We start from the raw sequence: 55,469 nt of genomic DNA, 5'->3' as shown, positions 1-55,469 counted from the left end.
CGCCGCCTCCAGCCCAAGCTTGATCCGGCGACGCGCGGTGAAGCGATCGGACCACCGCGCCGGGCGCGCCTTGTCACAGCCGTCGGCGCAGTACAGCACGTCGAGATCGGTCAGCTTGCCGAAGCCCGCGAACCGGTCGAAGTCCGGTTTGCGCTGCGCCGCCGCGTCGGCAAAGCGCTGGTCGCGGCCGTGATTGCTCCAGGCGCTGACCGGCAACAGCTCGATGTTCAGGTCGGTCGGCAACTCGCCCTGCCGCCGCGAGGCCAGAATGGTGACGTCGTGACCCCGCGCCATCAGCCGCCGGGCGATGCCCATGCAGTCCCGCTGCAGCCCACCGCTCGGGAACAGCGATACGATCGCCAGCGCGATCTTCATCGGCCAAGCTCCGCAGCAGCCTCGGGTCTTACGACGCAATCGGCAACTGCCGCGTGCCCTGGGAGCGCGCGGCGAAGCGATCGTGAAATGAAGGAAGACGGGTGGTCGGGGCAGCTGGATTCGAACCAACGACCTGCAGTACCCAAAACTGCCGCGCTACCAGGCTGCGCTATACCCCGATCCATGACCCGATCCATGACCCGGATCTCTGGGCCGACGGCCGTCGATACACGGTTCACGTCAGCCCAGCAAGCCGGCCTCAGCGCGACTTGAACAACGGATGCGCCACCCGGTCGCCGGCGGCGATGCCGAGCTTCTTGGCGGTGCCGCCTGAGACCTCGAGAACGCCCGCGACTGGGCCGCCGGAAGCGATGATCCGGGTCGACAGTGGCTCGGTGTTCTCGGCGATCCGCAGGATGGTGCCGTCGCCACGGATGAAGATCATGTCGAGCGGGATGTAGGTGTTCTTCATCCACATCGAGACCTGCTGCTCGGGGCGGAAGTCGAACAGCATGCCCTGCCCGTCCGGCAGGCTCTTGCGGTACATCAGGCCGACTTCCCGCTCCTGATCGGTGGTGGCGATCTCGACGGTGAAGACGTGCACGCCGGTTTTGCCGACGATCTCGAGCGACTGCATCTGCGCCGCGACCGCGCCTTGCACCAGAAGGCCGCACAGCATCGCCGCCATCGCGAGCGCACCCAGCCACCGCAGCCGGCGGAATTTGAACATTTCAGAAGCCTGCATGGAATCGAACCTGTGTTTCGCGAGGCGCCACGGCCGCGCATCGCCGCCGGGATCATGCCGAACGCATTTCCGCCGCGCAAACAGCATGCGCGGCGGGCGTCAGCCGATTCACAAATTGGCGATCAAGGATGGCGCGATCAAGAACGGCGCGTGTGCGCGCCGTTTGCGGTCCGGCTGCCGTTCAGTGCGAGGACAGCCCGGGTGCGCCGTTTTCCGGCTGGATCTCCGCCGCCATCATGCCCTTGGAGCCCGGCCCGAACCGCACCAGCACATACTGGCCCGGCCGCAGCTCGGTCATGCCATAGCGGCGCAGCGTTTCCATGTGCACGAAGATGTCCGGCGTGCCCTCGCCACAGGTCAGGAAGCCAAACCCGCGCAGCCGGTTGAACCATTTGACCTGCGCGCGCTCGAGCCCACTGGTCGGCGTCACGCTGACGTGGGTGCGCGCCGGCAGCATCTGGGCCGGATGGATCGCGGTCGACTCGTCCATCGAGACGATGCGGAATGCCTGGTAACCTTTGGCGCGCTGCACGCATTCGACAACGATGCGGGCGCCCTCATAGGCGGTCTGGTAGCCGTCGCGGCGCAGCACCGTGACGTGCAGCAGAACGTCGGGCCAGCCATTGTCAGGAACCACGAAGCCGTAGCCCTTCGAAGCGTCGAACCACTTGATGACGCCGCTGATCTCGACGAGGTTCGCGGCTTCGCCGAGACCCGTAAAGGCATCGCGCGGATTCAGATCGCGGGGAACTGAAAGGTCGCCATGCGCGCCGACCCCGAAGTCCCGCGGCGAGAAATCGCCTGCCGGAAACTCCGCTGCTCTCGGCTTCGCAGCGCTGGCTACGGGCAAAACGCCCGGCCTTTTGGACTCAAATCCGTCCGACCCCATGACCCCGGACCCCGCACGTCATCAACAAATTCGTCGCATCCGCGACGAGGATGATTCGCCGAGCATTCCCTCAAACTACTCAGGATTGCGCCGCCGCGAATCTGTTGATTCGAAGATAACACCGTGGCCCAAACGGCAAAGACAAAAAAATCGTTACGCGACAACTATAAACAGCCTTGAAAGCCTGCGAATCTTACGAGGTTTCAGTTACCGACGAACGGTCCAAGCGTTTCTCCGATGTCGTGACGGATCACTAGATCGGCCATTTCATCTTGTTCAGTCGGCTCTCTGTTGATGATCACGAGCTTGGCGCCGCACTCTTTGGCCAGCATCGGAAAGCCCGCTGCAGGCCACACCACAAGCGACGAACCGATCGCAATGAACAGATCGCAATGCTGCGCCAGATCGGTCGCGCGGCGCATCGCCTCCGGCGGCATCGACTGACCGAACGATACCGTCGCGGTCTTCACCGGCTCGTCACACGCGGTGCAATGTGGCGCGTGCCCGGTGCGGAAAAACCATTCGCGCACCCATTCCAGCTCATGCCGTTTGCCGCACCCGATGCAGCGCGCGTAGGTGGTGTTGCCGTGGAGCTCGACGACGTCGTGTTCGGCGAAGCCGGACATTTGATGCAGATTGTCGATGTTCTGCGTGATGATCGCCGGCACCTTGCCGGCCTTGTACAGCGATGCGAGCGCGCGATGACCGCGGGTCGGCCGCGCCTTCGCAAAGGTCTGCTCCATCGCGAAGCGTCGCCGCCAGGCTTCGTCGCGCGCATCCTGGCGCGCCACGAACTCGTCGAACGGAATCGGCTGATTGCGGCTCCATAGGCCGCCAGGCGATCGGAAATCAGGAATGCCGGACTCGGTCGAAATGCCGGCCCCGGTGAAGGGCACGATCGACGAAGCGTGCGCGATCATGTCGCCGAGCTGTTCGACCCCGCTGGAAAGGCTGGGCGCGATCATGGTTGGATCATTTCAAACTTACCCTGTCGTCGCGCGAGCGTCCGCGCGCCGCGAGCGAACCGGGGCGACGAGGCTGCGCCAACATCGACGCATCCGCCGCGGAGAAGTTGCCGGTTCCCGTGCTCAGATTCGAAGCCACATTTTTTTGAATTGCAAGAGGGCTGCCGTGGTCGGATAGTTGAACCCGTCTCAACGGATGACCTCCTCTGAAAGAGCCCCGCGCGACCTCCAAGGCGGGGCTCTTTTTCGTCGGTCGTCCGCCCGCGATCGGATGCGAAGTCACGATGTTCAGTGCCCTCGCCTCTCGTTCGCCACACCTCCCCGAGCGCGCATAAGGTCCGGAGCCTCGGCTCCGGACCTTCGTCGTTTTGACGTCCGGTCCGGACATCATGGCCGGCGCCGCGAGCGCGCCGCCTGCGCTTTTCATCGCGGCCATTCCGTCGCAGAATCCCCGGCACCTTTCTCAAGGAGACCACCCGCACATGCGTTACCTGCACACCATGCTCCGCGTCCGCAATCTCGACACCGCCCTGAAATTCTTCGTCGGCGCGCTCGGCCTCAAGGAGGTGCGCCGCATCGACAACGATAAGGGCAAGTTTACGCTGCTGTTCCTGTGCGCGCCGGAAGACGAGGAACTGGTGAAGCAGTCGAAGGGCCGCCCGGCTCCGACGATCGAACTGACCCACAATTGGGACGAAGAGACCTATGGCGAGGACCGCTTCTTCGGTCATCTCGCGTTCGAAGTCGACGACATCTACGCGACCTGCGCAAAGCTGATGGAGCTCGGCATCACCATCAACCGCCCGCCGCGCGACGGGCAGATGGCGTTCGTGCGCTCGCCGGATTTGCAGTCGGTCGAGCTGCTGCAAAAGGGCGACGCGCTGCCGCCGCAGGAGCCGTGGGCCTCGATGCCGAACACCGGCCATTGGTAAGGCGCTGGCGGTCCCGTCCAGCAGAGATCGCCCGCATCCGCTTCGTGATGCGGAACGACGCGCAGGACCTCGCGTTGGTCGAACAACCAACGGAGGACATCAATGGCGCGAGGACTGTTGCTTTGGCTGATCGGCGTTCCGATCCCGATTATCATTCTGTTGTGGCTGTTCTTCGGCCACTGAGCTGACGTCGCTCACCACACTCACCACGCTTTTTGCCGGTTACAACGGGCTCCGCGAACAGTGGAGCCCGTTTTGTGTCGGCACTTCAGCGCATCGACGTGGCCTCAATTGACGAACTTGACGCCGAGCGTCGTGCCGCGTCGCCACACCACTTCGCACTGCCGGCCCTGACGCGCGTCGCGCGAGAAACCGAGCCGCAGCCGTGAGCCGAGCGACTCCGCTTCGCCGAGCACCAGCTTGGCCCCCGAACTCGACAGGTCGAGCACCTCGCACGGCCGCGCGGCAAAGCCGCCGTCGAGCGTGATCCAGCCGCTCTGGCGTACCGATTTGCGCGCCTCGCGCTTGGTCTTGTCCTTGGCCATGATGTCGTCCTCGGCCTGCTTGGATCGCTCGCCGGAGGGCACAGCGCCGCGGCCAGAGCGAAGCAGAAAGTGAGCGTTCGCGGGCCCCGATCGCTCAGGACCGTCTCTGCTCTAGGTCCCGGGCTGTTGAAAAATCGTTGCAAGATTTAGCGAAAAGTCGGGGTATCGGCAGATCGCTGCGGAGAGCGCTTGCCCCTCCGGAAAAACGCCACTATACGTTCGCCCGCTGCTTCGCCGCGGGCCCGTTCCGGCGCCTGCTGAAACAGCCGTTTCGGGTTAGACCGTGCGTTTCCGCCTGCTTGCGATCCTTGAAGGATCGCGCCAGTCCGGCGGCTTCGCTCCCTTCGTCTATCGGTCAGGACGCCACCCTTTCACGGTGGAGAGAGCGGTTCGATTCCGCTAGGGAGCGCCAAAACCAACCTACTGAAATCATTGAAAGATACATCGCCCAGCCTGTGTTTTCTACACAGGCGGCCACACACATGGCGAACACCTCTGGTGCCGCGGCAGAAGCGGCTGGACGTTTCAGATTTCGGTTCCGAGAGTCTTCGTCAACAGGCTTGGTGCTACCCCCTCCGCGTCCGTCTCGGACCATTGTCACTGTCCGGGGCCAGAACTCGCGCCCGGATTTTAGCCGGATACGCAACCGCGCAAATGGGAATCGGTACCATGACGGGGAAAGTGTCGCTCGGGAACTAACACCGCGGTTGACGACCACCAAAGGCCGCCCTCCAATCCAGATTCCTTCGGCTGTCCACCCCTCGATCGTCGACCTTAGCGCCCAAACTGGCTGCTGAACTCCCAGAGGACTGAAGCCAGGCGTGCGCTTGTTGAATGGCCCAAGCCTCCTAAGGCCAGAGCGCCCACTCTCTGACGATTTGTGGGGCAAAATCCGGAAGGGTATTCCATGGCTCTGGGAACGCTGTGCGCCATTACCGCACTGTGGAGCGTGTCGTAGCCTCATCCAGAAGCACCGGCAGCGCCGCTCCCAAGATGGTCCTGTGCCGACGAATTGGAAAGTCGCGACAAGAATTTATGATTGGCGGCCCTCTGGGACGGGATGTGCGCTGTCGACCCTGTCACCAGATTCCCGGCGACGACGCTCCTCTTCCGCGTGCGCGGCAAACAGACTTCGTCTCCGTTCCACCCACGCATTCAAGTATGCCCGATTTTGCCGGATTAACTCATCGCTGGCAGAAACGATTCGCTTCCGTGACTGAATGTTGGGGAACATTCCTTGGGGCATTATGGTGCTCGCAAAAGTAGATCTATGATCGCTTCACAGCGATAAGGCGATTCATATGCCAGATTCGATCACAAAGATTAAGTTTCCAAAGCTGTTTTTTGGATTCGTGGCACCCATTGGCGCCGACGTCGACCCGGTCATTGACGCCTTCCGAAAGCATTTGAAGTCTTTAGGCTACAATGTCGTCGAGATAAAGGTCACCAACATCTTTCGAACATTCTCTAACTATGTTCCGGCCAACCCCGCTCTTGTTCACAAGCGGCCACTGCTGCAGCGGTACGAAAGTTACATCACGTATGGGAACACTCTCCGCGCCACTTTTGACGACGAAATCTTGGCAGCAACATCAGTCTACAGAATAATGCGCAAGCGCCTTCAGACGAAGACCGACGAGCCATTTTCGAGAACAGCTTACCTTCTTCACCAATTCAAACGGCCTGAAGAGATAAACCTCCTTCGATCCATCTACGGCCGACTATTTTTCCAAGTATCAGTTTATTCCCGAAAAGCAGCGCGTGTTACGCATCTAAGTCAGCAATTCGCTAGCAGCGAAAATCAAGCGAATAACAACCGCTTCAGAGTGGATGCAGAACGCCTTATCAGCGACGATGAAAATCAGCGGGGAGTAACAAACGGGCAGCGGGTTGCGAAGATATTCGCTGATGGCGACGTTGTGATCAGTTTGGATACTGAAACGGAGATGCCTGTCAGGGAACAGGTTAGCCGCTTCTGCGAAATAATCTTTGGATCGAATTCGGTCTCACCTACTCGACAAGAGTATGCGATGTATCTAGCGAAAGCAGCAGCACTGCGCTCGTTGGATCTTTCAAGACAAGTAGGCGCGGCGATATTTTCCTGCACGGGAGAAATCGTCGCGCTGGGGTCCAATGAAGTTCCGAAGGCGAACGGCGGCACCTACTGGGCGAACGAGAAGTTCGATGATCGCGACTATAAAAGAAACGCAGATTCGAATTACAAACGGAAGAAAGAGATTCTGCTGGAACTGACCTCGATAGTCAGTCCAGAGATTTTGCCTGACACACTACTTTCTGATCCAAGGGTCCGCGATTCTCAATTCATGGATGCCTTGGAATACGGGCGAATATTGCACGCAGAGATGTCGGCGATTTCCGACGCCGCCAGACTCGGGCGGTCAACTGCAAATAGCACGCTATACTGTACGACCTTTCCGTGCCACATGTGCGCTAAGCACATTGTGGGCGCAGGAATATCCAAGGTCGTCTTTTTGGAGCCTTACCCCAAAAGCCTTGCTTCCGATCTGCATTCCGACTCAATTGAGATAGAGGGGAGCGATAGAGCGCAGTACCAGCAATTTCCAGCAGTAACCTTCTCGCACTTCTTCGGCGTGACACCGCGACGCTATAGGGAACTGTTCGAGCGCAAGGGTCGAAAGGATGAAGCCTCTGGAGAATTCAAAACACACATCCACTCTCCTCCAGAGCCGATGATCGATATCAAGTACCCCTTCTACAACGCCTTGGAAGAGATCATTACTCTAGATTTACGAGATCAAATTGCAGACATTGCTCCAGAGGAGAGCCTTTTTGACATCGCCGATTGAAAAGTGCTCTTTGCCACGGCGCATCCTTGGCTGCAACCTATCCGCCACTAGCGACTAATCGGTTAGCACCAACAAGCATAAACTGTACGGCTGCGTTGCTTGATTACATCAGCAGGCAGCTATCCTGTCGTAGTAATAACGAGAAATCGAAAGGCGCCGGGACCTCAGATCGCCCTGGCCGCGAATTGCGCAATGCATTTCCCTACGCCTGCTGCAATCGCCACACCTCAGCCAGCTTTTTGATTAGCGTAGTCTGACGCTGAGCCAGATGCTCAGCCGTCCAACGGACAACCTGCAAGACTCCTTGGGTCAATGGAAAAGGTGAAACGCCGTCCTTCGAGACGAAACACTCCTTCTTCTTTCGTTCGAAATCCCAATTCGATGCGCGAGTGGTTATTCGACGCCTCAGGGAAACAAGATTTGCCAACCGGTGCGTCCACTCGACGCGTTGCGTCTCTTCCGGAAAAAGATTCGCCCCCTCACTTCCTTCGGCGATCGTCTGGGGAAGAACATGCTCGATGGAAACTAGCTCGTCATAGCTTGCTCCCAGGCTCGACTGAGCTTCATCGAGCCGCTGTAGGAGCGGCTTGCAGACTCGTGCCTTTTGATAAAGAGGACCTCCAAGTGCATCCAGAAACTCCTGCTGTTCAGCAGCACTCAAAGCCATTCCCGCCTTCGGTTTTTCCTTTCCCGAACGTGGATCGAATTCGTCCATCACCCCAGCATAACGTGCGATTCGACGAATGATGTCGGCCCGCGTCACGAACAGGAAGTATGCAACACGTTCAAAATCGATGAAGAATTTTGCGATTCCCGCTTGATCGTTCTTTTCCAGTTTCCAGAAGCGCAGCAAGACCGGCGGCATCCAGTCCTTGTGGTCGATGCGTCCAAGGGAACGGACCACCTTTGCGGCTTCCTCCCCGAACTGTTTTTTGATTGCCGTATTTTCTCCGAGCACTCCGCTAGGGAGCGCCATCATTCCTCTTCAGCGCTGCAAGGATCCCCGCCAGTCGGTCACCGGCCAGCAATCCCCATGATGCGTGTGGGTCGGGGCTGACCTCATAGTAATCAGTCTGGCCGCAGCTGGCGCATTCGTAGATTCGCAGTTCGATCGATCGCACCGGGGACACCCGGGCGAGCCCCGTGCGAGCACCGCATCTGCTGCAGTGGGGCCGTTTGTCTTTGCACATGCCGCCTCCTAACGGAGACTGATTGCTTGTGGCGCGAACGCCGCGACCACAATTTTAAATTGAATATCTTTCTTTATACTCCCTTTTCGGATGCCCAGCGAATCCAATGTGCAGATTCGGTCGCCGACCGCGCAGGACATGGTTGCGCAAGTGTTTGCTGACGGGTGAATTGGACGCGAACAAGAGGCACGCGCAATTGAGCTTCCCCGCCCGATCCTCATGATCGGTGGGTGGTGGGCACTCGCAGCCTGAAGTCCTGTGCGCTTGAAGTCAGGCGAACACGAACAGCGTGATCGCAAGCGCCAACGCGACTAGATGCAAAACGGCTGGGACCATCGGTCGTCTCCCGCCAAAGTCGTCGCAATCGAACGCTACAATTAACTGATTCCCGACGCCGTTTCGATTCGCCGGCACACCTCGGACCAGCACGCCGAATACCGTTGAACTATTAACGCCGAGGTGCGTTGCGCGGGTAGGTTCCTGAATGGGAACCATTAAAGGAGAAGTCCCATGTCTCTGCCAGATGACAGCCTTCGCCCCGAAGACGTCGAGCGCCTGCAGGCGCGCGTCGAGGCGGCCATCCGCGATCACTGGAAAGCCTATCTGTTCGAAGGCATTCTGCTGCTGATCATCGGCTTTGCGGCGATCCTGCTGCCGCTGCTCGCCAGCATCACCTTCACCATCATGCTGGGCTGGCTGTTCTTCATCGCCGGTGTGGCCGGCGTCGGGTTTTCGATCTGGGCGCGCAAGGGCCCCGGCTTCTGGTGGTCGCTGCTGTCGGCCGCATTGGCGCTGGTCGCCGGTCTGGTGCTGATCGCCATGCCGCTGCAAGGCACGCTGACCCTCACCTTCATCGTCGGCGTCTATTTCCTTGCCGAAGGTGTCGCGACCATCATGTACGCCTTCCAGCATCGCGGACGGATGTCGGAGCGCTGGGGCTGGATGCTCGCCGCCGGTATCGCCGACATCCTGGTGGCGTTCATCATCATCTCGGGCTGGCCGGGCACCGTCTGGGCGATCGGCCTGCTGATCGGAATCAATCTGGTGTTCGGCGGCACCTCGCTGATCGCGATGGCGCTCGCCGCCCGTAAGAGCACCTAGTTGCGCGACGTCTGCCGCGGTTCGCGTCAGCAGCCGCGGCAGATGCTCTTGATCTTGCGGTCGAGCGCCGCATCGGCTGGATCGATCTGATCGATCGTCCGCTCCGGCGGCGTGTCGTTGCGGCGCGGCTGCAGATGCCCGATCGGCGCTTGCCGGAGCCCCGCCCCGCCCCCGGACACGTCCGGCGACATCGTCGAGCCGGCCGAACCGCCTGTGCCGCTGCCGGATTGCGCCAACACCGCGCTGCCGCTCAGGGTCAGGATCGCGGCGGCGATCATCACAGATTTCATCGGAGCTCTCCTTCCATTCACGCTCCCGCCGCGAGGCTGGGCGCCGATCGCGCCAACATCACGGCAGTCTGCATCGGCCAATGGTCCGCCCAACCCCAGCACCAACGCATCATTCCCGGCCCAGTTGCCGGACTGCACCAGCGACAGAGTACCGCCGCTCATTCCGACCGCGGCGGATACAGATGCACCTCGCCGCAATAGTCGGCGACACGATAGCGCGAATCCGGCTCGGTTCCATCGGCGTCCGACAAATAATTGGGGCCAACCGGCGCCTTGCCGTAGCCGCCGGGAATGTCGAGCACGTACTCCGGCTGGCAAAGTCCAGATACATTGCCGCGCAGCGCGCGCATCAGGGCCTGGCCCTCGGCGAGCGTGGTGCGCAGATGCGCGGTCCCCGGCGCCAGATCGCCGTGGTGTAGGTAGTACGGCTTGATCCGGCACTCGACGAAAGTGCGCATCAAGGCTTCGAGTGTCGCGGCGTCGTCGTTCACGCCCCGCAGCAGCACCGACTGGCTGACCATCGGAATTCCAGCGTCGACGATCCGCGCGCACGCCGCGCGCGCCGCCTCTGTCAACTCTCGCGGGTGGTTGGCATGCAGCGCGAGCCATGTGGTCTTGCCAGGCACGCGCAGCGCCCGCACCAGATCCGGCGTGATCCGAGCCGGGTCTGCGACGGGAAGACGGGTGTGAAAGCGGATGATCTTGACGTGCTCGATCGCGGCGAGTTCGGCCATGATCTCGCCGAGCCGCCGCGGCGACAGCATCAGCGGGTCGCCGCCAGTGAAGATCACTTCCCAGATTTCCTTGTGCGCGCGGATGTAGTCGAGCGCCGCAGCGGTCGCCTCGCGCGACAGCGCGTTGTCCTTGCCGGGGCCGACCATCTCGCGGCGAAAACAGAACCGGCAATACACCGCGCAGACATGCACCGGCTTGAACAGCACGCGGTCGCGATGCCGATGCACGATGCCTTCGACCGGCGCATGCGCCGCGTCGCCGATCGGATCGTCGCGTTCAAAGGCGAGCGAGGACAATTCCTCGGCGCGCGGGATGTACTGCCGCGCGATCGGATCGTCGGCATCGTCGCGATCGATCAGCGCCGCAACCGCCGGCGTCACCGCGATCGCATAGCGCGACGCGACCTCGCTCAGCATCGCGCGATCGTCCGCAGCGGCGAGGCCCTCGGCAATCAGTTCGTCGGGTTGACGCAGCGTCGCCGCTGCCGGCGTGTTCAATCGGGTGACTTTGGTCATACGCCCTCGCCTGCCGGCGGCGTCCACACCACCTGATCGATCGTGGTTGCGCCGGCCGCCAGCATCACCAGGCGGTCGAAGCCGAGCGCGACACCGCTGGCCTCCGGCATTTCGCCGACCGCCGCAAGAAAGGCTTCGTCGAGCGGATAGCGCTCGCCGTAGCGCCGCTCCTTCTCGTCCATCGCGGCGATGAAGCGCGCGCGCTGCTCGGCCGCATTGGTGAGTTCGCCGAAGCCGTTGGCGAGTTCGACGCCGCAGGCATACAGCTCGAACCGTTCGGCGACCCGCGGATCGTCCGGCTTGGTCCGCGCCAACGCCGCTTCAGGCGCCGGGTATTCGCTCAGCACCGTCAGCCGACCATCGCCGAGCCGCGGCTCGACATGCTCGACCAGCACCTTGCTGAAGATGTCGGACCAAGTGTCGTCATCGGCGATCCGCACGCGTGCGGCGGCCGCGTTTGCCAGCGCCGTGCGATCTCCCTCACCGTCGGCGATCGTGGCAAGCAGATCGATGCCGGCAAAACGGGCGAACGCATCGGCCACTGTCAGCCGCTCCGCCTCGGCGCGCGGATCGGCACGCCGCCCCCTAAACGAAAACGTCTCGATGCCGGTGGCCGTGGCCGCGACGCGGACCAGCGCAACGCAGTCGTCGATCACCTGCTGGTAAGGCGCCTCGGCGCGGTACCACTCCAGCATGGTGAACTCCGGCAGATGCACGCGGCCGCGCTCACGGTCGCGAAACACCCGGGCGAGTTCGAAGATTCGCGTCTCGCCGGCCGCCAGCAGCTTCTTGCAGGCGAACTCCGGCGAGGTTCGCAGGTAGCGGGAGCGCCGCTCGCCGTCCGGTCCCAAGAGTTCAGTGCGCGGCGCGTGCAGATGGGTCTCGTTGCCGGGCGAAATCTGCAGGATCGCGGTCTCGACCTCGGTAAAGCCCGCCGCCTCGAACCAGCCCCGCACGGCCCGGGTCACGGCTCCCCGCGCGCGCAAAAACGGCTGACGGTCCAGATACCTATCCCTGTTCCACCAGGGCGACGGTTGGCCTGTCGCCTCCATCTCAAGTCGCCCCCATCCGGCCGCGCAAAACACTGGCATCAGCGCCACAAATCAGTATGTTGCGCCCCGAAACCGTTTCGGCCTCGGGATACCAACGCCCGGATCGGGCCCGGACCTGAACGACAGGAAACATTCCTTTGAGAGTCATCGCCAGTTCTATTCGCAAGGGCAACGTCCTCGAGCAAGATGGGAAGCTTTACGTCGTCCTGTCTGCCGAAAACATCCATCCCGGCAAGGGCACGCCCGTCAGCCAGATCGAAATGCGCCGAATCAGCGACGGCGTGAAGATCTCGGAGCGCTACAAGACCACCGACCAGGTCGAGAAGGTCACCATCGAAGAGCGCAATTACACCTTCCTGTACGAGGATGGCGAAGGCTTCCACTTCATGGAGCCGGAATCCTACGACCAGGTCCAGGTCGCCAAGGACGTCGTCGGCTCGGCTGCGCCTTACCTGCAGGAAGGCATGGTGGTGAAGCTGTCGATGCACGACACCACCGCGGTTGCGATCACCCTGCCCCAGCGCGCCACGCTTGAAGTCGTGGAGACCGAGCCGGTCACCAAGGGTCAGACCGCATCGTCGTCCTATAAGCCGGCGGTGCTGTCCAACGGCGTCCGCACCGCGGTCCCTCCGCATATCGGCACCGGCACCCGCATCGTCGTGCTGACCGAAGACGGCTCCTACGTCGAACGCGCCAAGGACTAATTGCAATCAGCCCTGCTGACTGCCGCAAAGCCCGCCGCATCCCGGCGGGCTTTTTCGTTGGCGTTCTTCAAGGGCGCGGCGGCGGGTGTTTCGGCGCAAACACGCTGACCGCGTTGCGCAATAGCTCGAACCGGGCCGGCGTAAACGTCACCAGCTCGCCATCGGCATTCACTGGACGCGGCTTACGGGTACGAATTTCAAACGACGTGCCCCGCGCGGCACGCACCTCGCGCCACAATGCGTGGCGGCCTTTGCGGAAGTCGTAGGCCACCGCCAGCAGCTTCCACACCTGCGCAAATTCCAGCGAATACAGATCGAACTGGCCGTCGTCGATTTCGGCGGTGTGCTCCACCGCCATGCCGCCGCCGTAGTAACGACCGTTGCCGACCGCGACCTGCATGGTCTTCACCCGCACCTGCTCATCGCCCGACACGATCACGGCGTGGAACGGCCGCGCCTTGCTGAGCACCTTAGCGGCGGTGAGCGCGTAGCTGAGGCGACCGAACCTGCGCTTGCTTTCGCCGCTCAGTTCGCGCGCCAAATCTGCGCTTAGGCCGACGCTTGCGACGTTGAAGAAGTTGTGGCCGTTGACGTCTCCGAGGTCGATGGTCTTGAGATGCCCCGCCGCGATCACGTCTGCGGCAGCTTCCATATCGAGCGGCAGGCCGAGCGTCCGCGCCAGATCGTTGGCGGTCCCGGCCGGGATGATGCCCAGCGGTAGTCCGGTAGTCACCAACGCAGGCGCTGCCGCGTTCAATGTGCCGTCACCGCCGGCGATCACCACGCCTGCGGCCCCTTCGGCATGGGTTTCGATCCACGGCGCGACCTCGTGGCGACTGGAAGGCGCCGAAACCATCAGGTCGAAACCCGCGGCGCTGAGTTTGGAGCCCGCCAGACCGACGGCCTGGCTGCCGGAGCGGCTGCCGCGGTTGATCACCATCAGCAGCCGGCGCGTCGGCGCCGCCTGGGGAGCGGCGCTGCCAAGGTCGGAGCCATCGCTGGACACAGCCTCTTCGAGGTCCGGCCCGATCTCGGATTCGCGGTCCACTCAACTCCCCATTGGCTGTCGGCTGTATCGCGCCTCGAATGCCCGAGGCTGCGGAAGGCAGGTCGGTGTCACCAGTTGGGCGCGGAGAGCGGCGGTACAAGGGCACAGGCGGAGACATCGTGTCGCTGCCGCCTGTTGGAACAATCGGCGGCCGGCTCGCGCAGCTGCTATCGAGGCGCAGCGGCTTTGGGGACGACCTCAATGCCGCTACACTGCGGGCCATGGTCGATCACGATTCCCCCACCTCCCTCACCCGTCGCCACCTGCTCCAGGCGGCCGTCGGCGCCGCCGTGATGCTGCCCGCCGCAGCTGCGGCCGCGGCGCCGGCCGGATTCGATGAGTGGCGCGACGCGTTCCGGGCCAAGGCGCTCGCCAAGGGCATCTCGCCGCGCACCTGGGATCGGGTGATGGGGTCGCTCGAACCCGACATGAGCGTGTTCAAGAACTTCCAGAAGCAACCCGAATTCAACGAGCAGCTCTGGCAGTACATCAACCGGCGGGTGTCGGATTGGCGGATCACCGCCGGCCGCGAGGCGCTGCGCAAGAACGAAGCGTTGTTCGCGCGGATCGAACGAGATTTCGGCGTCGAGCGTGGCACGCTGCTGGCGCTGTGGGGCGTCGAGAGCGCCTATGGCGATCCCTTGGTGCAGCAGAACCATATGCGGCCGGTGTTTCCGTCGCTCGCTGCGCTGGCGTGGCGCGAGCCGCGGCGGCGATCGTATTGGGAAACCGAGCTGATCAACGCGCTGCGGATCGTCGACAAGGGCTGGTCGACTCCGGAAGAAATGCGCGGCTCCTGGGCCGGCGCGATGGGCCACAGCCAATGGATGCCCGAGGTGTGGCTGAACGTCGGCATCGACTATGACGGCGACGGACGGGTGTCGCCGTTCGGCCGGCCCGACGACGCGCTCGGCTCGACCGCGAAGTATCTGGTCCGGCGCGGCAACTATCGCCGCGGCGAGCATTGGGGCTACGAGGTCGAGGGCCCCGGCGGTGCGGTCAGCGGTCGCCGCACTTATTCGGAGTGGTCGCGCTCCGGCGTCTCCCGCGCCAATGGCCAGCCATTTCCCAATCCCTCGGCCAGCGCGACGATGTGGGTGCCGGTCGACGGCGGCCCGAAATTCCTGATCGGGCCGAACTTCTACGCGGTGAAGAGCTACAACCCGTCGATGAACTACGCGCTGGCGATCTGCCACCTCGGCGATCGCATTCTCGGCGGCAGCCCGTTCATCCATCCCTTCCCCGGATCGGAGCGCGCGCTGACGCTCGCCGAGGTGAAGGAGATGCAGACCCGGCTGACCCGCGCCGGCTTCGACACCGGCGGCACCGACGGCCGGGTCGGCAACGACACCATGAAGGCAATCCGCGACTTTCAGCTCAAGACCGGCCTATCGCCCGCCGACGGCTATGGCGGGCTCAAGGTGCTGGCACGACTGCGGCAGGGTGGATAGAGGCCGCAGGCTTTTCGATGATTCAACATCACTGGACGTGGCACCGGATCAAGGCGCTGGCGCACGAGGAGTGGCGCGAGCTCGTCACCTTCAATCCCAGCGACCGGCCGTGGCAGATGCCGTTCTCGGCGGCACTCGCTGCCGGCGTGCCGATGTTGATCGGCGCCTACTTCGATCATCTCGACTACGGCCTGATCTCGTCGCTCGGCGGGATGGCGTTTCTGTATCTGCCGCGCACGCCGCTGCACCACCGCATGGTGTCGATGATGGCGGCCGGATTCGGCTATGCCGCCTGCTACACGCTCGGGCTGGTGGTGCATCTGCTGCCGTGGTTGCTGGTGCCGGCGATCACCTTCACGGCGATCGTGGTCACCATGCTGTGCCGGTTCTATCGGGTGGGACCACCGGGCAGCATGTTCTTCGTGATGGCCGCGGCGATCGCCGCCTATACGCCCAGCGACCTGATGCAGCTGCCGCTGAAGGCGGGGCTGTTCGTGCTCGGCAGCCTGCTCGCGACCCTGATCGCGATGATCTACTCGATCGTCGTGCTGCGGATCCGCGATCCGCTGCCGGTGCCGCTGCTGGCGATCGACGATTTCGAGCACGTCGTGCTCGACTCCGTGGTGATCGGCATCTTCGTCGGTTTGGCGCTGGCGCTGGCTCAGGCGCTGCAGCTCGAGCGGCCGTATTGGGTGCCGGTGAGCTGCCTCGCCGTGATCCAGGGCCTGTCGGTGCGTGCGATCTGGAATCGGCATCTGCACCGCCTGCTCGGCACCGCGATCGGCCTCGGCCTCGCCGCGGTGCTACTGGCACTGCCGCTGGAGAAATGGAGCATCGCGTTTGCGGTGATCGCGCTGAGCTTCGTGATCGAGACGGCGGTGATCCGGCACTACGGTTTCGCGGTGATCTTCATCACCCCGCTCACCATCTTCCTCGCCGACGCCGCGACACTGGGCCAGGAGCCGGCGCACCAGATCATCGAGGCGCGGTTTATCGATACCGTGGTCGGCTGCGTGGTCGGCCTGCTCGGCGGCGTCTGCCTGCACCATCCGGGCTTCCGCCATATGACGGCCCGCTTGATCCGCCGGCTGATCCCGGCCTATCTGATCCCCGCCAAACACGACCGGGGCGATTGACCGAAAGTCAGGGTTTTGCCCCGGCCGAGCCGTGGAATAATACCCTTCCTCCGTTTCTTCAGGATGTATCGCCGGATTTGAGCCATGACCGACGTGCGCCCTCAGGCCGAGACCTTCCAAGCTCCACTGGACGAAATCGTCTGGAACACCACCTTCCGCCGCGGCTTCGCCGAAGCCCGCTCGGGCCGCACCCCGCGCTATGACGACGAGGTGATGTTCCAGGACGGCCTCGCCTGGGTTTACGAATGGGGCCGCCAGTTCGCCATCCTGGCGCCGCCGGACCTGCCGCTGGTGCTACCCGAAGAAGGCGCGCTGAATCCCAAAGCGGTCGAGCTGTTCCGGGAAATGATCATCCAGGGCGAGATTTGTACTTAGCTTCCGGCATCCCGTTCATTGATCGCAACTCACGTCATGGCCGGGCTCGACCCGGCCATCCATCACTCTTGAAAGATGGGTCGCCGGATCAAGTCCGGCGATGACGACAGTTTCAGGAGTTCGCGTCTTCATTCTGGGCTCGCGAGCGCGGCTCGCGCTGCTCACCTGATCATCGTCGGCCCGGCATCCGGGACCGCGACGTCGATGACGCGGAGTTGCACGCGTTCGGCGCCTTGCCAGCGGTCGACACTTAGGCAGCCGGCGACGTGGAGCGTCTGACCACGGTTTTCGGTCAGCGCGTTGCCGAGCTTCTGGCCGACGCTGCGGAATGCGATGCCGTTGACGAACGCGCCGTCGCCCGCCTTGAAGCGCAGCCGCAGATGCGCCTGGCCGACCTCGTCGGCATAGACGAGCTGATGCGCCGGCAGCGCCACGATCGGCTCCGGATTGCCGGCGCCGAACGGCCCTGCCCGGTTCAGCGTCGCTGCCAGCTCTGTCGTGACGCCGCGCGCCGACACCGCGCCGTCGACGTACAGTTCGTTGACGTGGCGCGACTTGGCGACGTCGTCCGCCAGCGTCGTCTCCAGCCAGGCCCGGAATTCGGCGAGCCGCTCTTTGCGCAGCGTCACGCCGGCCGCCATGGCGTGGCCGCCGCCCTTGAGCAGCAGCCCGTCGTGCACCGCCTGGCGCACTGCCTTGCCGAGATCGACGCCGGAGATCGAACGGCCCGAGCCGGTGCCGATGCCGCCCGGCTCGAGCGCGATCGCAAACGACGGCCGTCCGAACTTCTCTTTCAGCCGCGACGCGACCAGGCCGACCACGCCCGGGTGCCAGCCTTCGGACGCAGTGACGATCACCGCGCCCTTGTCCTCCAGCCCGAGCGACGCCATCGCCTCGGCTTCCGCCTGGGCTTCGGCCCTCTGTTCGATCTCGCGCCGTTCGCTGTTGAGGCGATCGAGTTCGGCGGCGATGCGGGCGGCTTCAGAGACGTCGGATTCAAGCAACAGCCGGACGCCGAGATCGGCGCGGCCGATACGCCCGCCGGCATTGATCCGCGGCCCCAGCATGAAGCCGAGATGCCACGCCTCCGGCGGACCGTTCAGCCGCGACACGTCCATCAGCGCGGTGTGACCGACGTGATCGCGGCGGCGCATCGCGATCAGGCCCTTGGCGACGAAAGCACGGTTGAGCCCGACCAGTGGCGCGACGTCCGCCACGGTGCCAAGCGCGACGTGGTGCAGCATGTCGAGCAGGTTCGGCTCCGGCCGCTCGGTGGTCCAGAACCCGCGATGCCGCAGCTCGCGATTGACTGCGACCAGCGTCATCAGCACCAAGCCGACCGCGGCAAGATGGCCGAGCCCCGACAGATCGTCGGGCCGGTTCGGATTGATCAGCGCTTCGACCTCGGGCAGCTCGTCGCCGCATTGGTGATGATCGATCACCACGACGCTCATCCCCAGCCGCCGTGCTTCCGCCAGCGGCTCCAGGCTGGTGGTGCCGCAATCGACTGTGATCAGCAGCGTCGCGCCTTTGCCGGCGAGCATGCGGATCGCGTCGATATTCGGGCCGTAGCCTTCGAAAATGCGATCCGGAATGTGGATCAATGGATCGAGGCCGCAATGGCGCAGATGCCAGGCGAGCAAGGCCGACGAGGTGGCGCCGTCGACATCGTAATCGCCGAAGATCGCGACCTTCTCGCCGCGCGAGGCGGCATCGGCAATCCGCTTGGCACCGGCTTCCATCTGGGTCAGCGACGCCGGATCTGGCATCAGCTTGCGGATCGTCGGATCGAGAAAGTCCTCGACCTGGTCGATCTCCACGCCCCGCCCGGCCAGCACCCGCGCCAGCATCTCGGGCAATTGATAGCGCTGCACCATCGCCTGCGCTTTCGCAGTGGCGCGCGCGTCGAGCCGGTCGCGCCACGCCTTGCCGGTGGCAGAGCGGGTCACGCCGAGAAACGCCGGCACGGTTTCGGCGGGCAAAACGGAGATGGGAGGCGTCATGGTCCGCGCAGATAAGCACGAAGCGCCGACGGCGCAAACCGCCAGGACGGCGGCAGGAGAAGCCCGCTAGCTGTCAGTGCGAACGAAGCGAGAGGATTGACCTTCTCGCGGGTCAGCACCCGAGCCGATCGGCGACACCGGCCAGATCATCGGCCACGATGGTCCAGTCGCCAGTGGCATCGAAGTCGATCGTCTGCAGCGGGCCGTACTCGGTCGGACGCGGGATGAAAGCCGTTTTCAGGCCCAACGCTTGCGCGGCGGCGAGATCATTGTTGTGGGCGGCAACCATCATCACCTGCTCTGGCGGCAGATTGAGGAGACGCGCGGCGCCTAGATACGTCTCGGGATCAGGCTTGTAGTGACCGAACACGTCGCCGCCGAGAATGAGATCCCAAGGCAGCCCGGCATTCTTCGCCATCCGAGTCAGCAGTCCGACGTTGCCGTTCGACAGCGGGCTGATGATGAACTTCGACTTCAGTCGCGTCAGCGCGGGCACCGAATCCGCCCACGGCTTCAATCGGTGCCAGCCGGTGGTGATATAGGTCAGATCGTCGTCGCTGAGATTGTCGAGCCCGAACTGCGGCGCTAGCTGCTCCAGCGAGCGGCGGTGCAGATCATCGAGCTTGATGAAGCCGCGCGACGGGTTCTTCCGCACTTCATCCATCGACGGCACGTAGGCCTGCCGCCACGCATCAACCAGCCCGGTCCAATCGCCGCCGATGCCACGTGTCGTCGACCACGCGGTGAAGTCCTCGATCAGGCTGGTGCGCCAGTCGACCACGGTGCCGAACACGTCGAAGATCAGGGCTTGCACGTTTGTCGGTTCGGCTCTTCCGGCCATTTGTTTCTCTCCCCTTGCCGCAACTAAATCGTCATTGCGAGCGTAGCGAAGCAATCCAGCGCGAGCACGGAGCTGTACTGCTTCGTCGCTCCGCTCCTCGAAATGACGATGACGGGTGTGACTACAGCACCTTCCGATACTGCATGAAGCCGGAATCCTCGGCAATGCGGTCGTAAAGCAGCCGTGCGGTGGCGTTGCCGGTTTGGGTCAGCCAGTGCACGCGGCTGCAGCCGTCAGCTTTGGCGCGCGCGTACACGGCTTCGATCAGCTTGCGGCCGAGGCCGATCCCGCGGGCGCTGTCGTCAACGAACAGGTCCTGCAGATAGCAGTAATCACCGACCGTCCAGCACGACCGGTGATAGATGAACTGCACGATCCCGGTGAGCGTGCCGTCGACATAGGCGCCGAGCAGATGCATCGGCTCGGCGGGATCGTGAAACCGCGCCCAGGTGACGTCGGAGACCTCGGGCGCCAGTGTCGCCTTGTAGAACGCGAGGTAACCCGCCCACAGCGGCTCCCAGGCGGCTCTCTCGTCGGGGCCGACGGGACGAATCTCGACGGCCATCCGACGTCTCCTTATCCTAATCGAGGTGGAACTTCTCGAGCTGGCGGTGGTCCGCCTTGATGTAGCGCACCGTGCCGGTGACCGACCGCATCACCACGGTTTCGGTCTGGATCACGCCCTTGCGGAACTTGACGCCCGAGAGCAGCGAACCATCGGTGACGCCGGTGGCGGCGAACAGGCAGTCGCCCTTCACCATGTCCTCGATCTGGTACACGAAGTTCGGATCTTCGATGCCCATCGACTCGGCGCGGTTGCGCTTGGAGTGAGTGTCGAGCAGCAGCCGGCACTGCATCTGACCGCCGATGCAGCGCAGCGCCGCCGCAGCCAGCACGCCTTCCGGCGCGCCGCCGGTGCCCATGTAGATGTCGACGCCGGTGTTGTCCGGGTCGGCGCAGTGGATCACGCCGGCAACGTCGCCGTCGGTGATCAGCTGGACGCCGGCGCCGGTGGCGCGGATCTTGGCGATCAGCTCGGCGTGGCGCGGACGATCGAGCACCAGCACGGTGATGCCGTGAGTCGGCACACCCTTGGCCTGCGCCAAGCGGAGGATGTTGTCTTCCGGCGGCGCATCGATGTCGATCAGGTTCTTGTCGTAGCCCGGACCGATCGCGATCTTCTGCATGTAGACGTCGGGCGCGTGCAGCAGCGTGCCGCCTTCGGCCATCGCCATGGTGGCGATCGAGCCCGGCATATTCTTGGCGCACAGCGTGGTGCCTTCGAGCGGGTCGACCGCGATATCGACCTTCGGACCGGCATTGATGCCGGCACCGACCTTCTCACCGATGAACAGCATCGGCGCTTCGTCGCGCTCGCCCTCGCCGATCACGATGGTGCCTTCGATCGGCATCTTGTTGAGCTCGCGGCGCATCGCATCGACCGCGGCCTGGTCCGCGCCCTTCTCGTTGCCGTGGCCGCGCAGCCGCGCCGCAGACACCGCGGCGCGCTCGGTCACACGCACGATTTCCAGGGTCAGGATGCGTTCCAGCAGCAATTGCGGCGGAACGGAAATGGTGGTCGACATCGGCCCAGCTCCTCAAAACAGCGCCCCCGCGCTTGTGGCGGGGGCTGTACAAATGGTCGAACTCAGTTCTTCTCGATCCGGATCACCTGTGGCCGGCCGCTGATCACCTTGTCGCGCTGCACGGCCTGCAGCGCGCGGCGCACCGCGTCTTCAGCGGTGGCGTAAGTAATCAGGATCACCGGCACCGGGACCGACGATTTGGCGGCCTTGCCATTGGCATCGACGCTGCGGTGCGGATGCCGCTGCACGATCGACTCGATCGAGATGTCCTGCTCGGCAAGCCGCTTGGCGATGGTCGCGGCGGTGCCGGCGTGATCGCGCGCCAGCAGCCGCAAGTAATAGCCGCCTTCGTGGCGCTGCATCGGCGCCTTCGCGGTGGCCTTCAGCCCGGATACCGGCCGGCCGAACGGCACTGCGCGGATGCCACGGGCGACATCGGCGATATCCGCCACCACCGCGGACGCGGTCGCGGCGGCACCGGCGCCGGCGCCGACCAGGGTGATCGGCGGAATGCCGTCGCCGTCGATCGAGACGGCGTTGGTCACGCCCATCACCTGGGCGATCGACGAGGTCTTCGGCACCATGGTCGGATGCACGCGCTGCTCGATGCCCTTGGCGGTGCGGACCGCCACGCCGAGCAGCTTGACGCGATAGCCGAGATCATCGGCCGCGCGGAGATCTTCCGGCGTGATCGAGCGGATGCCTTCGACGTAAACCGAGCTCTCCGAAACCTTGGTGCCGAACGCGAGGCTGGCGAGGATCGCCAGCTTCTGCGCGGTGTCGTGGCCGTCGATATCGAAGGTTGGATCGGCTTCGGCGTAGCCGAGCCGCTGGGCATCGGCGAGGCAGTCGTCGAACGACAGCCCCTCCTGCTCCATCCGGGTCAGGATGTAGTTACAGGTGCCGTTGAGGATGCCGTAGATCCGGTCGATGTCGGTGCCGGCGAGGCCCTCGCGCAGCGTCTTGATCACCGGGATCGCGGCGCCGACGGCGGCCTCGTAGTTCAGCGCCGCGTTGTGCTTCTCGGCGAGCGACGCCAGCTTGAGTCCGTGCTTGGCGATCAGCGCCTTGTTGGCGGTGACCACTGCCTTACCGGCAGCCAGCGCCGCCTCGATCGCCGGACCGGCGGGATCGCCGGCGCCGCCGATCAGCTCGACGAAGCAATCGACCTCGGGATCGGTGGCGATCGCCAGCGGGCTCTTGGCCCATTTGATGCCGGACAGATCAAGCCCGCGCTTCTTTGCCTTGGAGCGCGCGGTGACCGCGACCACGCGCACAGGGCGGCCGCAACGAGCGGACAAGGTCCGCTCCTGCCGTTCGATGACGCGGACGACTTCGGCACCCACGGTGCCGAGACCCGCAATACCCACTCTGAGTGGCGCGACCATGACGCGCTGACCTGCTGCCGGAACCGGCGTTTCTTGGGGAAAGACCCGGAGGCCGGCGGGCGGCCTCCAATGACGGCCTATCGCTGAACCGCGAGAGGCACGACGTTGTGCAACGTTTCGACGCCGCTTTCAAGGAAGCGCCGGACGCCGCGCGCCGCCTGGCGGATACGCTGCTCGTTTTCCACCATCGCGATGCGGACGAAGCCCTCGCCGTGCTCGCCGAAGCCGACGCCGGGCGACACCACGACACCGCACTTCTCCACCATCAGGGTGGCGAACTGCATCGAGCCGATCTCGCGGAAGGCCGGCGGCAGCGGCGCCCAGGCGAACATCGAAGCGGACGGCGGCGGGATGTCCCAGCCGGCGCGGCCGAAGCTCTCGACCAGGATGTCGCGGCGCTTTTTGTAGGTCTCGCGCATTTCCTTGATGCAGTCGTCGGGCCCGTTCAGCGCGGCGGTGGCGGCGACCTGGACCGGGGTGAAGGCGCCGTAATCGAGATACGACTTCACGCGGGCCAGCGCGGCGATGATGCGCTCGTTGCCGACCGCAAAACCCATGCGCCAGCCGGCCATCGAGAACGTCTTCGACATCGAGGTGAACTCGACGGTGACGTCCATCGCGCCCGGCACCTGCAGCACCGACGGCGGCGGATTGTTGTCGTCGAAATACACTTCAGCGTAGGCCAGATCCGACAGGATCATGATCTCGTGCTTCTTCGCGAACGCCACCAGGTCCTTGTAGAAGTCGAGGCTGGCCACATAGGCGGTCGGGTTCGACGGATAGCAGGCGATCAGCGCGATCGGCTTGGGGATCGAATGGATGATCGCCCGCTCGGCCGCGGCGAAGAAATCCGGGGTCGGCTCGGACGGCACCGAGCGGATCACGCCGCCCGCCATCAGGAAGCCGAAGGCGTGGATCGGGTAGCTTGGGTTCGGGCACAGCACGACGTCGCCGGGGGCGGTGATCGCCTGGGCGACGTTGGCGAAGCCTTCCTTGGAGCCGAGGGTCGCGACCACCTGGGTGTCGGGGTTCAGCTTCACGCCGAATCGGCGGTCGTAATAAGCGGCCTGGGCCCTGCGGAGACCGGTGATACCGCGGGAGGCGGAATAGCGGTCGGTCCGCGGCTTGCCGAGGGTGTCCTTCAGCTTCTCCAGGACGTGCGGCGGAGCCGGCAGGTCCGGATTGCCCATCCCGAGATCGATGATGTCGGCTCCGGCGTTGCGCGCGGCGGCCTTGGCCCGGTTGACCTGCTCGAACACGTAGGGCGGCAAGCGGCGGATGCGGTAGAATTCTTCCATGGTCCTCGACTCCGGGTAACGGTGGGATCGTTACCGCGTTCTTGATCGGAGGGGAATCCGATAAACGTGCAGCAACGCCCTGATTCGATCGAATTTGCGGCTGTTTGCGACAAGGCTGACATGCAGCCCGCTCGCGATCGTCACCTGCCCCGGCGGCGGGTCGTCGATGGCGGCGTCGGTCCGGCTATCTCGACGCCGCCGTTCTGGCGGCCGCGGTACCCGCGGCCGGCGCGGCGGCACCTGCAGCGGCATTCGCGTTCGCTTGGCGTTCGCGGGCTGCAATCAATTCCTGCTCGATCTTGTTGCGCTCGGCAGGCGCCAGCACCGCTTCATCGCGGTTGGCCGGCAGGTCGTTCACGGCCGGAAAAGCGTCGGCTTGCTTGGGCTTGGCGGGGGCATCGCTGCTGCCGAGCAGCGGCATGTCCGACAGCGACACCGAGCAGCCGCCGAGCGCGCAGCCGGCCACGACCAGCGCAGCTGCCACAGCAGCCCGCATGCCGGGTCCCGTCCGTCCACCCGTGCCTGCCACTCGCATCACCCTGCTTGCCTTCACGCGGCCCCGCCTTCCCGATCGTCGCCGCTCGCAACAATCGTCGCACTCGAGGATTAAACCTTAACTCATTTCGCCTCGAACCGGCCAGCGCCAAGCGGCGACATTAACCGACCCGACCGCCTCAGTGGGATGCCAATGTGGCTAAATCAAGCGCAATTTGTCGCACTGCAGCACATCGAAATCAGCGACGTTTACCGAACTATGCCATCATCCCGGGGCGCGACGACAAATCTCAGCGGATTTTCTGCACTGGATTGTAGTGTTGATTCATGACCGACATGCTCGCAGAACCCAAGGCAGCCCCGAAGTTCGATCCTGACGCATTCGCCCGCAATCTGGCGCAGGCGATGGAGACTGGTAGCCAGGCGCTTGCGACGATGATGAAGTCGCAAAACGGTGCCGTGCCACCGGACGGTCATCCGCCCGCCGGTTTGACCGAAATGGTGAAGAGCTTCTCCACCGTCGCCAATTACTGGCTGTCCGACCAGGACCGTTCCAAAGAGCTGCAGCAGCGGCTTGGCAAGTCGTATCTCGAACTCTGGGGCGCGGTCTCCAAGCGCCTCGCCGGCGAACAGGCCGAACCGGCGATCGCCCCCTCGCCGCGCGACAAGCGGTTCGCCTCACCGGAATGGAAGGCCAACGCGTTCTACGACTTCCTGATGCAGGCCTATCTGCTCACCACGCAGTGGGCCGACGAACTGGTCAAGAACGCCGAGATCGATCCGCACACCAAGCGCAAGGCGGCGTTCTACGTCCAGCAGCTCACCACCGCGCTGGCGCCCTCCAACTTCGTGATGACCAATCCCGAGCTGACGCGCCACACGCTGGAGGCCAGCGGCGACAACCTGGTTCGCGGCATGAAGATGCTGGCTGACGACATCCAGTCCGGCCGCGGTCACCTCAAGATCCGGCAGTCCGATCCGGCCGGGCTCGAGGTCGGCGTCAACATGGCGGTCACCCCCGGCAAGGTGATCTTCCAGAACGAGATCATGCAGCTCATCCAGTATGAGCCCGCCACCGAGACGGTGCAGCGCACGCCGCTGCTGATCGTGCCGCCGTGGATCAACAAGTACTACATTCTCGACCTGAAGCCCGAGAAGTCGTTCATCAAATGGTGCGTCGACCAGGGCCTCACCGTGTTCGTGATCTCCTGGGTCAACCCGGACAAGAGCCTCGCCGACAAGGATTTCGCCGACTACATGAAGCTCGGGCCGCTGACCGCGATGGACGTAGTCGAGAGGGTCACCGGCGAGATGAAGGTGCACACGCTGGGCTACTGCGTCGGCGGCACCCTGCTCGCTTCGACGCTGGCCTGGCTTGCCGAACGCCGCCGGGTGCGGGTCACCTCGGCGACCTTCCTGACCACGCAGGTCGACTTCACCCATGCCGGCGACCTGATGGTGTTCGTCGACGAGGAACAGATTTCCGCGGTCGAGCGCGAGATGAAGGTCACCGGGGTGCTCGAAGGCGCCAAGATGGCGATGGCCTTCAACATGCTGCGCCCGAATGATCTGATCTGGTCCTACGTCGTCAACAACTACCTGAAGGGCCAGCCGCCGCAGGCGTTCGACCTGCTGCACTGGAATTCCGACGCCACAAGGATGCCGGCGGCGAACCACTCCTACTACTTGCGCAACTGCTATCTCGACAACAAGCTGTCGGCCGGCACCATGGTGCTGGACAACACCACGCTCGACCTCGCCAAGGTCAAGGTGCCGATCTACAACCTCGCCACCCGCGAAGATCATATCGCCCCGGCGGAGTCGGTGCTGTACGGCTCGCAGTTCTTCGGCGGTCCGGTGAAATTCGTGCTGTCAGGCTCGGGCCACATCGCCGGCGTGATCAATCCGCCGGCGGCGAACAAGTACCAGTTCTGGACCAACCCCGACATCTTCGCCGGCTCGGTCGCCAACTGGCTGAACGGCGCCGAGGAGCACAAGGGGTCGTGGTGGCCGGACTGGCGCGCCTGGATCGGCGCGTTCGACGACGAACAGGTCCCCGCCCGCGCCATCGGCAACGAAGCCTACCCGCCGCTGGAAGATGCGCCGGGCAGCTACGTCAAGGTGAGGTCCTGATCGACGCGCGGCGGCAAAGCTTTAGCCGCGCGTCGATCGAGTCAGTTCGCCAGCTTCGCCTCGACCACCCGAGCGGTGCGCAGCAGCTTGGCGTCCTCGCCAAAGCCTCCAACCACCTGAAGACCAAGCGGCAGGCCGCGGCCAGACCGGGCGATCGGCATCGTCAGGGCCGGCACGCCGAGCATCGTCCACAGCGCGCAGAAGCTGGCGTCGCCGGTATAGGCCAGCCCTTCCGGAGCTTCGCCGGGCGCCGGCACCGTCAGGATGCCGTCGAGACCGCTGAGATGCCGCGGAAGCTCATCGCGCAGAGAAGCCTGCAGTTGCCGGGCTTCGATGTAGCGCGGCGCGCTGATCGCGTTGCCCGTCGCCACCAGCTCCTTGAGCTGCGGGCTGGTCAGATCGGGATGTTGCGTGATCAGCCCGTTGAAGATCGCAGCCGCCTCCGCCGCCAGAATGATCTCCGCGGCTTCGAATCCCTTCCAATAGCGTTCAGGAAGCTCCAGGGGCACGATGCTGGCCCCTACGCGCCGCAGCGTCTCCAGCGCCGCCTCGAACGCCTGGTTCTGCTCGGCGCTGACCCGATCCCAGATCGGCGGGCGAACCACACCCAGCCGCAGTGACGAGGCGATAGGAAGCACGTCTCCCTCGACGGCTTCGGCTGCCGTCCCCGCGTCGGCCCCGTCGGCCAGCAAGCCAAATGCGAACGCTGCGTCCTCGACCGATCGGGTCAAGAATCCGACGTGATCGAGCGATTGCGCCAACGGGTGAACGCCGTCGCGAACGATCGCACCGAAGCCCGGCTTGAAGCCCACGATGCCGCAATAGGCAGCGGGTCGTACCACCGAACCGACTGTCTGGGTGCCGAGCGCCATCGGCACGATGCCGGCCGCCACCGCGGCCGCCGATCCGCTCGACGAACCGCCGGGCGTGTGCTGCGGATTGTTGGGATTGACCGTTGGCCCCGGGCTGCGCCAGGCAAATTCGGTGCTCACCGTTTTGCCGAACACGATGCCGCCAAGCCGCTTGATGCGCGCCACGATCGGCGCGTCGTGATCCGGGATGTGGTCGGCATAGACCCGTGATCCGTTGGTGGTCGGAATGCCGGCGGTCGCGATAATGTCCTTGATGCCAATCGGGATGCCGGCGAGCGGTCCCTCACCGCCCGTGAGCTGTTCTCCTGGCAGCCGATGACAGAACGCCTTCAGCCAAGGCTCGACCTCGTCGGCGCGCTGGGTGCAACTGGCAATGTAGTCGGCGGGGCTCAACGTTCCTTCACGGAACGCGCGATGGACTGCGAGCAGTCCCAGCGGATGCGACATGGTTGAGATCGTCCTTGAAACGCAAAAGAAGACGCCGGCGATCGCCTCCGATCGCCGGCGTAATGGCCTTGGTTACTTCAGCGCGAGCGCCGGCTTGACGTAGTCCTGAATGACGAAGTCCTCGTACTTCGGCGCCTGCTTCAGATTGCCGAGCGCGATCTGGGTCTGCATCGCGGTCTCGTAGGCCTGCTGCGTGGTCTGCACGCTGCTCGGATAGACGTTTTCGGCGATCATCCGCCGGACGGCCGCCTCGACGATCTTCGGATCGAGCGTCGGGAATTCCTTCTGGGCGATTGCGACCGCCTCATCAGGATTGTTCTTCATGAAGCGCAGCGCCAGCTCCATCGCGTTGACGACCGCCTGCGCATCCTTCGGATCGACGTTCTTGCGAGCGGTGATCGACGAGAACGCATACGGACCGTAGGCTTTCGGGAAGCCGATCACCACCTTCATGCCCTTCGCCACCACCTGATCCAGGCCCGGCTCATACAGCACGGCCACCTTGGCCTGACCGCCGAGAAATGGCCCCGGCTCGGAGCCGATCTGCACCTGCAGCAGATCGACGTCGGAGTCTGGCTTCATGCCGTTGTCCTTGAGCAACTTCATGAACAGCGAGGTGCTGGTGGTCGGCATCAGGCCGGCCACGACCTTCTGGCCTTTTAGATCCTGGAGCGTGTCGTATTTGAAGTCGGGCGCCGCAGCGACCCACACCGCCGCGCCATTCACCACGTTGCAGATGATGCCGACATCTGCGCCCTTCGAGTTGGCGATCGCGGTCCACTCCGGGCCGTGGATCGAGAACGACGCACTCCCCGACAGGACAGCGGACAGCGCCGTGGTCGGCGAGCCTGCGGTCTCCTTGTCGACGTCGAGACCCTGCTGCTTGAAGAAGCCCTTATCCAGCGCGACGTAGAACGGCAGGTAGAGCATGGACTGGAAGGCCTGAGAGATTTTGACCTGCTTGGCCATCGCGGCGGTGGGTACCACCGTCGAAGCTACTAACGACGCCACGACGGTGGCTGCACCGACAAGTCTTCCGATCGAACGCATAAGGTTTCGGCTCCGAGGTTGGGTGAAGGAGGTGGTGGGAGTTGGTGCGGCCGCGTCTAGGCCTGAATCCGGACGTGTCCGGTGTCCTGCTTCCAGGGCAGCAGGTAGCGCTCAAGCGCATCGATCCCGTGATAGAGCACGAAGCCCATGAACATCAGGACGAACAGGCCGACCCAGACCGAGTTGAGGTCGTAGAGGCTCGATGCGTTGTAAACGAGATGGCCAAGGCCACGCTTGGACGAGATGAACTCTCCGACCACCGCACCGACCAGAGCAAAGCCGATGTTGATCCGGAAGGTCGCGATGATCGCCGGCAGCGACGACGGAACGACCACACTGTAGAAGATCTGGTGTTTGGAGCCGCCCATCGACAGCATCAGCGACTGCAGATCCTTATCGCTGTCTTTGGCGGCTTGATACGCCGCGATCAGCGCCACCAGCGCCGTCATCGACACCACCAGCACCACCTTCGACAACAGGCCAGTGCCGAACCACAGCAGGATCACCGGGGCGAGAGCAATCTTCGGAACGCTGTTGAGCGCCACGATGAAGGGCTCGACCATCCGGGCGATGAAAGTCGAGTACCACATCGCCAGACCGAGAACCGAACCGACGATCGTGCCGACCACGAAGCCGATCAAAGCTTCGTAGAGGGTGTAGCCGCTGTCGACGAACAGCGATCCGTCGAGCAGCTGGGTCTCGAACCGCACCCAGATCCCCGACGGCTTCCCGACCAGGAACTCCGAAATCCAACCCATGCGGACTCCAAGCTCCCACAGCAGGAAGAACGCGACAACCGCGAGCGCCTGCAGCGCGGTGCGACCGAGATGCGTGTCGAACGTGACGACCAGACGCTGGGTCAGGCTGATCGTTTCGCGATTGGGCCGGATGGCAGTGCCGCCGGTGCGGGGTGCGACGTCTGTTGCGCTGGTCATCAGTTGGACTTCACTTTTCGGGTCTGAATGTCGAGCTCACCGCAGAGCATGTGGAAATAATCGGAGAAGCGGTGATCGCTGCGCGCCTCCACGGGACCGGTGCGCTCGATGTCAATGTGATGGACATTCTTGACCCGCGTCGGTCGCCCGCTCAGGGCGACGACGCGCTTGGACAAGGCGACCGCTTCGTCAACGTCGTGGGTGATCAGAATGACGGTCTTGTTGAAGGTCTCGACCGCTTCCATCAGCACGCCTTCGAGATACAGCCGCGTCTGGTAGTCGAGCGCGGAGAACGGCTCGTCGAGCAGCAGGATGTCGGGATCCATGATCAGCGTCCGGATCAGCGCCACACGCTGGCGCATGCCGCCCGACAAGGTCTTGGGATAGGCTTTCTCGAATCCCGAGAGACCGAAGGTCGACAGATATTCCCGCGCAGTGTCGAGCGCTTCGGCATCGGCGACGCCGCGCACGCGCAGGCCGAGCAGCACGTTCTCCAGCACCGTCCGCCAGGGAAACAACAGATCCTTTTGCATCATGTAGCCAATGCGGCCCCGCAGACTGCTGACCTGCTCCCCGCGATAGATCAGGCTGCCGCTATCGGCATTCAGTAGTCCCGCGATCACGTTGAAGATCGTCGTCTTGCCGCAACCGCTCGGCCCAATGATGCTGACGAAATCGCGCTCGTAGATGTCGAAGGACAGTCCGTCGAGAACCGGCACTGGCCCCCCTTTTCCGGGAAACACCTTGCGGACGTCTCGAACGCTCAGTTGGATCTGCGGCTCTGCCATGGATTTGCTCCTTTGCGAATGCTTTGCAAAGCCCATGCCAGCACATTCAACAAAGGTCGAAGAACGCCAATTCCCGCTGCAGCGCAGGCGATTTGCGGAAGGTCGCCTGCCCTCGCGGCGTTCGCCGCCGCCGTGCTTCGCGCCATCCCGCCGCTCCAATGCATTGTGCATTGTGCACACCGAAGCGGCACCGGTCCGGACGCGTTCTGTGATATCGAGATTGAAACGGCGACTAATCCGCGCGCGAGACGAAGCTGCCGACGGCAGCCTCGTGATCGCCTCGGCGATCGGCACTTAAGGGAGTGAAAGATGCGGAGACGTGGACAGCCCACGACGGTCCGCCAGCATGTCCTGCTCGATCTGCGGACCAAGATTCTGCAGGGGCGCTATCCGGCCGGCACGCGGCTGCGGCAGGAAGAGATCGCGCGTCAGCTTGACGTCAGTACGACGCCGGTGCGCGAAGCATTTCGCGACCTGCTGTCAGAAGGGCTGATCTCACTCGACGCACGGCGCGGCGCCGTCGTTCGCGGGCTGACGCTGGACGACGTGCAGGAGATCTACCAGATGCGGATGCGGCTGGAGCCTCTGTTGGCCGCCCGCACCTTCGATCGTGTCACTGACGACGATCTCGCCCGCGCCGATGCCTGCCATCGCAAGATGTGCGGCAAGGTCTCGGCGCAAGGCTGGGCCAATCTCAACGAGGAATTTCACGCCGCACTGACCGGCAACACCACCGGCGGCCGCCTCGGCAGCGTGGTCTATAACCTTGCCCATGCCGCCTCGCCTTATGTCGTCCTGTCGCTGTTCGCCGATCCGGACATCCGCGATATGAACAACCGCGATCACGCCGAACTGCTGGCGCTCTATCGCAGCCGCGACCGGGACGGTGTGGTGGCAACGACCGAGCGCCATCTGGCGCAGACATTGCGGCTGATCGAACAGGAGGCGCAATTGAAGTTGGCGCCCGCTGCGGCAGACGACGGCGAACTGCTCACCGCGGCCCGCTGAGGCCGAGGGACCGACGCTACGTCCCCGACACCCAGGCCAGCAGCAGCGCGAAACCGGCGAGACCGACGGTGACGTGCGTGCCGAGCAGGACGTTAGCGCCGACCGGCGAGCGCCGCGCCAGCGCGGCGATGAAACCGGAGAAGGCCGAGACCGCGAACAGACCGGCCGCGATCTTGCCGAAAGAGACGCTATCCGTCGTCGCAGCTCCATCCGGCGTGCCGTGCAGCAGCATAACGAGAGTCTCGAGCCCGCCAAAGCCGAGCAGCATGTGCAGCGCGACCAGCCCCTGCTTGCGGTCGCCGCGCAGATAAAGCAGCCCGAGATACAACCCCAACGCCGTCGCCGCGCTGAGGATCACCAGCACAGGAGCCACCGTCATTCCGCCTCCGAAGCCGTTTGAATGCAACGGAGCGATTTAAGCATGACGGCGGGAACTTGAGAACAGATCCGAACGGTTCTGGGAGTCATTCCGGGACGCGAGCGCAGCTCGCGAACCCGGAATCTCGACGTGCTTGTCATGGCGCCCGCCGCACACCTTGCGGCATCTTGCTTGCGATAACCGCGAGATTCCGGGTTCGCGCTGGCGCACGCCCCGGAATGACGGAGACAAGCAGCGGCCGCCTACGCCACCGATTTGGCGTGGGTGAGCTGGTTGATCTTGCGGATATGCTCCACGGCGTCCTGGGCGGCCTGGGTGTGGGTGAACAGCTCCAGCTCTTCGACCTCGTGGTCTCCGACCGGGGTGATCGCGGTGTCGGTATAGCTCATCCGGTTCGGGTCGCTGCGGATCTTGCGGCGCAGGCCGTCGATCCAGAACCAGTGCCGGACGTTCTGCACCAGCTTGCGGGCCCCCTCGGCGATCAGCTTCGGATAGAACACCAGCGCCGGCTCGACCGGCAGCGACGGGCGGCGGTCCAGCCGATATTTCAGCCGGATGATGCCACCCTGCAGCGGGTGCACCTTCTCGATCCGGACCATCGACGAGAACAGGAAGATCATCGACGCCAGCCGTGACACACCGACACCGGTCGCGGCAGCGCGGCGCATCATCCGTTCGATGTGCTCGGCCGAATAGTACAGCTCCCAGGCCTTGAGATACGCGCCCTGCCACTCCTCCCGGCTCATTTTCGGATGTGGCGTGACCACATGTTCGATGTCGAACCGGTTGAGATCGCTGTCCATCGCCACGCCCTGATTGAACAGGCGCTGGTGATCTTCGGAGCCCGGCAACGGCGTCAGGCAGAAGAACTCGAGGATGTCGAGCGGCAGCTCCTTCTGGATGATCGCAATATCTTCGGCGATGCTCTCCGGCGTGTCGTGCGGGAAGCCGAGGATATAGCCCGCATAAGTGATCACCCCAGCCTTCTTCCAGGCCAGCAGCATCTGCCGATATTCGGTGATCTTGTTCTGACGCTTCTTCGCCGAAGCAAGATTTTGCGGGTTGATACTCTCCAATCCGAGGAATGTACGGACCACGCCCGCAGCTCGCGCTTTCTCGATGAAGCCATCAATCTTGTGGCACAGCGTGTCGACCTGGATGACCAGCTTGATGTCCTTCTGCCCGGTCGCAGCAAATTCGCGGCGCAGCGCGGCGAGCCGATCGAGGATCACCTCCCAGTCCTTGTTGCGGGCGAAATTGTCGTCGGTCATGAAGAACCAGTTGACGCCCTGCGCCATGTTGGCGCGCACCAAGCGCTCGATATCATCGGCGCTGCGGCCGCGCGATTTGCGGCCCTGGACGTTGATGATGGTGCAGAACGAGCACTGATACGGACAGCCGCGGCCGGCATCGAACGAGGTCTGCAGGCTGAACGTACCCTTGAGGAATTTGCGCGGCAGCACCGGCGTCGGCACGCCCTCCAGGCACGGCAGGTCGTTCAGGTAGTTGTACAGAGGCTTCAGCGCGCCGCTGGCGGCGTCACGCAGCAGCTCGTCGCAGCGACCTTCGAGCTCGCCGGCATACAGGGTGACGCCGAGGTCGAGCGCCTCCTGCAGATCGGGCTGGATCCCGGGGAGCATCGCGATGCAGCCGGAGACGTGGAAGCCGCCGACCGCCACCGGCACGCCGGCAGCCCGCAGCGGACGGGCGATATCCATCGCGCGCGGGAACTGATTGGACTGCACCCCGACGATGAACACCAGCCCGAAGAAGTCTTGGGCCCGGAACCGCTCGATGATCTGCGGAATACGCGTCCGGGTGTTGATCTCGTCAGCAGCGGTAATGTCGATCTCGACGTCGCCCAACGCGCGGCGCTGCCGGGCGTCCTCTACCAGGCTGTAAACCACCGCCAGTGAGTTTGAGGGGATGAAGGACCTGAACCACTGAATGACGTAGCCGTCGTCATCGTAATGCGACGGTTTGATCAGTGCGATCTGGAACCGCTTCGACGGCCGCGCCGCCGGTTGCACACTCGCCATTGCCGCCCTCACCTGCTCTCGCAGCCGAAAGCGATCCCGCCTTCGGCCTCCCGCTTAGAGCTTGGCTCAGGTCGCCGGGCGCTGGCAAGGACGCCCGGCACAACTCACTCAATTATCACTGCAAGCTAATCGCATATGCTGCAGCCTTGGTACTAAGCGTGCGCTAACTGAACAGTGGCCGACTTGGTGAGACGCAACAGCAACACTGTGTCTCACTTTGCACAGTCGCCCGGAACTCAGTGACGGTAAGCAGTCACTCCGGCTTCCGTGCCGTTACATGAAGGAACTGAGCAAGTTCCTGGTCGAACCCCTTGCCTTCGCTGGTCTCGACCGCGACCGATGCCCAGGTGCCAGCTTCCGCATAACGCCCACGAAGCCACTCCTCGGACGGGTAATTGTAGTAGCGCGCGAGCTTGTCCCGCCCCTCGCTGTCGCCGGACTTGTAGCTGGCATAGAACAGTCCGCCGGGCTTCAGCGCCCGCCAGATCAGTTTCAGCACGTCGGCAAGCTCATCGCGCGGCACGTGCAGCAGACAGGCGTGAGCCCAAACAGCGTCGTAAGCGTCGATCGCGTCGAGCTCATGGAACAGCATGGTGCGAACCGGTCGCCCGAGCCGGCGCGCGGCTTCCGCCGCGAGTTCCGGGGAGCCGTCGGTCGCATCCACATCGAAGCCGGCCGCGAGCATCGCTTCGGCCTGGTAGCCGGCCCCGCAGCCGAGCTCGAGGATCTTGGCGCCCGCCGGCAGTTCACCCAGAAATTTGGTCAGCGTCGCGCTCCGCGGCTGACGCTCGGCGTAAGCGGTGGCATTGCCGCGGTAGAACCGCAGCGTGTCGTCGTCGAAAGCTTGAGTCATGTCAGGTTCCAAAAATGATGTGGCTCCCGACCGAGAGGACGGGAGCCACTCCACAGCAAAGCGAGGCGGCTAATCGACCCCGCCGGTATCAGGCAAGCCGAGCATCAGCCGCATGTTCTGCACGGCGGCACCGGAGGCGCCCTTGCCGAGATTGTCGAGCCGCGCCACCAGCACCGCCTGGCGGTACGTGTCGCTGCCGAACACGTAGAGTTCGAGCTGATTGGTGTCGTTCAGCGCTTCCGGCTCGATCCGGCCGCCCGCGTACGGCGCAGCATCGAGCGGCGGCACCGACACATAGGTGCTGCCGGCATAGCGCTGCGCCAGCGCGGCATGCAGGTCGGCGACCGCGGGCTTGCCCGGCAGCGTATCGAGATGCAGCGGCACCGATACCAGCATACCCTGACGGAAGTTACCGACCGAAGGAATGAAGATCGGCCGCCGCGACAGGGCCGAGTACTTCTGGGTTTCGGGCAGATGCTTGTGCGCGAAGCCGAGGCCATACAGCTCGAACGCCGGCGCGGTGCCGGCCTCGTAGGCCGCGATCATCGATTTGCCGCCGCCGGAATAGCCGCTGACGGCGTTGATCGTCACCGGATAGTCGGCCGGCAGCAGGCCGGCGTCGACCAGCGGCCGCAGCAGCGCGATGCCACCGGTCGGGTAGCAGCCGGGATTGGCCACCTTCTTGGCGGCGCGGATCTTGTCGGCCTGGTCCGGCGCCAATTCGGCAAAGCCATAGACCCAGTCCGGGGCGACCCGGAACGCGGTCGAGGCGTCGAGCACCTTCGGGCCCGCCGCGCCCAGGTCGTCGATCAACGCCACCGTCTCCTTGGCGGCATCGTCCGGCAGGCACAGGATGACGAGATCGACTTCGGCCATCAGCGCGCGCTTGGCGCCGGGATCCTTGCGCTTGTCGTCGGGGATGTCCTTCATGGTGACCTGGCCGTGGCGGGCCAGCCGCTCGCGGATGCCGAGGCCCGTGGTCCCGGCAGCGCCGTCGATGAACACCACCGGCTTGCCGCTCGCAGCCTTCGCCTGGCCTGGGAGGGTGCTGTCGGTCAGGGTCATGTGAAGCTCCTTGATCAAGCGGGTTCGCCGGCGAGTGCCGGCACGGTGTAATCCAGATGCGGCCGCAGCGCGACCATCTCGGCCGCGATTTCCTGCGAGCCGGCGTCGGGTTGACGCGCCAGCGCGGTGGCGATCGCAACGTGATCGGCGTCGGACTTGTGCTGGTTGAGCTTGAAGCTGCCCGCCACCGAATCCACCCGCATCATCACCCCGACAATCGCCTGCTTCATCGCATTGCGCCGCCCGGCCGCCATCTTGGCCATGGTCCACGGCGGCTTCGGCGCCAGCGCGGTCTCGAACACGGCGCTGACGTCGTCGAGCTGCGCATCCAGTTCGCTGGCCGACATCACCGCCGCCGGGCCGGTCAGTTGCACGCTGCGATACAGCCAGGTCGGGACCTGGTCCGGCGATGCGTACCAGTCGGCCGACACATAGGCATGACCGGCGGTCACTGCCATCAGCCATGGGGTGCGGGCGTCGGCGCAGCGCGCCAGCGGGTTGTTGCGCGCGATGTGGAACGACAACAGCGGGGTGCCGTCGCTGGCATATTGGATCGCGAACGGCAGCGGCGAAGCGATCGGCCCGGCGGCGTCATGGGCGCAAGCGAGGCCGAAACCGCGCGCCGCCGCGAACGCAAGGCAGGCGGACCGGTCGGGCTTGAACTGAGGTGGCGCATACATGGCGATAAGCTCCTGGTTTGAACGGGAGCCGCCGGATCGATGCGCGTAAGGGGGATTTGAAGCTCACCTGCCGCGGACCGTAACCGGCGGCAGGGACGACGCTGTCAGACGCGCGCGTCAACCCATGCCGCGGGAATGCGGCGGCGGGCTTTGGCGGTGGTGAGCGCGTTGAGCATAGCGCGTTGATAGGAGCGGTTACGTACCAGGTCAACCCATCACGGGCGCAGATCTCTCGCTCGCTCATGACGGCGCTGCCGCACGCACAGCTTGCAAATCGCGCTGGTGGGCTGTATTTCCCCGCGCACTGGTCGGCAGTTCACCAAGGCGTCGCTGTCCCCTCGGGGAAGCTAAACCTGCCTGTTTCCTTGATCGGCAGACACTTATCCCGTGCCGCCGTCGTAAGTCAGCGACCAACGACATTCATCGTTCGGCACGATCGAGGATGAGGTCATGACCAGAACTGCTTTCCCGTTCGCTACCCAGGATGTGTCCGCGCTGGCGCGTGCGCTCAATCGCGAGCTCGACGCCCAGGGCCACAAGCTCGGCCACGTCGAGATGCTGAACCTGCTGGCGCGCTCGGCCGGCTATCGCAACTTCCAGCATTTTCGCGCCCAATTCGACGCCGAGGACATGCTGCAACGCCAGCCCGAACCGGAGCCGGCCCCCGATCTGCAGAAGGTCGCGCAGGCGACGCGCTACTTCGATACGAGCGGCGTGCTGACACGATGGCCGAAGAAGGCCAGCCATCGCCTGCTCTGCCTGTGGGTGATGTGGTCGCGCGTGCCAGCGGGCCGCGAGCTCAGCGAGAAACAGCTCAACGAGCTGCTGCTCGCCCATCACGGCTTCGGCGATCACGCGCTGCTGCGACGCATGATGTGCGACTACGGCCTGATGACCCGCACCCGGGACGGCCGGGTGTATCGCCGGGTCGAGCAGAAGCCGCCGCCGGAAGCCGTGGCACTGATCCGCCACCTCGCCCCGCGGCTCGCAGCCTGAGCGCTCGGTCCTTGCGAGCAGCACCCGGATCGGCGTTCGGCGCCGTCCGGGCACAGGCTCCGCGACAAAACAACGACGAGATTCTCAAGTCTCGGGAACGATCTCAGATCACCGGATTCCACGGCGACGGCACCAGCCGGTAGCCGTCGGCGGTCTTTTCGACGTGGCCCATCGCCGGGAACGGGAAGTGGAAGCCCTGCACCCGCATCTTCTCGGCGGCGAGCATGTCGTAGGTCTTGCGGCGGGTGGTCTCGGCCATCGCCGGATCCTGATCGAACATCAGGTGCCAGCCCGGATGGGTGACGAACAGCGCCGGCACGTTAGTGACGTCGGACTGGATGAACACCTTGTCGGCGCCGGACGACAGCACGAACGAGGTGTGGCCCGGGGTGTGGCCGCGGGTCTCGACCGCCAGTAGGCCCGGCGCGACGTCCTTACCCCACTCGTAGGGCGTGACCTTCTTGTTGAGCCCGGTGTCGAACACTTTTCGCGCGGTCTGGAATACGCTCTGCATCCGGCCCGCCGGCGCCCGGCTCATCTCGCCGTCGTCCATGAAGTATTTCCACTCCGCGGCCGGGACCAGCACCTCGGCGTTCGGAAACGCCGGCTGACCCGACGCATCGAGCAGGCCGTTGATATGGTCGCCGTGGAAATGCGAGATCACCACCAGGTCGACCGCCTTCGGATCGAACCCCGCGGCCGCCATGTTGCTGGCGAACTGGCCGACATTGCCCTTGCTCGACGCGAACGCGCCGGGGCCGTTGCCGGTGTCGAGCACCACCAGCTTGCCGCCGGTGTTGATCACCAGCGGCGCGAAATGGATCGAGACCTTGTCCTTCGGCAGGAACGCCGCTTCCAGCGCCTCGCCGACATCGTCCTTCATGGCGTTGAGCACGAAGCCGTCGGCCAGCGGAAAGGTACTGATGCCGTCGGACACCACGTTCACCTGGGCGTCGCCGACCCGGTAGCGATAGTAGCTCGGCGCCTGCTTGTCGGCGACCGGCGCCGCGGCGTGGGCGGGCGCACTGCGCAGCAGCGGTACCGCCGCAAGCGCGGCAGTCGCAGTGAGGGCGTGACGTCGGGTCAGATCCATGGCGTGTCCTCGCTGGTGATTTGCGGCGCAGTCTAAGCCGCAACTCATGGCGCGTTTCATGGCGCGATCACGTCATGACGCGCATTTGATCGGGACCGTCAGACCGACCGCAGGATCCAGCCGAGTCCGATCGATAGGCCGTCGCCGAATAGCAGCAGCACCGCCGACCACACCAGCGCCGACACCACATTGGCGATCTGGAACGGCCAGAACGGCATCTCGAAGATGCCGGCCGCCAGCGGCACCGAGGCGCGCAGCGGCCCGAAGAACCGGCCGATGAAGATGCTCGGCACGCCCCATTTGCGGACGAAATCCTCGCCCCGCCGCAGCAGCCCGGGATACTTCGACAGCGGCCAGATCTGGGCGACGTTGTCCTTGTAGCGGTAGCCGAACCAATATGAGACCCAGTCGCCGAGCGCAGCGCCGACGCCGCCGGCGATCCATACCGGCCAGAAGCTGAGGCCGGAGACGCCGATCAGCGCCCCGATCGCAACCAGGGCGCCCCAGGCCGGGATCAGCAGCGAAATGAAGGCGAGCGACTCGCCAAAGGCCAGCGCCAGGACGACGGGTGCGGCCCACGCCTGATGCTGGCGCACGAACTCGGCGATGTCGTGGATATAGGCTTCCATTGTCTTTCAGGTGGCCGCCGTCCCCCGACGCGACCTTTCATATGGCTGTCGCAATAGCACGGACCATGGCCGGTCCAACATGCGACACGCCCTCCCGACCAGACCGGCATGGCCGCAATGCGGCCAGCCGGCGCGACCTCGCGCCTCAGCCCGGAAGATTGATCCGGCGCAAGCCATTGCCGGTTAAGGTATCGCTGCAACGCAGGGTCCCGAGGCGCGTCGGCTCTATTCAACCCTGCCCGAGGAGCCTATATGGCCTCCCGGTAGTCGGTCGGCACCGGTTTGCAGGTGCACATTCTCGTGCATCCGCCCGGCCTGCAGCCCCTGTCGGCGCCCTGCGCTGGCCGGGTCTCGACCCAGCGTCACACCCGTAGCCCTTCCATGGCATAGTGCAACACAGCGATTCGTACGGCTTCGGCCGTTCGCACGACATCAGAACAGACTCCAGGACTCATGGCCAAGGCATTGAAGGCAAGCTCGAAATCGAAATCAGCCAGCGACCTTTTCGGGGCTGCGCCGAAGCCCGCCGCGCCCAAGGCGGCGGCGAAGCCGAGCGGCGCCGAGGATGGTTATACCGCTGCGGACATCGAGGTGCTGGAGGGGCTGGAGCCGGTCCGGCGCCGGCCCGGCATGTATATCGGCGGCACCGACGAAAAGGCGCTGCACCATCTGTTCGCCGAAGTGATCGACAACTCGATGGACGAAGCGCTGGCGGGCTACGCCACCTTCATCGAGGTCGAGCTGTCGGCCGACGGCTTCCTCACCGTCTCCGATAACGGACGCGGCATTCCCGTTGATCCGCATCCGAAATTTCCGAAGAAGTCGGCGCTCGAAGTGATCATGTGCACGCTGCACGCCGGCGGCAAATTCGACAGCAAGGTGTACGAGACCTCGGGCGGTCTGCACGGCGTCGGCGTCAGCGTCGTCAATGCGTTGTCGTCGCGTCTTGAAGTCGAGGTGGCGCGCAATCAGCAGCTCAGCCGCATGGTGTTCGAGCGTGGCCATCCCAAAGGCAAGCTCGAGGACCTCGGCAAGGTCAACAACCGCCGCGGCACCCGCGTCCGCTTCAAGCCCGACACCGAGATCTTCGGCGCCAAAGCCGCGTTCAAGCCGCAACGTCTGTTCAAGATGGCGCGGTCGAAGGCGTATCTGTTCGGCGGCGTGAAGATCCGCTGGAAGTGCGATCCCGAACTGCTCAAAGGCATCGAGGACGTCCCGGCCGAGGACGAGTTTCACTTCCCCGGCGGCCTGAAGGACTTCCTCGGCGCGGCGATCCACAACGACACACTGGTGCATCCGGACATCTTCGCCGGCAAGTCCGGCCGCAACGGCGCGCACGGCGCCTGCGAATGGGCGGTCGCCTGGACGGCCGATGCCGACGGCTTCCTGTCGTCGTACTGCAACACCGTGCCCACGCCCGACGGCGGCACTCACGAATCCGGCCTGCGCAGCGCCCTGCTCCGCGGCCTCAAGGACCACGCCGAGCGCGCCGGCCAGGGCAAGCGCGCCTCGTCGATCACCTCGGAAGACGTGATGGTCGGTGCCGCGGTGATGCTGTCGGTGTTCGTGCGCGAGCCCGAATTCCAGGGCCAGACCAAGGACCGCCTCGCCACCGCCGAGGCGCAGAAGATCGTCGAACAGGCGATCAAGGATCCGTTCGACCATTGGCTGTCCGGCAACCCTGTGCAGGCCACGAAGCTGCTCGACTTCGTGATCGAGCGCGCCGAGGAGCGGCTGCGCCGCCGCCAGGAAAAGGAAATCTCGCGCAAGACCGCGGTGAAGAAGCTGCGGCTGCCGGGCAAGCTGGCGGACTGCACCTCGACCGCGGCCGAAGGCTCCGAGCTGTTCATCGTCGAAGGCGACTCGGCCGGCGGCAGCGCCAAGCAGGCGCGCGACCGCTCGACCCAGGCGGTGCTGCCGCTGCGCGGCAAGATCCTCAACGTCGCCTCCGCCGGCAAGGACAAGGTGGTGGCCAACGCCCAGTTGTCGGACCTGATCCAGGCGCTCGGTGTCAGCACCGGGGTGAACTACCGCGAGGAAGACCTGCGCTATTCGCGCATCATCATCATGACCGACGCCGACGTCGACGGCGCCCACATCGCCTCGCTGCTGATCACCTTCTTCTACCGGCAGATGCCGAAGCTGATCGACGAGGGCCACCTCTATCTCGCCGTGCCGCCGCTGTACCGGCTGACCCATGGCGCCAAGACGGTTTACGCCCGCGACGACGCCCACAAGGAAGAGCTGCTGCGGAAGGAATTCAACGCCAACGCCAAGGTCGATGTCGGCCGCTTCAAAGGCCTCGGCGAGATGATGCCGGCGCAGCTCAAAGAGACCACGATGGATCCGGCCAAGCGCACGCTGCTGCGCGTCGTGCTGCTCCCGGACGACCGCGACGGCACCGCCAACTCGGTCGAGCGGCTGATGGGCACCAAGGCGGAAGCCCGGTTCGCCTTCATCTCCGAAAAGGCCGAGTTCGCCAGCGACGAGCTGCTGGACGTGTGAGGACTCGATCGGTCAGGCGGCGTCCGCCGGCCGCACCTGACGGTCGATCTCCGCGCCCTTGTCACGCTCGATGACGGCGATGTCGTACTGGCTCTGCAGATCGAACCAGAACTGCGGAGCATTTCCGAAATAACGACCCAACCGCACCGCGGTATCCGCAGTCATCGACCGACGACCGTTGAGAATGTCGGTGATCCATCCAGACGGAACGCCGATGTCCAGCGCCAGCCGGTTGGCGCTGAGTTTCCGCGCCGCAAGCTCGCGTTTTAGCATTCGGCCTGGATGCGAGACCGGCGGCATGCTCGTCTCTTCTCGCCTTTTGTGATCGACAATCTCAACACGACTAACGGCAAGGCTCAAGCCATTCACGCCGCTCGGCTTGAGCGGTTGGCGAAGCTGCGGCAGGCTCCCTGACCTTTTGCCTTCGCAACCTTGACGGCGCAGCGGCGTTTGCAGCGATTGCCGGAGACCGCTGATGACACCACCCGCGCTTCTGATCACCGTCGCAATCGTCCTGGTCCCTGACCTGACCAACGCCCAGCCCCGCGCGCTCGACTGGCAGCGCTACAACGTCGCCGCGGGTTCGGCGGCCGCCGACGTGCCGCGCGCGATCTTCAGTGAGGACGGCGGGCCGGCGCCGGACGGCCCCGGCCGGCGGTTCGTCTTGGCCGACGGTCGTGCCGATCTCACCGTGCAGGCGGTGCCCAATCCCGATGGCGCCTCCCCGGCCGCCTTTCTGGCGGCGCGCAAGCCGCCGTCGGGCATCATCTATCGCCGCGTCACCCCGCGGTTCTTCGTCGTCTCCAGCATCCGTAACGATCGCATCTGGTACAATCGCTGCAATCGAGCGGCGGGCGTGATGCACTGCGTGCTGATCAACTATCCCGCGGCCGAGAAGCGCCGCTGGGATCCGATCGTCACCCGCATCAGCCGCTCGCTCAGTGGCGGCTAGTCCAGGTCGACCTTCGCGGGTCTTGTGCCGGTCGGCCAAACCGTGCCTAATTCGTCCATGCGCACATTGTTTCTCGTCATCGGCGTCATCGCCCTGCTCGTGGGGCTGGTCTGGACCGGCCAAGGCGCCGGCCTCATTCAATGGCCGGCTCAGAGTTTCATGATCAACCAGTCGCAATGGATGTGGTACGGCGCCTCGACCGCATTCGGCGGGCTGCTGCTGATCTTCATTTCGCGCAAGGCGTGAGACGGCACGCGGCAAGCGGCCGCCTCACGATGGTCAGCTCGCTGTGCGCAGCTTGCGATAGTCCATCGCCTTTAGATCGGTGAGCAGGTCGGGGCCGGTCGGTGTCCAGTTCAACCGGCTACGCGTTGCGGCGCTCGACGCCCGCATGTCCATCGCCATGAACGGCGCCAGCCAGCCGAAGTGACCGACCGCCTCGTCCGCCTGCAACGCGGCCACCGGAACGCCGAGACCTGCGCCGATCGTCTCGGCGATCCGGCGCATACTGACGCCTTCCTCGGCGACAGCATGATAGCGGGCGCCAGCCTGGTGATGTTCGAGAGCAAGCCGATACAGGCGCGCGGCATCGTCGATATGGACAGCCGACCAAAGGTTGCTGCCGTCGCCCACATAGGCCGACACGCCCTTGGCCCTGCCGATGTCGATCAGAGGCGAGATCAGCCCCTGCTTTTCGGTGTCGTGCACCTGCGGCAGCCGCACCACCGCTACCGAGACGCCCTTGTCGGCGGCCTCCCGGCCGGCGCGCTCGCTGGCGATCCGCGGCAAAGCGTGAGCCCAGTCGACCACCTCCTCCACGGCCGGCAAACCGGCCCCGGGGGAGCCGATGCCGGTCGCCGACGTAATAATCAGCGGCCGGTCCGAGCCCTTCAGCACCTCCGCCATCGCGCTGATCACGCGCGCGTCCTTGGCGCAATTCTCAAGATAGCGCGAGAAGGTGTGATCAAACGCCGTGTGGATCACGGCATCCGCCTGCTCGGCCCCGCGCGCGAGACTGCCGGCATCTTCCAATTTGCCGCGATGAACGCTGGCGCCTGCCTGAGCCAGCCAACGCTCGCCCGCATCGGAGCGGGTCAGCCCGGTCACCTGATGGCCCGCGGCAAGCAGTTCTTTGAGGACGTGCGAGCCGACGAAGCCGGTCGCACCAGTGAGGAAGACACGCATCAGACACCTCCGAGTTTGTTCGGCGGCAAATCTGGCGGTATGTCTAAACCTGTTAAAGCCGTGACATTATCCTAGTATAACAATCAACAGGATCAGACGTGACTCCTGATCAGAACGCGCTGGGTTCCTATTTGCGCAGCCGCCGGACCCGCCTCGACCCGGCCGCGCTCGGTTTCGCCGTCGGCCGGCGCCGCACGCTTGGACTGCGGCGCGAGGAAGTGGCGCAGCGCGCCAATATCAGCCCCACTTGGTACACGTGGCTCGAACAGGGCCGCGGCGGCGCGCCGTCGGCCGCGGTGCTTGATCGCATCGCCAAGGGCCTGATGCTGACCGAACCCGAGCGGGAACATCTGTTCATGCTCGGCCTCGGCCGGCCGCCGGAAGTGCGATACACGCCCGCCGACGGCATCTCGCCGCGATTGCAGCGGGTGCTGGATGCGATGCCGCTCAGTCCGGCGATTATCAAGACCGCAACCTGGGACGTCGTCGGCTGGAACAAGGCCGCCGCGGCACTGCTGACGGACTACAGCAAGCTGCCGCGCGAGCAACGCAACATCCTGCGCCTGCTGTTCGGCAATGCGCGCAAGCGAGCCCGGCAGGAGGACTGGAGCAGCGTGGCGCGCTTTGTCGTCGGCGCGTTCCGTGCCGACGTGGCCCGCGCCGGCGCCGCCGGTACTGAAGAGGTCTCCCGGCTGGTGGATGAGCTGTGCCGGCTCAGCACCGAATTCGCCGCGCTGTGGCAGGACAACGACGTCGTCGCGCATGGCGAAGGCGTCAAGTGCATCAAACACCCAGAGGCCGGTCGTCTGGACCTGGAGTTCTCGTCCTTCGCGGTCGAGGGGCGCCCCGAGCTCGGCATGATCGTCTATAATCCTGCCTCGCCGCAGGTGGCCGAGCGCGTTCGTGCACTGATCGAGGCGAAGGGCGCCTCATGACGGACCAGTGCTACTCCAGCCGAGCCCCCAGCCGATCGCTGCGACACGAGCCTCAGCGGCGGAACGTCTTGATCTCCGACACGCTGCCGTCGCGGTAGGTCAGCTCGACCGACACCGATTGCACGTTCGGCGCCAGCTTCAGATAGGGCTGCGCGCTGCTCGGAATCGCGATCGGATCGCGCATGTCGCAGGGCGGCATCTTCAGCACCTTGTCCGGCACCGCACTGTCGATCCCGATCCGGACTTCACGGATCGCGCAGCGATACGACATCAGGTGCGTGTAGTACACGAGCAGGCCATTGTACTCGCGGAACGACAGCCAGCTCGTCGCAGTCATGTCGAGGATTTTGCGCTGATCGCGGATCAGCGCCGCCTCCGGTTCGAACTTGATCGGAAACGGTCCTTGCATCTCGCCCTGCGCATCGATGTAGCGCAGCTCGATGGTGCCGGCAGGCGCGTCCGCGGGAAGCTGGATCGACGGGTTCGGCATCCGCTTGCGGGTGCGCGGATCGAGCGCATCCATGAAGCCGGTTTCGCGGAATGCGCCCTCGCCCATCCGCCACGAGATGCCGAGCGTCGGATCGGCAATCGAGAACGACACCGTCCATCCGCCGTTGTGCCGGGAGAAGCTGGCGATCGGCGCGTTCAGCGTCTCCGAGGCCGGCGGCTTCAGCGGCGCGACTGGCGGCAGTGCGGCGACCTTCTGCGAAGGCTCCGTCGCGGCGGCGCTCGGCTGCGGCCGACCGTTCAGGAAGACGTCGTCGACCATCTGGTCGAAATACACCGGGACCTGTTTGTGGCCGATGGTATCGGCCATCTCGCTGACGGCGCGCCGGGTGCGCTGCGCCACCTGCACCAGGTTGTCGCCGGGATCGAGCAACTGCTTCACGAACACCCGGGTGAACACCGAGTTTGGATTGCTGTCGTTATCGGACAACCGGTCGAGCGCGGTCTGCCGCGGACCGGCCGAGAAAATCGAAAATACGCCTTCAGGCAGCGTCGTCATCGGCGCAAGCCCGCCGCGCCCCGCCAGTGCGCGCACGCCGCGGCGTTCGAACGGATTGTTGCGGCAGGCGTCGAGCACCAGGATCGCGGTGCGCGCGCCGCGGTTCTGCAGCCGGTCGATGATGCGATCCGCCATGATCGAGGCGTCACGCACCAGTTCTTCCTGGCCCTCGGTGGCGGCCGGCACGTCGATCGGCAGCAGGTAGTTCTGCCCCGCGATCTCGAAGCCATGGCCTGCATAGAAAAAGAACGCGGTGTCGCCGGGTTCGATCGTGGTGTCGAACGCCAGCAGGCTTTGGCTGAACGCAGCGCGAGTTTGGTTCTCGGCCACCATCACCTGGAAGCCGAGGGTCTTCAGCGCGTCGCCAATCGTGCGGGCGTCGTTGACTGCCTTCTGCAGCCTGGGGACGTTGCGGTAATCGTCGTTGCCGATCACCAGCGCGACCCGCTTCGCAGCCGATGCGGGGCCGGCGACCAGCAGCGCAACCACGCAGGTGACGGCCGCAAGTAGCGCAGCTCCGTGCCGCGTGCCGGCCCTTCCGATCGATCGCATTCCAGTCCCTCAAAACGAAGCGGCCGGATCGCGTCCGCCTGCGCCATAGTCGGTCAGAACCCGAGCACGGTTCAACCGAAAAGGACGTCAATGGCGGCCACGATCCGGCCGGGTGGTGCGGGCTTTGGCAGTCCGCACCCGGGGCAACTGGTTGTCCGCGGAAGAGCCGCGACGCTTACGCCGCGCGGACCGTCTCGAGGAACTTGCCGACTTCCATCCTCAGCCGGTTGCTGTCATTGGCGAGCGACTGCGCCGCCGCCAACACCTGCGTCGATGCCGAGCCGGTCTCGTTGGCGCCGCGCTGCACGTCGACCACGCTTGCAGAGACCTGCTGCGTACCTTGCGCGGCCTGCTGAACGTTGCGCGAGATCTCCTGCGTCGCGGCGCCCTGCTCTTCCACCGCCGAGGCGATGGTCGACGCAATCTCCGACATCTTCGAAATCGTGGCGCCGATCTCGCGGATCGCGTTCACCGATTCATGCGTCGCAGCCTGGATGCCGCCGATGTGCTGACTGATCTCGCCGGTCGCCTTGGCGGTCTGCTCGGCGAGCGCCTTCACTTCCGCCGCCACCACCGCAAAGCCACGCCCCGCCTCGCCGGCGCGCGCCGCTTCGATGGTCGCGTTGAGCGCCAGCAGATTGGTCTGGCCGGCGATGGTGTTGATCAGTTCGACCACATCGCCGATCCGCGTCGCCGCCTGCGACAGATCGCCGACGCGTTCGTTGGTACGTTGCGCCTGAGTCACCGCCTCATGGGCGATGCGCGCGGAGTCCTGAACCTGCCGGCTGATCTCGGTGACCGACGAGGCCATCTCCTCGGTCGCCGACGCCACCGACTGGACGTTCGCCGAGGCCTGCTCGGAAGCCGCCGCGACCGACGTGGTGACTTCCTGCGCACGCTGCGCGCTCGAGGTCAGCGTCGTCGCCGACGCTTCCAGTTCGGTCGAGGCGGACGACACCGCGCGGATCACTTCACCGACCGCGGCCTCGAACTGATGCGCGAGCTTCTCCATCTCCTGCTTGCGCTGGACCGCAATGATGCGGTCCTGCTCGGCCTTGCCCGCGGCCTCCTGCCGGGCCTTCTCGGCGAGCATCAGCTTGATGCTGTTGACCGCATTGGCGGTCTGGCCGATTTCGTCGCCGCGTTCGGTCCCCGAGACCTCGACGTCCTGGCCTCGCGCCATTGCCTGCAGATCGCCGACCAGCCGGCCGATCGGACGGGCGATGCCGAACTGCACGATCGCAAAGGCAAGCGCCAGCACGGCGAGGAAGCCGCCGCCGACCAGCAGAACCGTCAGCTTGATGGTGCTGGCGACATCGGCCGACGCCGTGTGCGAGCGATCGCTCAGCTCCTTATCGAGCTTATTGCTGATTGCAAACTGAGCGTCCCGCACGGCTTGATTGTGTTTGGCGATATCCTTGGCCAGACGGACCGCGAGCTCGTTGTTGTTGGCCATTGTGGCCTGCTCGAGCGGGGGTATTCCTTCGTCATCATGTCGTCGAACATCCGATCGATCCGATCGAAGTCCGCGGCAAATTGCGGCAGGCCTTTTTTCGCCTGCGCGATGAAATCGCTGAATTCCTTATGATTGGCCGTAATCTCCCGGCTGAGCTTCTGCATTTCCGCCGGATCGGTTTCGGCGATGATCCGCCATGACATCCGTCCGAAATTGAACAGGCGGGCGTTGGCGCGGAAGTTCGCTTTCATGCCCTGCACTTCGTTTTCGAGCATCGACGCGTAGGTCCGGTTGATCTCCTCCATCTTCGAAGCGGCGAACCAGACTCCGAAGCCGACGACGACACTGAGCAATAAGAAACACCCGATGATCTTGTAGAGCAATTTGACGTTCGAAAGCTGCATGGCAGGTACCCCCAACCCTTAATGTGCCGACCCGTCGCACCATACGTTCGAGCATTGGCCGATGTTGTTAGCGCCGACGGCGTAGGCTTCCGATAAACTCATTGCATCACGACTTGGTCGTGTGATGCGAAAATTGATCAAGAGACTCGCCGACGGTGGTGCCTCGAACACGCAACATCGATCATCGTCCGTATCAGCAGGCTGCTAAGCGCGAGTAAGTACAAATTCGGTCAGTTAGGACAAAACCGGGAGACGGGTCGACAAAGCTGTCACAACGGTCGAAATAACCAGACCATCCACTGGAGTTAGCGTGAGCGTCAGATGAATTTGGAAGGCATCGTTTCAGGGTCGGATCAAGAGTTACTGCAGGATTTTCCGCTGGTGCGGAGCCACGATCCGGTTGAAGCGAGAGACATCCTGCGGCGCTACGGCGTCGACATGATCGCCGCGAATCCCAGCGACTTCTTCATGCGGACCAACCTCGCCGAGCTGCCGCATATCGGCTTGTATTTCGTTCACAGTTCCGGTGCGACCCGGCTGCTGATCCCCGAGCGCGAGATCGCCGTAGTGCATCTCTGCCTGGAGGGCGATGCGCTGCTCACCAGCGGCAATCGCCGCGTCGAACTGTCGCAAGGCGCAGCTTGTATTTGTTCGCCGGGGATGAGCGCCCAGCTCGAATTCGGACAGAACTCGCGGCAATTATTGCTGCGAATGCCGCAGCGGGTGCTGGAACGGACCGTCTCGTCGCTGGTCGGCTTCAAGCCGCGGCAGCCGATCCTGTTCGAGCCCACGATCTGCAACGACGAGCCGCGCTATCTCGGCTTCAGAGAACTGACGACGCTGCTCGCCTCGCGGCTCGACTCCAGCTACTCGGTGTGGCCGAAGAACGTGCTGCTCCATCTGGAGCAGTCCTGCATCACGGCGCTGCTGTATTGCAGCCGGCACAATCTTGGCCACCTGCTGGAGAATGCCAACGCGGTGAGCGACGACGTGCCGCGCTACGTGCGGACGGCGGAGCACTACGTCGAGAGCCACCGCGACGAAGACATCAGCGTCGAGGACGTGGCGCGGATTGCCGGCGTCAGCATCTCCACCCTCACCCGCGCCTTCCTCAAGCATCGCGGCTACTCGCCGTCGGCCTACGTAAAGCGCGCCAAGCTCAATCACGCCAAACAGCTGCTGGAGACCGGCGCCGCGACGACGCTGATCGGCGTCGCGCTCCGCTGCGGCTTCGCCAACCCAAGCCGGTTCGCTCAGGACTACCGGGACGCGTTCGGGGAATCGCCGACCGAAACGCTGCGCCGCTGCCGCCCCGATCGGGGCCCCGAGACGCAAAAACATTAAGCTATTTCAGCCGTTTCATGCGCCGGCGCATTGACTTTGGCCGATTCCGGCCTATGTTCCGCCCGTGATGCGGCCCGGTATTGCGTCAAGTAATACCCAGATTCAGCCGCCTGTCCGCGATCCGACTTCCCCGTGCACGATTGCTAGCCGCTCCGGGGTTGAGCGCGACAGAGATTTCGCAGAATCCATGCGGCGGTTCGATTAAGTGGCGTGACCCCCGAGTTCCGGCCGATGGTGTTAGAACCAGGCCGCGCCCCGACAACAGAGGCTCGATGTCTTTTTCCAATCTGGGACTTTCCGAGAAAGTCCAAGCCGCCGTCGCCGCCGCCGGTTACGTTTCGCCCACTCCCATTCAACAGCAGGCGATCCCCCACGTCCTCGCCCGCAAGGACGTCCTCGGCATCGCCCAGACCGGCACCGGCAAGACAGCAGCCTTCGTGCTGCCGATGCTGACGATGCTGGAAAAGGGCCGCGCCCGGGCCCGGATGCCGCGAACCCTGATCCTCGAGCCGACCCGCGAACTCGCCGCCCAGGTCAAAGAGCAGTTCGACAAATACGGCGCCGGCCAGAAACTCAACGTCGCCCTGCTGATCGGCGGCGTCTCGTTCGGTGATCAGGACCTCAAGCTCACCCGCGGCGTCGACGTGCTGATCGCCACCCCGGGCCGCCTGCTCGACCACACCGAACGCGGCGGCCTGCTGCTCACCGGCGTCGAGATGCTGATCATCGACGAAGCCGACCGGATGCTCGACATGGGCTTCATCCCGGACATCGAGCGGATCTGCAAGCTGGTCCCGTTCACCCGCCAGACCCTGTTCTTCACCGCGACGATGCCGAATGAAATCCGGCGCATCACCGAGACCTTCCTGCACAATCCCGAAAAGGTCGAAGTCAGCAAGCCGGCCTCGACCGCAGTGACCGTGACCCAGTCGCAGGTTCCTTGCGGCCGCGAGCCGCACGAGAAGCGCGAGACGCTGCGCCGGCTGATCCGCGGCGCCACCGACCTCAAGAACGCGATCATCTTCTGCAACCGCAAGCGCGAGGTGGCGCTGCTGGCGAAGTCGCTGCAGCGTCACGGCTTCAGCGTCGGCGCGCTGCACGGCGACATGGACCAGACCGCGCGCATGGCCGCGCTGGAAGCCTTCCGCAAGGGTGATCTGCCGATCCTGGTCGCTTCCGACGTCGCCGCCCGCGGCCTCGATATTCCTGAAGTGAGCCACGTCTTCAACTTCGATGTTCCGCATCACCCCGATGATTACGTCCACCGGATCGGCCGCACCGGCCGCGCCGGCCGCACCGGTACTGCGGTGACGATCGTGGCGCCGTCCGACCAGAAGTCGATGGCCGCGGTCGAAAAGCTGATCGGCCAGGCGATCCCGCGCGCCGAGGTCGGGCCGTCGGTCGAGAGCGAGGCTGTCAGCCCCGAGGCCGAGACCGAGCGTCCGTCACGCTCCCGCCGCGCCGCGCCGGAAGGCCGCCAGCGCGAACCGCGCCGCGAGCCGCGCGAACAGCGCGAGCGCAAACCGCGCCGCGAGCCCCGCAGCCCCGCAAGCACCGCACCTGCCCCCACCCCCCACGCCTCCTTCGGCTCGGCGCCGCCGGCCCGCGACACGTCGTCTGAAGCTGGCGATCACTCGCACCTGCCGGCGTTCTTGTTGCGCCCCGTGCGTGCGCGCGGCTGACCTGCGCCGGGAACCTGAAGGCGTTTAACCACGCCTTCACCCAACGACCTTAGGTTCACGCCGTTTCAGGGCGATGCGTTGAGAAACGCCGGATCGGAGGGTGGCTGGTGGCCGCTAAGCAGGACGACCATGACCGCACCATGGCCTATGCCGAGGTGGCCCTCTCCCAGATCAAGACCCTCCGCCAAGGCGCCGTCCCGCGCAATTACGAGATCTGGTACGTCTACGCGACCGGCTACAATCCCGAGCTGAACAAGGCGATCAACGACACGCTGGCGGAGCGCGGCAGCCTCACCGACGCCGACCTCGACCAGTTGCACGATACTTATCTGTCGCACGGCCGCACCACCGACCGGATCGACCGGATCGGCGCCCGCGTCGCCAACGAGATCGACGACATCATGGCGCTGCTCGCCGAGACCCTCGGCAGCACCGCCAGCTTCGGCGACGATCTGCGCGGCGAAAGCCAGAAGCTGTCGCTGGCGACCGACCACGACCAGATCAAGGCGATCGTCGAGCGGCTGGTCGTCACCACCCGCGAGATGCAGCAGGCCAACAGCGCGCTGGAAGAGCGGCTGTCGACCTCCAAGCAGGAGATCGCCAATCTCCAGGTCAGCCTCGATGCGATCCGCGCCGAGAGCCTCACCGATCCCCTCACCGGCCTTGGCAACCGCAAGCTGTTCGACCGCACCGTCCAAGAAGCGATCCGCAACGCCGGCACCAGCCAGCAGCCGCTGTCGCTACTGATGATGGACATCGATCACTTCAAGTCGTTCAACGACACCTACGGCCATCTCACCGGCGACCAGGTGCTGCGGCTCGTCGGCCTGACGCTGAAGCAGAGCATCAAGGGCCAGGACTTCACCGCGCGCTATGGCGGCGAGGAGTTCGCCGTGGTGCTGCCGAACACGCCGATGCGCCAAGCGATCATCGTCGCGGACAACATCCGCCGGCTGGTGATGTCGAAGGAGCTGAAGAAGAAGTCGACCGGCGAGATTCTCGGCCGGGTGACGCTGTCGGCCGGCGTGTCGACGCTGAAGCCGAACGACGATGCCGAAGCGCTGATCGAACGCGCCGACGCCTGCCTCTACGCCGCCAAGCGCAACGGCCGCAACCGCGTGATCTGCGAGACCGATCCGGAATTCTCCGGCGTCACCCAGGCCGCCGTCGCCTGACGCCGCCGTCAGCGCGCCGCCCGACCGCGCTTCGCCGCAGGAGCCTTTGTGGTCTTCGCGGTCTTGGCCCGACCTGCTGCCTTCGCAACTGTCTTGACCTTCCGTTGAGCGCTGGCCGGCTTGGTTAGCTTCGGCGCCTTGCTGCTATCAGCCGTGGCCTTCTTCTTGGTCCCACGCCGCGTCTTCGACGCTTTGCTGAGCGCGGCGCGCTCGGCGGCGGCGTGGGCGGTGCGGGCCCATTGCGCGAGCTCGTCCGGATCGTCGAGCAGCCGCTCCGGCAGCAGCCAGTATGAGCCGACCGTCACCGTCTTGGTGCGGGTGTCGTAGCGAAACGGCCGGCTGCCCTCGGCCTCGAACCGCGCCGCACCGTCGGCATCGGTGCGCAGATAGATCGCATCGCGGATCACCAGCGCAAACGTGACGCCGTCAGCCGAGATCCCGAAGCCCGAGAACATCCGCCGGATCGTTACCGGACCGAGTGGCGCGAACAGATCGGCGAGGAACTCACGATCCATGGCTGGCTCGTAGCTAAGTTGCGGCGAGCTGCGCCGCCGGTGCGATTTCCCAGGATAGCAATAAACACCTCGAACGCGAAGGCATTCGCTCGCAGCACTCCGCGCGGCTACATCTTGACGCCGAGTTCCTGCAGCCGCTCGACCGCTTCCTTGAACTGCGGGCTGAGCTTCACGGCCTGCTGAAAGTCAGCGACCGCGCCATCTCTGTCGCTGGAGTCGATCGCCGCCGTGCATGCTGCGAGGCTTGTCTCGACTGACGTGATCGGCTGCTGGCATGTCTGCGCCGCGTCCTCACTCTGAGCGCGGGCCGGCAAACTGAACGCAAAAACAGATAGCGAGACACTACTCGCCAACAAGAGAGACATGAGAGCAAAATGCGGCCGGGCCATCGGCGCCTCCGAAAGGAAAACGTGCTTCCTTCCAGTCGCGCGATGGCCCGCACCGGTTCAGATGAGAGCCCGGAGGCCGGCGGTCTTACTTCGCCGGTGCGTAGAACGTGCCGTCGATTTCGGCAATGTCGCCCTGGTCGAGCGCCGGCACCTGCAGCACGGTGCGCGGCGGATACGGGCCGTCGCCCCAGATGTCCTTCTGCACCTTGTTGACCACCGGTCGGTACTTGGCAACGTCGGTCACGAACACGGTCAGCCGCACCGCGTCGGCCTTGGTGGCGCCGGCCGCTTCAGCCGCCGCCAGCATGTTGTCGAACATCCGCCTGATCCGCGCCTCGTCGCCGTCGACCATCTTGCCGGTGACGCGGTCGGTGCCGCGCATCCCGCCGATGAACACGAAGTCGCCGGCGCGGGCGCCGATGCTCCAGGTGCCGCTCGGTGTGATCGTCTTGTCGGTCGGCGCGATGATCTTCACCGCGCTGGTTTCGGCGGAAGCCACTGCCGGCAAGGTGATAGCAAGGGCGGCAGCAGCAAAGAGCGTGCGCAGAGAGGCGTTCATGGCGAGATCTCCTGGTTAGGGTGGGACGATGCGACAGTGCGGCGGCGCTGCCAGAACGGCGCGTCGGCGAAGCGCGGCTCGGCGGCGTACATCGCCTGCTGGGTAACGAGGTGCTGCGCGATGCCTTGCAAGTAATCGCGCTCATAGGCGTCGGCCCGCTCGGGATCGCCGTCGGTCAGCGTCAGCGTCGCCTCTGCGGCCGCCATGCCGCTCCACAGCGCGGTGGCGAGACCGTTGGCGCCGAGCGGATCAAGCGCGGCCGCTGCATCACCGGCGCGCAGGATGCGCCCCTCGATCAAGCGGCTGGCCGTGACGGTGGCGGCGGGCGCGACCTGGGGCGGCGCACCTGCTGCCGTGGCATCGAGGCCGAGACTCCGCAGCCGCGGGGCGATCGCGAACGTCGACGCGGCCAGGCCGGTCCAGATGGTGCCATCCTGCGCGGCGCCGGGCGGCAACAAATCGGTGTCGGTGAACAGGCCGAGCATCATGCGGTGGCCCGGCAGTGGGGCCATGTACCACCAGCCCAGCGCCACCGCTTCGATCAATGTCGCCGCGGCAGGCTCGGTATCGTCCGGCAGGTCGAGCACGCGCCACACGGCGACCAGCCGGTCGGTGCGGCGGCGCCCCGCTACCGTTCCCGACGACAACGCGGCGCGGCCGCTGCAGTCGATGGCCGCGTCGGCGAACACGACGCGGCCATCGCCGAGTTCGAGCACGACTCCATCGCAGTGATGCACCAGCATCGTGACGATGATCGGATGGCACTCGATCGCATCGTTATTCAGCTTGGTCCGCATCTGCCGCTCGAAGCTGGCGCGATCGAGGTGCCAGGCACCCTCGCCTTGCGCGGCCCGCCGCAAGGTCCCATCGCCCCACACCGAAAACCTGCCTTCACTCGGCAGCGCGCTTTCGGCGTCGAGCAGGTCGGCCCATTGCAGCCGCGCGAGCAATGCGGCAGCGGCCGGTGACAACGTCTCGCCGCGGCTGATCACCTCGCGATCCGGCGCGATCAGCAGCGGGCGTCGCCCGGCCAGCACCAGGCTGCGGGCGGCGGCAAGCGCCGCCACCCCTGCGCCGATCACGGCGATCCGGCCCATCGAGATCAGCGCGCCAGCGTCGGCGCCGCGATGTCCATCGAGCCGCGTTGGACTTCGACATAGAGTTGGTCGGGCACACCCGGCAGCCCCTTCGGGCCGGGACGGCGCACCACGACGCCCATCTGCGTCCATAGCTCGATCATCCGGCGCAGACCGTCGGTGTAGCCCGCTTCGACGTGCAGGCCGATGCCTGCGGCGCCGCGCGCCCACGGCACCCGCGTGTGATAGAACCGCAGCCGCTCCTCCTCGGTGAGGTCGG

Annotated in this window: 53 protein-coding genes, 2 tRNA genes and 1 pseudogene (2 of these 56 only partly in view); 18 read left to right on the top strand and 38 right to left on the bottom strand. The window is 64.7% G+C overall.

All coding sequences use genetic code 11. The annotated features are described in order from the left end of the window. The 5 genes from LRC39_RS12910 to LRC39_RS12890 form a co-directional block, all read right to left on the bottom strand. Positions 1-375, bottom strand: partial view of a glycosyltransferase family 4 protein gene (locus LRC39_RS12910; protein WP_346294577.1) — the start only. 744 nt of this gene lie to the left of the window's left edge; 375 of the gene's 1,119 nt are visible here — the first part of the coding sequence; its start codon is at positions 373-375; its stop codon lies off the left edge, out of view. Positions 376-477: 102 nt separating this feature from the next. Continuing rightward, positions 478-554, bottom strand: a tRNA-Pro gene (locus LRC39_RS12905). An 80-nt stretch (positions 555-634) separates the two neighbouring features. Beyond that, positions 635-1,120, bottom strand: a complete 486-nt coding sequence (locus tag LRC39_RS12900; protein ID WP_199851735.1) for a DUF192 domain-containing protein — start codon at positions 1,118-1,120, stop codon at positions 635-637. A 181-nt stretch (positions 1,121-1,301) separates the two neighbouring features. Continuing rightward, positions 1,302-2,009 (bottom strand): cold-shock protein, encoded by a 708-nt coding sequence (locus LRC39_RS12895; protein WP_107355628.1) that lies wholly within the window; start codon positions 2,007-2,009, stop codon positions 1,302-1,304. 203 nt (positions 2,010-2,212) lie between these two features. Next, entirely contained in the window at positions 2,213-2,974 is a 762-nt protein-coding gene (locus LRC39_RS12890) for an SIR2 family NAD-dependent protein deacylase (protein ID WP_164573785.1), read from the bottom strand. Positions 2,975-3,456: 482 nt separating this feature from the next. Between LRC39_RS12890 and LRC39_RS12885 the strand changes: the two genes are divergently transcribed. Next, positions 3,457-3,906, top strand: a complete 450-nt coding sequence (locus LRC39_RS12885; protein ID WP_107344515.1) for a VOC family protein — start codon at positions 3,457-3,459, stop codon at positions 3,904-3,906. A gap of 287 nt (positions 3,907-4,193) precedes the next feature. On the opposite strand, the gene LRC39_RS12880 is transcribed toward LRC39_RS12885, so the two are convergent. After that, the gene (locus LRC39_RS12880; RefSeq protein ID WP_107357501.1) at positions 4,194-4,451 is read right to left on the bottom strand and encodes a PilZ domain-containing protein; all 258 of its coding nucleotides are present in this window, start codon (positions 4,449-4,451) and stop codon (positions 4,194-4,196) included. A gap of 337 nt (positions 4,452-4,788) precedes the next feature. On the opposite strand from LRC39_RS12880, the gene LRC39_RS12875 reads away from it, so the two are divergent. Both LRC39_RS12875 and LRC39_RS12870 read left to right on the top strand, forming a co-directional pair. Beyond that, positions 4,789-4,863, top strand: a tRNA-Glu gene (locus LRC39_RS12875). A gap of 889 nt (positions 4,864-5,752) precedes the next feature. Then, on the top strand, positions 5,753-7,279 hold the full coding sequence (locus tag LRC39_RS12870) for an anti-phage dCTP deaminase (protein WP_346294576.1): 1,527 nt from the start codon (positions 5,753-5,755) through the stop codon (positions 7,277-7,279). A gap of 202 nt (positions 7,280-7,481) precedes the next feature. Here LRC39_RS12870 and LRC39_RS12865 read toward each other — a convergent pair whose 3' ends face one another. After that, positions 7,482-8,255, bottom strand: coding sequence for an HNH endonuclease family protein (locus LRC39_RS12865; protein ID WP_346294575.1), 774 nt, complete (start codon positions 8,253-8,255; stop codon positions 7,482-7,484). A gap of 724 nt (positions 8,256-8,979) precedes the next feature. On the opposite strand from LRC39_RS12865, the gene LRC39_RS12860 reads away from it, so the two are divergent. Further along, a complete protein-coding gene (locus LRC39_RS12860; protein ID WP_107355608.1) occupies positions 8,980-9,570 on the top strand; it encodes an HdeD family acid-resistance protein in 591 nt (196 codons plus the stop codon). A 26-nt stretch (positions 9,571-9,596) separates the two neighbouring features. Here LRC39_RS12860 and LRC39_RS12855 read toward each other — a convergent pair whose 3' ends face one another. From LRC39_RS12855 to epmA, 3 genes are all read right to left on the bottom strand, one after another. Further along, entirely contained in the window at positions 9,597-9,860 is a 264-nt protein-coding gene (locus LRC39_RS12855; protein ID WP_107355607.1) for a hypothetical protein, read from the bottom strand. 158 nt (positions 9,861-10,018) lie between these two features. Then, positions 10,019-11,110: a lysine-2,3-aminomutase-like protein gene (locus LRC39_RS12850; protein WP_346294574.1), complete on the bottom strand. Its 1,092-nt coding sequence runs from the start codon at positions 11,108-11,110 to the stop codon at positions 10,019-10,021. Beyond that, entirely contained in the window at positions 11,107-12,162 is a 1,056-nt protein-coding gene (epmA, locus tag LRC39_RS12845) for an EF-P lysine aminoacylase EpmA (RefSeq protein WP_346294573.1), read from the bottom strand. The genes LRC39_RS12850 and epmA overlap by 4 nt, the downstream gene beginning before the upstream one ends. Positions 12,163-12,299: 137 nt before the next feature. Here epmA and efp point away from each other — a divergent pair, with 137 nt between their 5' ends. Further along, complete coding sequence (efp, locus tag LRC39_RS12840) at positions 12,300-12,866, top strand: elongation factor P (RefSeq protein ID WP_346294572.1); 567 nt, start codon at positions 12,300-12,302, stop codon at positions 12,864-12,866. A gap of 67 nt (positions 12,867-12,933) precedes the next feature. Here the strand turns inward: efp and LRC39_RS12835 are convergent, their stop codons facing one another. Further along, the gene (locus tag LRC39_RS12835) at positions 12,934-13,872 is read right to left on the bottom strand and encodes a lipid kinase (protein ID WP_346297506.1); all 939 of its coding nucleotides are present in this window, start codon (positions 13,870-13,872) and stop codon (positions 12,934-12,936) included. Positions 13,873-14,135: 263 nt separating this feature from the next. Between LRC39_RS12835 and LRC39_RS12830 the strand changes: the two genes are divergently transcribed. The 3 genes from LRC39_RS12830 to LRC39_RS12820 all read left to right on the top strand — a co-directional run bounded on the left by LRC39_RS12830 (position 14,136) and on the right by LRC39_RS12820 (position 16,876). Then, entirely contained in the window at positions 14,136-15,365 is a 1,230-nt protein-coding gene (locus LRC39_RS12830) for a lytic murein transglycosylase (protein WP_346294571.1), read from the top strand. A 17-nt stretch (positions 15,366-15,382) separates the two neighbouring features. Next, positions 15,383-16,501, top strand: coding sequence for an FUSC family protein (locus tag LRC39_RS12825; protein ID WP_346294570.1), 1,119 nt, complete (start codon positions 15,383-15,385; stop codon positions 16,499-16,501). Positions 16,502-16,585: 84 nt separating this feature from the next. Continuing rightward, complete coding sequence (locus LRC39_RS12820; RefSeq protein ID WP_011158059.1) at positions 16,586-16,876, top strand: hypothetical protein; 291 nt, start codon at positions 16,586-16,588, stop codon at positions 16,874-16,876. 161 nt (positions 16,877-17,037) lie between these two features. Here the strand turns inward: LRC39_RS12820 and recJ are convergent, their stop codons facing one another. The 7 genes from recJ to LRC39_RS12785 all read right to left on the bottom strand — a co-directional run bounded on the left by recJ (position 17,038) and on the right by LRC39_RS12785 (position 24,488). Then, positions 17,038-18,879, bottom strand: coding sequence for a single-stranded-DNA-specific exonuclease RecJ (recJ, locus tag LRC39_RS12815; RefSeq protein ID WP_107355601.1), 1,842 nt, complete (start codon positions 18,877-18,879; stop codon positions 17,038-17,040). Between the two features lie 112 nt (positions 18,880-18,991). Then, the gene (locus tag LRC39_RS12810) at positions 18,992-19,720 is read right to left on the bottom strand and encodes a haloacid dehalogenase type II (protein ID WP_346294569.1); all 729 of its coding nucleotides are present in this window, start codon (positions 19,718-19,720) and stop codon (positions 18,992-18,994) included. 121 nt (positions 19,721-19,841) lie between these two features. Continuing rightward, a complete protein-coding gene (locus LRC39_RS12805; RefSeq protein WP_346294568.1) occupies positions 19,842-20,285 on the bottom strand; it encodes a GNAT family N-acetyltransferase in 444 nt (147 codons plus the stop codon). Between the two features lie 16 nt (positions 20,286-20,301). Beyond that, positions 20,302-21,306, bottom strand: a complete 1,005-nt coding sequence (gene glpX / locus LRC39_RS12800) for a class II fructose-bisphosphatase (RefSeq protein ID WP_107355598.1) — start codon at positions 21,304-21,306, stop codon at positions 20,302-20,304. A gap of 62 nt (positions 21,307-21,368) precedes the next feature. Beyond that, entirely contained in the window at positions 21,369-22,694 is a 1,326-nt protein-coding gene (locus tag LRC39_RS12795) for a homoserine dehydrogenase (RefSeq protein WP_107355597.1), read from the bottom strand. A 77-nt stretch (positions 22,695-22,771) separates the two neighbouring features. Next, on the bottom strand, positions 22,772-23,992 hold the full coding sequence (locus LRC39_RS12790) for an LL-diaminopimelate aminotransferase (RefSeq protein WP_264052218.1): 1,221 nt from the start codon (positions 23,990-23,992) through the stop codon (positions 22,772-22,774). Between the two features lie 184 nt (positions 23,993-24,176). Next, positions 24,177-24,488 (bottom strand): hypothetical protein, encoded by a 312-nt coding sequence (locus LRC39_RS12785; RefSeq protein ID WP_164633862.1) that lies wholly within the window; start codon positions 24,486-24,488, stop codon positions 24,177-24,179. Between the two features lie 326 nt (positions 24,489-24,814). On the opposite strand from LRC39_RS12785, the gene LRC39_RS12780 reads away from it, so the two are divergent. Continuing rightward, positions 24,815-26,620 carry a PHA/PHB synthase family protein gene (locus tag LRC39_RS12780; protein ID WP_346294567.1) on the top strand — a complete coding sequence of 602 codons (1,806 nt, stop codon included), beginning with the start codon at positions 24,815-24,817 and terminating at the stop codon, positions 26,618-26,620. A 41-nt stretch (positions 26,621-26,661) separates the two neighbouring features. Here the strand turns inward: LRC39_RS12780 and LRC39_RS12775 are convergent, their stop codons facing one another. From LRC39_RS12775 to LRC39_RS12760, 4 genes are all read right to left on the bottom strand, one after another. Beyond that, positions 26,662-27,939 (bottom strand): amidase, encoded by a 1,278-nt coding sequence (locus tag LRC39_RS12775; protein ID WP_346294566.1) that lies wholly within the window; start codon positions 27,937-27,939, stop codon positions 26,662-26,664. A gap of 72 nt (positions 27,940-28,011) precedes the next feature. Next, positions 28,012-28,950, bottom strand: a complete 939-nt coding sequence (locus LRC39_RS12770; protein ID WP_346294565.1) for an ABC transporter substrate-binding protein — start codon at positions 28,948-28,950, stop codon at positions 28,012-28,014. Positions 28,951-29,045: 95 nt separating this feature from the next. Beyond that, positions 29,046-29,924, bottom strand: a complete 879-nt coding sequence (locus LRC39_RS12765; protein WP_346294564.1) for an ABC transporter permease — start codon at positions 29,922-29,924, stop codon at positions 29,046-29,048. Next, positions 29,924-30,883 (bottom strand): ABC transporter ATP-binding protein, encoded by a 960-nt coding sequence (locus LRC39_RS12760; protein ID WP_346294563.1) that lies wholly within the window; start codon positions 30,881-30,883, stop codon positions 29,924-29,926. The genes LRC39_RS12765 and LRC39_RS12760 overlap by 1 nt, the downstream gene beginning before the upstream one ends. Before the next feature lie 138 nt (positions 30,884-31,021). Here LRC39_RS12760 and LRC39_RS12755 point away from each other — a divergent pair, with 138 nt between their 5' ends. Further along, complete coding sequence (locus tag LRC39_RS12755) at positions 31,022-31,720, top strand: GntR family transcriptional regulator (protein WP_346294562.1); 699 nt, start codon at positions 31,022-31,024, stop codon at positions 31,718-31,720. A 16-nt stretch (positions 31,721-31,736) separates the two neighbouring features. On the opposite strand, the gene LRC39_RS12750 is transcribed toward LRC39_RS12755, so the two are convergent. The 5 genes from LRC39_RS12750 to LRC39_RS12730 form a co-directional block, all read right to left on the bottom strand. After that, complete coding sequence (locus tag LRC39_RS12750) at positions 31,737-32,099, bottom strand: hypothetical protein (RefSeq protein WP_011158044.1); 363 nt, start codon at positions 32,097-32,099, stop codon at positions 31,737-31,739. Positions 32,100-32,341: 242 nt separating this feature from the next. Then, positions 32,342-34,138 carry a B12-binding domain-containing radical SAM protein gene (locus LRC39_RS12745; RefSeq protein ID WP_346294561.1) on the bottom strand — a complete coding sequence of 599 codons (1,797 nt, stop codon included), beginning with the start codon at positions 34,136-34,138 and terminating at the stop codon, positions 32,342-32,344. A gap of 253 nt (positions 34,139-34,391) precedes the next feature. Continuing rightward, positions 34,392-34,991, bottom strand: a complete 600-nt coding sequence (locus tag LRC39_RS12740; protein ID WP_346294560.1) for a class I SAM-dependent methyltransferase — start codon at positions 34,989-34,991, stop codon at positions 34,392-34,394. Between the two features lie 69 nt (positions 34,992-35,060). Further along, the gene (gene argC, locus LRC39_RS12735; protein WP_346294559.1) at positions 35,061-36,056 is read right to left on the bottom strand and encodes an N-acetyl-gamma-glutamyl-phosphate reductase; all 996 of its coding nucleotides are present in this window, start codon (positions 36,054-36,056) and stop codon (positions 35,061-35,063) included. Between the two features lie 14 nt (positions 36,057-36,070). After that, positions 36,071-36,736, bottom strand: a complete 666-nt coding sequence (locus LRC39_RS12730) for an FMN-binding negative transcriptional regulator (RefSeq protein ID WP_346294558.1) — start codon at positions 36,734-36,736, stop codon at positions 36,071-36,073. 450 nt (positions 36,737-37,186) lie between these two features. Here LRC39_RS12730 and LRC39_RS12725 point away from each other — a divergent pair, with 450 nt between their 5' ends. Further along, complete coding sequence (locus LRC39_RS12725; RefSeq protein WP_346294557.1) at positions 37,187-37,732, top strand: DUF2087 domain-containing protein; 546 nt, start codon at positions 37,187-37,189, stop codon at positions 37,730-37,732. 103 nt (positions 37,733-37,835) lie between these two features. Here the strand turns inward: LRC39_RS12725 and LRC39_RS12720 are convergent, their stop codons facing one another. After that, positions 37,836-38,825 carry an MBL fold metallo-hydrolase gene (locus LRC39_RS12720; RefSeq protein ID WP_346294556.1) on the bottom strand — a complete coding sequence of 330 codons (990 nt, stop codon included), beginning with the start codon at positions 38,823-38,825 and terminating at the stop codon, positions 37,836-37,838. Between the two features lie 98 nt (positions 38,826-38,923). Next, positions 38,924-39,454, bottom strand: coding sequence for a DedA family protein (locus LRC39_RS12715; RefSeq protein WP_107344413.1), 531 nt, complete (start codon positions 39,452-39,454; stop codon positions 38,924-38,926). A 453-nt stretch (positions 39,455-39,907) separates the two neighbouring features. Here LRC39_RS12715 and parE point away from each other — a divergent pair, with 453 nt between their 5' ends. Beyond that, positions 39,908-41,959, top strand: coding sequence for a DNA topoisomerase IV subunit B (parE, locus tag LRC39_RS12710; RefSeq protein ID WP_107344412.1), 2,052 nt, complete (start codon positions 39,908-39,910; stop codon positions 41,957-41,959). A 12-nt stretch (positions 41,960-41,971) separates the two neighbouring features. Here parE and LRC39_RS12705 read toward each other — a convergent pair whose 3' ends face one another. Further along, positions 41,972-42,460, bottom strand: coding sequence for a HigA family addiction module antitoxin (locus LRC39_RS12705; protein ID WP_346294555.1), 489 nt, complete (start codon positions 42,458-42,460; stop codon positions 41,972-41,974). Between LRC39_RS12705 and LRC39_RS12700 the strand changes: the two genes are divergently transcribed. Both LRC39_RS12700 and LRC39_RS12695 read left to right on the top strand, forming a co-directional pair. Beyond that, the gene (locus LRC39_RS12700; protein ID WP_346294554.1) at positions 42,435-42,911 is read left to right on the top strand and encodes a hypothetical protein; all 477 of its coding nucleotides are present in this window, start codon (positions 42,435-42,437) and stop codon (positions 42,909-42,911) included. The two genes, LRC39_RS12705 and LRC39_RS12700, sit on opposite strands and share 26 nt — an antisense overlap. A gap of 57 nt (positions 42,912-42,968) precedes the next feature. Beyond that, on the top strand, positions 42,969-43,157 hold the full coding sequence (locus LRC39_RS12695; RefSeq protein ID WP_042441071.1) for a hypothetical protein: 189 nt from the start codon (positions 42,969-42,971) through the stop codon (positions 43,155-43,157). 33 nt (positions 43,158-43,190) lie between these two features. Here the strand turns inward: LRC39_RS12695 and LRC39_RS12690 are convergent, their stop codons facing one another. Beyond that, complete coding sequence (locus LRC39_RS12690) at positions 43,191-44,096, bottom strand: SDR family oxidoreductase (RefSeq protein WP_346294553.1); 906 nt, start codon at positions 44,094-44,096, stop codon at positions 43,191-43,193. Between the two features lie 98 nt (positions 44,097-44,194). On the opposite strand from LRC39_RS12690, the gene LRC39_RS12685 reads away from it, so the two are divergent. Next, entirely contained in the window at positions 44,195-45,031 is an 837-nt protein-coding gene (locus LRC39_RS12685) for a helix-turn-helix transcriptional regulator (RefSeq protein WP_346294552.1), read from the top strand. A 52-nt stretch (positions 45,032-45,083) separates the two neighbouring features. On the opposite strand, the gene LRC39_RS12680 is transcribed toward LRC39_RS12685, so the two are convergent. Both LRC39_RS12680 and LRC39_RS12675 read right to left on the bottom strand, forming a co-directional pair. Next, positions 45,084-46,589 carry a caspase family protein gene (locus LRC39_RS12680; RefSeq protein ID WP_346294551.1) on the bottom strand — a complete coding sequence of 502 codons (1,506 nt, stop codon included), beginning with the start codon at positions 46,587-46,589 and terminating at the stop codon, positions 45,084-45,086. A 175-nt stretch (positions 46,590-46,764) separates the two neighbouring features. Further along, positions 46,765-48,449: pseudogene (locus LRC39_RS12675) on the bottom strand (methyl-accepting chemotaxis protein). A 381-nt stretch (positions 48,450-48,830) separates the two neighbouring features. Here LRC39_RS12675 and LRC39_RS12670 point away from each other — a divergent pair. The 3 genes from LRC39_RS12670 (at position 48,831) to LRC39_RS12660 (ending at position 52,650) form a co-directional block, all read left to right on the top strand. Then, positions 48,831-49,793 (top strand): AraC family transcriptional regulator, encoded by a 963-nt coding sequence (locus LRC39_RS12670; protein WP_346294550.1) that lies wholly within the window; start codon positions 48,831-48,833, stop codon positions 49,791-49,793. A gap of 272 nt (positions 49,794-50,065) precedes the next feature. Continuing rightward, a complete protein-coding gene (locus tag LRC39_RS12665; protein WP_107355578.1) occupies positions 50,066-51,475 on the top strand; it encodes a DEAD/DEAH box helicase in 1,410 nt (469 codons plus the stop codon). A gap of 140 nt (positions 51,476-51,615) precedes the next feature. Then, complete coding sequence (locus LRC39_RS12660) at positions 51,616-52,650, top strand: GGDEF domain-containing protein (protein WP_205502741.1); 1,035 nt, start codon at positions 51,616-51,618, stop codon at positions 52,648-52,650. Positions 52,651-52,658: 8 nt separating this feature from the next. Here the strand turns inward: LRC39_RS12660 and LRC39_RS12655 are convergent, their stop codons facing one another. The 5 genes from LRC39_RS12655 to goxA all read right to left on the bottom strand — a co-directional run. Next, complete coding sequence (locus LRC39_RS12655; protein WP_346294549.1) at positions 52,659-53,165, bottom strand: TfoX/Sxy family protein; 507 nt, start codon at positions 53,163-53,165, stop codon at positions 52,659-52,661. 107 nt (positions 53,166-53,272) lie between these two features. Beyond that, complete coding sequence (locus tag LRC39_RS12650) at positions 53,273-53,554, bottom strand: hypothetical protein (RefSeq protein ID WP_346294548.1); 282 nt, start codon at positions 53,552-53,554, stop codon at positions 53,273-53,275. 85 nt (positions 53,555-53,639) lie between these two features. Further along, on the bottom strand, positions 53,640-54,113 hold the full coding sequence (locus tag LRC39_RS12645; protein WP_346294547.1) for a RidA family protein: 474 nt from the start codon (positions 54,111-54,113) through the stop codon (positions 53,640-53,642). Next, on the bottom strand, positions 54,110-55,210 hold the full coding sequence (locus LRC39_RS12640) for an NAD(P)/FAD-dependent oxidoreductase (RefSeq protein WP_346294546.1): 1,101 nt from the start codon (positions 55,208-55,210) through the stop codon (positions 54,110-54,112). The genes LRC39_RS12645 and LRC39_RS12640 overlap by 4 nt, the downstream gene beginning before the upstream one ends. A 5-nt stretch (positions 55,211-55,215) precedes the next feature. Continuing rightward, positions 55,216-55,469, bottom strand: partial view of a CTQ-dependent glycine oxidase GoxA gene (gene goxA / locus LRC39_RS12635; RefSeq protein WP_346294545.1) — the 3' end only. 1,711 nt of this gene lie beyond the right edge of the window; the window shows 254 of its 1,965 coding nt (coding positions 1,712-1,965); its start codon lies beyond the right edge, outside the window; the stop codon is at positions 55,216-55,218.

Origin of the sequence: Rhodopseudomonas sp. P1, from assembly GCF_039642825.1 — a bacterium.
Taxonomy (GTDB): Bacteria; Pseudomonadota; Alphaproteobacteria; order Rhizobiales; family Xanthobacteraceae; genus Rhodopseudomonas; species Rhodopseudomonas palustris_H.
The sequence above is the reverse complement of the archived record's forward strand: the minus strand, read 5'-3'. Positions and strand labels throughout refer to the sequence as shown.

Excerpts from the sequence above, each read along its gene's own strand:
- LRC39_RS12700 (WP_346294554.1), top strand. The coding sequence starts at position 42,435 with ATGACACCACCCGCGCTTCTGATCACCGTCGCAATCGTCCTGGTCCCT.
- LRC39_RS12645 (WP_346294547.1), bottom strand. The coding sequence starts at position 54,113 with ATGAACGCCTCTCTGCGCACGCTCTTTGCTGCTGCCGCCCTTGCTATC.
- LRC39_RS12855 (WP_107355607.1), bottom strand. The coding sequence starts at position 9,860 with ATGAAATCTGTGATGATCGCCGCCGCGATCCTGACCCTGAGCGGCAGC.
- LRC39_RS12755 (WP_346294562.1), top strand. The coding sequence starts at position 31,022 with ATGCGGAGACGTGGACAGCCCACGACGGTCCGCCAGCATGTCCTGCTC.
- LRC39_RS12760 (WP_346294563.1), bottom strand. The coding sequence starts at position 30,883 with ATGCACAATGCATTGGAGCGGCGGGATGGCGCGAAGCACGGCGGCGGC.
- LRC39_RS12665 (WP_107355578.1), top strand. The coding sequence starts at position 50,066 with ATGTCTTTTTCCAATCTGGGACTTTCCGAGAAAGTCCAAGCCGCCGTC.
- LRC39_RS12850 (WP_346294574.1), bottom strand. The coding sequence starts at position 11,110 with ATGACCAAAGTCACCCGATTGAACACGCCGGCAGCGGCGACGCTGCGT.
- LRC39_RS12785 (WP_164633862.1), bottom strand. The coding sequence starts at position 24,488 with ATGCGGGCTGCTGTGGCAGCTGCGCTGGTCGTGGCCGGCTGCGCGCTC.
- LRC39_RS12745 (WP_346294561.1), bottom strand. The coding sequence starts at position 34,138 with ATGGCGAGTGTGCAACCGGCGGCGCGGCCGTCGAAGCGGTTCCAGATC.
- argC (WP_346294559.1), bottom strand. The coding sequence starts at position 36,056 with ATGACCCTGACCGACAGCACCCTCCCAGGCCAGGCGAAGGCTGCGAGC.
- LRC39_RS12695 (WP_042441071.1), top strand. The coding sequence starts at position 42,969 with ATGCGCACATTGTTTCTCGTCATCGGCGTCATCGCCCTGCTCGTGGGG.
- LRC39_RS12680 (WP_346294551.1), bottom strand. The coding sequence starts at position 46,589 with ATGCGATCGATCGGAAGGGCCGGCACGCGGCACGGAGCTGCGCTACTT.
- LRC39_RS12765 (WP_346294564.1), bottom strand. The coding sequence starts at position 29,924 with ATGACCAGCGCAACAGACGTCGCACCCCGCACCGGCGGCACTGCCATC.
- LRC39_RS12825 (WP_346294570.1), top strand. The coding sequence starts at position 15,383 with ATGATTCAACATCACTGGACGTGGCACCGGATCAAGGCGCTGGCGCAC.
- LRC39_RS12790 (WP_264052218.1), bottom strand. The coding sequence starts at position 23,992 with ATGGAAGAATTCTACCGCATCCGCCGCTTGCCGCCCTACGTGTTCGAG.
- LRC39_RS12870 (WP_346294576.1), top strand. The coding sequence starts at position 5,753 with ATGCCAGATTCGATCACAAAGATTAAGTTTCCAAAGCTGTTTTTTGGA.
- LRC39_RS12780 (WP_346294567.1), top strand. The coding sequence starts at position 24,815 with ATGACCGACATGCTCGCAGAACCCAAGGCAGCCCCGAAGTTCGATCCT.
- LRC39_RS12640 (WP_346294546.1), bottom strand. The coding sequence starts at position 55,210 with ATGGGCCGGATCGCCGTGATCGGCGCAGGGGTGGCGGCGCTTGCCGCC.
- LRC39_RS12865 (WP_346294575.1), bottom strand. The coding sequence starts at position 8,255 with ATGGCGCTCCCTAGCGGAGTGCTCGGAGAAAATACGGCAATCAAAAAA.
- LRC39_RS12810 (WP_346294569.1), bottom strand. The coding sequence starts at position 19,720 with ATGGCCGGAAGAGCCGAACCGACAAACGTGCAAGCCCTGATCTTCGAC.
- LRC39_RS12880 (WP_107357501.1), bottom strand. The coding sequence starts at position 4,451 with ATGGCCAAGGACAAGACCAAGCGCGAGGCGCGCAAATCGGTACGCCAG.
- LRC39_RS12750 (WP_011158044.1), bottom strand. The coding sequence starts at position 32,099 with ATGACGGTGGCTCCTGTGCTGGTGATCCTCAGCGCGGCGACGGCGTTG.
- LRC39_RS12885 (WP_107344515.1), top strand. The coding sequence starts at position 3,457 with ATGCGTTACCTGCACACCATGCTCCGCGTCCGCAATCTCGACACCGCC.
- LRC39_RS12795 (WP_107355597.1), bottom strand. The coding sequence starts at position 22,694 with ATGGTCGCGCCACTCAGAGTGGGTATTGCGGGTCTCGGCACCGTGGGT.
- LRC39_RS12805 (WP_346294568.1), bottom strand. The coding sequence starts at position 20,285 with ATGGCCGTCGAGATTCGTCCCGTCGGCCCCGACGAGAGAGCCGCCTGG.
- LRC39_RS12830 (WP_346294571.1), top strand. The coding sequence starts at position 14,136 with ATGGTCGATCACGATTCCCCCACCTCCCTCACCCGTCGCCACCTGCTC.
- LRC39_RS12715 (WP_107344413.1), bottom strand. The coding sequence starts at position 39,454 with ATGGAAGCCTATATCCACGACATCGCCGAGTTCGTGCGCCAGCATCAG.
- LRC39_RS12690 (WP_346294553.1), bottom strand. The coding sequence starts at position 44,096 with ATGCGTGTCTTCCTCACTGGTGCGACCGGCTTCGTCGGCTCGCACGTC.
- LRC39_RS12650 (WP_346294548.1), bottom strand. The coding sequence starts at position 53,554 with ATGGCCCGGCCGCATTTTGCTCTCATGTCTCTCTTGTTGGCGAGTAGT.
- LRC39_RS12775 (WP_346294566.1), bottom strand. The coding sequence starts at position 27,939 with ATGTCGCATCCGCTGGGACTGCTCGCAGTCCATCGCGCGTTCCGTGAA.
- LRC39_RS12820 (WP_011158059.1), top strand. The coding sequence starts at position 16,586 with ATGACCGACGTGCGCCCTCAGGCCGAGACCTTCCAAGCTCCACTGGAC.
- LRC39_RS12895 (WP_107355628.1), bottom strand. The coding sequence starts at position 2,009 with ATGGGGTCGGACGGATTTGAGTCCAAAAGGCCGGGCGTTTTGCCCGTA.
- LRC39_RS12740 (WP_346294560.1), bottom strand. The coding sequence starts at position 34,991 with ATGACTCAAGCTTTCGACGACGACACGCTGCGGTTCTACCGCGGCAAT.
- LRC39_RS12730 (WP_346294558.1), bottom strand. The coding sequence starts at position 36,736 with ATGTATGCGCCACCTCAGTTCAAGCCCGACCGGTCCGCCTGCCTTGCG.
- LRC39_RS12900 (WP_199851735.1), bottom strand. The coding sequence starts at position 1,120 with ATGCAGGCTTCTGAAATGTTCAAATTCCGCCGGCTGCGGTGGCTGGGT.
- LRC39_RS12890 (WP_164573785.1), bottom strand. The coding sequence starts at position 2,974 with ATGATCGCGCCCAGCCTTTCCAGCGGGGTCGAACAGCTCGGCGACATG.
- LRC39_RS12720 (WP_346294556.1), bottom strand. The coding sequence starts at position 38,825 with ATGGATCTGACCCGACGTCACGCCCTCACTGCGACTGCCGCGCTTGCG.
- LRC39_RS12655 (WP_346294549.1), bottom strand. The coding sequence starts at position 53,165 with ATGGATCGTGAGTTCCTCGCCGATCTGTTCGCGCCACTCGGTCCGGTA.
- parE (WP_107344412.1), top strand. The coding sequence starts at position 39,908 with ATGGCCAAGGCATTGAAGGCAAGCTCGAAATCGAAATCAGCCAGCGAC.
- epmA (WP_346294573.1), bottom strand. The coding sequence starts at position 12,162 with ATGGAGGCGACAGGCCAACCGTCGCCCTGGTGGAACAGGGATAGGTAT.
- LRC39_RS12860 (WP_107355608.1), top strand. The coding sequence starts at position 8,980 with ATGTCTCTGCCAGATGACAGCCTTCGCCCCGAAGACGTCGAGCGCCTG.
- glpX (WP_107355598.1), bottom strand. The coding sequence starts at position 21,306 with ATGTCGACCACCATTTCCGTTCCGCCGCAATTGCTGCTGGAACGCATC.
- LRC39_RS12660 (WP_205502741.1), top strand. The coding sequence starts at position 51,616 with ATGGCCTATGCCGAGGTGGCCCTCTCCCAGATCAAGACCCTCCGCCAA.
- recJ (WP_107355601.1), bottom strand. The coding sequence starts at position 18,879 with ATGACGCCTCCCATCTCCGTTTTGCCCGCCGAAACCGTGCCGGCGTTT.
- LRC39_RS12725 (WP_346294557.1), top strand. The coding sequence starts at position 37,187 with ATGACCAGAACTGCTTTCCCGTTCGCTACCCAGGATGTGTCCGCGCTG.